This window comes from Pseudomonas sp. B14(2017), from assembly GCF_002113255.1.
In the GTDB taxonomy this organism is placed as follows: Bacteria; Pseudomonadota; Gammaproteobacteria; order Pseudomonadales; family Pseudomonadaceae; genus Aquipseudomonas; species Aquipseudomonas putida_Z.
In genome coordinates this window covers 111,365-157,918 of record NZ_NEJY01000020.1, presented here as the reverse complement: position 1 = coordinate 157,918, position 46,554 = coordinate 111,365, and the positions used below count along the sequence as shown (strand labels likewise).

Below are 46,554 nucleotides of genomic sequence, written 5' to 3'. Positions count from 1 at the left end.
AAGGGGTGGGGCGAGTTCTCCCACGGTCTGTACTGCTGTGAACAGTCAGATTCGGCTTTTTCGTCCCACCACCCCTTCGAGTATCACCATACAAGCGGCTTTAGCCGCGAATGGCCGAACGGTATTCGCCCGGTGTTGCACCGACCGCCTGGCGGAACCGGTTGCTGAAATGGCTGGCACTGGCAAACCCGCACAACAGGGCAATCTCCCCCAAAGGCATCAACCCCAGCCGCAACAGCTGGCAGGCCCGGTGCAGCCGCCGGGCCAGCAGGTACTGGTGCGGCGGCAGACCGAAACTGGCGCGGAACATCCGCGCAAAGTGGTATTCGGAAAGGTTGCAGCGCAAGGCCAGTTCACCCAGGGTGATGGGCTGGTCGAGATGCGCTTCGATGTAGTCGACCATTTGCCGGCGCAGGCTCGGTGCCAGCCCGCCTTTCAGGCGCAGGCCCTGGCGCAGCCCGACCTGGTTGAGCAGCGCATGGTCGACGATCTCGTGCGCCAGGCTGCTGGCCAGCAAGCGCTCGCCAGGTTCATCCCAGTCCAGGGTTATCAGCTGGCGAAAGCGCTTGGCCTGCTGCGGGTCATCGAGAAAGGTCGCTTCCTGCAGTTGCAGCTCACGCGGTTCACGGTCGAGCAGGCGCACACAGCCCAGGGCGAACTGCGCCTCGCTGACATACAGGTGCGCCAGGCGGATCGCGCCATTGACCACCCAGTTCGATTCCTGCCCGGCTGGCATCACGCACAGCTTGTCGGGCGCCCCTTTGTCGCCGGGGCGCTGGCGGCGAAAGGTGCCGGTGCCGTCGGCGATGTAGCACGACAGGGTGTGATGGCTCGGTGCCTGGTAGTCGCGGGCATCGTCGCGGTTGCTCCACAACGCCGCCGCCAGCCCGTCGCCCAGGTGCGCGCTCAGTTCCAGCCGGGCGTGGGGCGAGGCGTGCATGGCGTTGAACACTTGCAGCTGGGTGAGTGGCGTCATGGGCGGTTCCTCTTGCCAGCCATCCTACTGCGCCTTGGGCAGGCTTACAGCTACCCGCAGGACAAATGCGCAAGTTTGTGCAAGCCGGGGAGGGGCCCCCGGATGAAACTGGAGGCCTCGGCGAGGGCTGCGCCCTCGATCGCAGGCAAGCCAGCTCCTACAGGGACCGCGCCAGCCTCGAGCTTGGCGCTGTACTTGTGGGAGCTGGCTTGCCGGCGATGGGCCGCATCGCGGCCCCGGGATGCACGGTCGATCGCCTGAGGAGCCCCACCGATGAACCTGTCACTCTACTTGCTAACCGTCCTGATCTGGGGCACCACCTGGATCGCCTTGAAACTCCAGCTGGGCGTGGTCGCCATTCCGGTCTCGATCGTCTACCGCTTCGCCCTGGCCGGGTTGATCCTGTTCGCCTTCCTGCTGCTCACCCGCCGCCTGCAGCCAATGAACCGGCGTGGCCACCAGATCTGTCTGGCCCAGGGCCTGTGCCTGTTCTGCGTCAACTTCATCTGCTTCCTCAGCGCCAGCCAGTGGATTGCCAGCGGCCTGATCGCCGTGGTGTTCTCCACCGCCACCCTGTGGAATGCACTCAACGCGCGGATCTTCTTCGGCCAGAAGATCGCCAGCAACGTGCTCGGCGGCGGCGCCTTGGGCTTGCTCGGCCTGGGGCTGCTGTTCTGGCCCGAGCTGTCCCACCACGCAGCCAGCCGCGAAACCCTTTACGGTCTTGGCCTGGCCCTGCTCGGCACGCTGTGCTTCTCGGCCGGCAACATGCTGTCGAGCATGCAGCAGAAGGCCGGGCTCAAACCCATGACCACCAATGCCTGGGGCATGGTCTACGGGGCGATGATGCTGGCGGTGTTCTGCGTGGTCAGCGGTGTGCCATTCAGCATGGAGTGGAACGTGCGGTACATCGGCTCGTTGCTGTACCTGGTGGTGCCGGGCTCGGTGATCGCCTTTACCGCCTACCTGACCCTGGTCGGGCGCATGGGGCCGGAGCGGGCAGCGTACTGCACGGTGCTGTTCCCGTTGGTGGCGCTGAACGTGTCGGCGGTGGCCGAGGGGTATCAGTGGACAGCGCCGGCCTTGTTGGGGCTGGTGGCGGTGATGGCGGGGAATGTGCTGGTGTTTCGCAAGCCCAAGGCCAGGGTGGCTGAGGGTGTTGTGGTGGCCAAATAGGTGATGGGTTGCCTGTGCCGGCCCTTTCGCGGGCTCGCCCGCTCCCACAAGTACTGCACAGGCCTTTAGGGCGGTGGCGTACCTGTGGGAGCGGGCGAGCCCGCGAAAGGGCCAGGGCAGGCAGCAGGGGGCTATCAGCCCTTCCACACCTGCGGGTTCACCAGGTCTCGCGGCCGCTCACCCAGCAGCGCCGCGCGCAGGTTGTCGATTGCCCGGTTGGCCATGGCCTCGCGGGTTTCGGCAGTGGCCGAGCCAACGTGCGGCAAGGTCAGGGCATTGGGCAGCTTGAACAGCGGCGAATCGCTCAGCGGCTCTTTCTCGTACACGTCCAGGCCCGCACCGCGAATGGTGCCGTTCTGTAGTGCCTCGATCAGCGCCGCCTCGTCCACCACCGGCCCGCGGGCGATGTTGATCAGGAACGCGCTCGGCTTCATCAGTTGCAACTCACGCGCACCGATCAGCTTGCGGGTGGCATCGGACAACGGCACCACGATGCAGACAAAGTCGGCTTCGGCCAGCAGTTGCTCCAGGCTGCGGAACTGCGCGCCCAGCTCTTGCTCCAGCGCGGTCTTGCGGCTGTTGCCGGAATAGATGACCGGCATGTTGAAACCGAACCGGCCGCGACGGGCAATGGCGGCACCGATGTTGCCCATGCCGACGATGCCCAAGGTCTTGCCGTGCACATCGCTGCCGAAGTGGGTCGGGCCGACGGTGGCCTGCCAGTTGCCGGCCTTGGTCCAGGCATCCAGCTCGGCGGTGCGGCGGGCGCAGCCCATGATCAGCGAGAAGCCCAGGTCGGCGGTGCTTTCGGTCAGCACGTCGGGGGTGTTGGTCAGGGCGATGCCGCGTTCGTTGAAGTAGTCCAGGTCGTAGTTGTCGTAGCCGACCGACACGCTGGATACCACCTCCAGCCTGGCGGCCCCTTCAAGCTGCGCCCGGCCGAGCTTGCGGCCAACGCCGATCAGGCCATGGGCCTCGGGCAGGGCTTCGTTGAACTGGGCATTGATGTCGCCGAGCTTGGGGTTCGGCACGATCACGTTGAAGTCTTGCTGCAGGCGTTCGGCCATGGCCGGGGTGATACGGCTGAAGGCCAGGACGGTCTTTTTCATCGGGCAACTTCTCTGCAAGGCGTGGGACGGTGGGGGCTTCTTCGCGGGCACGCCCGCTCCCACAGGTACCGCACAGATTGAAGGCCTGTGCATTACCTGTGGGAGCGGGCGTGCCCGCGAATGGCCTGACAATGGTTAGCAACCTACCATTGTCCGCCCTCGCAATGCAGCAGCTTTTTAGTTGGCGATCATCACCTGATGGGTTTTCAGGTCCGCCTCATGGGCTGCCAGAATCTCCGGCAGCGAGTTGCGCAGGTACTCGACCCAGGTCTTGATCTTGGCATCCAGGTACTGCCGCGACGGGTAGATGGCGTACAGGTTCAGCTCCTGCAGCCGGTACTCGGGCAGCACCCGTACCAGGCTGCCATCGCGCAGGCCGTCGATGGCCGAATAGATCGGCAGCACGCCCACGCCCATGCCGCTGCGGATGGCGGTTTTCATGGCATCGGCAGTATTGACCATGAACGGCGAGCTGGTGATGTTGACCATCTCCTGGCCTTCCGGCCCGTCGAACAGCCATTTCTCCAACGGGATCACCGGGCTGACCATGCGCAGGCAGGCGTGCTTGAGCAGGTCGGCAGGCTTGTGCGCAACGCCGTGGCGGGCGATGTAGGCGGGCGAGGCGCAGACGATGCTGTAGGTGATGCCCAGGCGCTGGGACACGAACCCCGAGTCGGGCAGTTCGGTGGCCAGCACGATGGACACGTCATAGCCCTCGTCGAGCAGGTCGGGCACGCGGTTGGCCATGGTCAGGTCGAAGGTCACGTCCGGGTGCGATTCGCGGTAGCGGGCGATGGCGTCGACCACGAAGTGCTGACCGACCCCGGTCATCGAGTGCACCTTCAACTGCCCGGCCGGGCGGGCATGGGCGTCGCTGGCCTCGGCCTCGGCTTCTTCGACATAGGTAAGAATCTGTTCGCAACGCATCAGGTAGCGCTTGCCGGCTTCGGTCAGCGCAATGCGGCGGGTGGTGCGGTTGAGCAGCCTTGTTTGCAGATGGGCTTCCAGGTTGGAGACCGCCCGCGACACGTTCGCGGTGGTCGTATCCAGTTGCCCGGCGGCAGCGGTAAAGCTGCCGAGCTGGGCTACGCAACTGAAAGCACGCATGTTTTGCAGGGTGTCCATGGGTCACTCTCGATGTAGAGGACAAAATTGTGTCACGAAGTAACGTAAAAGAGATGAAAAGTTGCCTTCGACCAAAGGCGGATTATCGCTGTTTTGGTAACAAAGATTCGCAGGAATCCACGCTTATCGCCAGTGCTGCCGCCCCCTAGAATTGCCCGGCCCCTTTACCTCTTCCTCGGGAAATCGCAGCTGTGCCGCGTCGCATCATCAGAACGCTCAATGCGTTCAGTGCCTGTGCCCTTGCCCTCACCTTGAGCGGCTGTATCGGAACCTGGGGCATTGCCCCGCAAAGCAAGACGCTGCAAGCCAACACCCTGACCACCGACGCGGCCATACGCGAAGCCGCGACCGACGCCCACTGGCCCGACCAGCAGTGGTGGCACGCCTATGGCGACCCACAGCTGGACCGCTGGGTTGCCCTGGCCGTGGCCGGCAGCCCGAGCCTGGCCATGGCTGCGGCGCGGGTGCGCGAAGCCAAGGCCATGGCCGGCGTGTTCGAATCGGCGGAAAAGCTCCAGGCCAACGGCCAGGCCTCGCTCAAGCGCCACAATTGGCCTGAAGACCAGTTCTACGGCCCGGGCGCGCTGTCCGGTGCCAACACCTGGGACAACAACGCCGCCATTGGCTTCAGCTATGCACTCGACCTGTGGGGCCGCGAACGCAACGCCAGCGAGCAGGCCGTGGACCAGGCGCACATGAGCGTGGCCGAAGCCCGCCAGGCGCAACTGGAGCTGCAGAACAACGTGGTGCGCGCCTACATCCAGCTGAGCCTGCACTTCGCCCAGCGCGATATCGTCAAGGCCGAGCTGGAACAGCAGGAGCAGATCCTCGCCTTGGCCAAGCGCCGCCTGGATGCCGGCATCGGCACTCACTTCGAAGTCAGCCAGGCCGAAGCGCCGTTGCCGGAAACCCACCGCCAGCTCGACAGCCTGGACGAAGAAATTGCCCTGGCCCGCAACCAGCTGGCCGCCCTGGCCGGCAAGGGCCCGGGGGAGGGCGCGCAGTTGCAGCGCCCGAGCCTGGCCCTGGCCGCGCCGCTGAAGCTGCCGTCGAACCTGCCGGCCGAACTGGTCGGCCAGCGCCCTGACGTGGTCGCCAGCCGTTGGCAGGTGGCCGCCCAGGCGCGGGGCATCGATGTCGCCCATGCTGGCTTCTTCCCCAACGTCGACCTGGTTGGCAGCCTTGGCTTCATGGCAACCGGTGGTGGCCCTCTGGAGTTCCTCACCGGGCGCAAGTTCAACTACAACGTCGGCCCGGCCATCAGCCTGCCGATCTTCGACGGTGGTCGCCTGCGCTCGCAGCTGGGCGTGGCCTCGGCGGGCTATGACGTGGCTGTGGCGCGCTACAACCAGACCGTGGTCGGTGCGCTGAAGAACATCTCCGACCAGCTGATCCGCCGTGAGTCGATGAAGGAGCAGTCGCACTTCGCCGCCGAGTCGGTCGCGGCCGCGCAGAAAACCTACGACATCGCCATGGTCGCCTTCCAGCGTGGCCTTACCGACTACCTCAACGTGCTCAACGCCCAGACCTTGCTGTTCCGCCAGCAGCAGGTGCAACAGCAGGTGCAGGCTGCCCGCCTGATTGCCCATGCCGAGTTGGTCACCGCCCTGGGCGGTGGCTTGCAGGCTGGTCAGGATGTACCGAAAGAGGAGCGCCAGGCCGCACCGAAAACGCCGGCCACCTTGGCCATTTTCGACAAGAAGCCGGATAACGCCGAATGAGCACTTCCAGTTTGCCCGTGCGCTGGCTGCAGAGCCTGGAATGGCGCCGGGGCTTCTTTGCCTGGGCGCGCACCGACGGGGTGACCTGGGTGTACATCTTCAAGGTGCTGGCCGCTGCGTTCATCACCCTGTGGCTGGCCATGCGCCTGGAGTTGCCGCAACCGCGCACGGCGATGATCACCGTGTTCATCGTCATGCAGCCGCAAAGCGGGCATGTGTTCGCCAAGAGCTTCTACCGGGTGCTCGGCACCCTGGCCGGCTCGGCGATGATGGTGGCGCTGATCGCCATATTCCCGCAGAACACCGAGCTGTTCCTGCCCAGCCTGGCCCTGTGGGTAGGCCTGTGCTCGGCCGGTGCCATGCGCTACCGCACCTTCCGCGCCTATGGCTTCGTGCTGGCCGGCTACACCGCGGCGATGATCGGCCTGCCGGTGCTGGAGCACCCTGACCAGGCGTTCATGGCGGCGGTATGGCGGGTGCTGGAAATTGCCCTGGGCATTCTGGTGTCGACCTTCGTCAGCGCCGCGATCTTGCCGCAGTCGGCCAGTGCCGCCATGCGCAACGCCCTGTACCAGCGCTTTGGCGTGTTCGCCGGGGTGGTGGTCGAGGCTCTGCGCGGCGAAAGCCAGCGGGACCGCTTCGAGAGCAGCAACGTGCGCTTCGTCGCTGAAGCAGTGGGCCTCGAGAGCCTGCGCAACGTCACCGCCTTCGAAGACCCGCACATGCGCCGGCGCTCTGGTCGCCTGGTGCGCATGAACAGCGAGTTCATGGCCATCACCACGCGCTTCAATGCCCTGCACCGGTTGCTGGAGCGCTTGCGCGCCCGCGGCCCGCTGCAGATCGTCGGCGCCATCGAGCCGGGCCTGAACACCCTGGTGGAGCTGTTGCAGCCCTACGTGGGCCGGGCGCTGACCGACGCCGATGCGCTGCGCCTGACCCTGGAGCTGGCCGCCTACAAGGAAGGCTTGCAGGCACAGGTGCGCGGCCTGCGCGCCGAGTACCTGGCAACCGAGCCGAGCGAGTCCGACCTGCTCGACTTCCACACCGCCTTCGAGCTGCTCTACCGCTTCGTCGACGAGATGTACGGCTACGCCGAAACCCACGCCTCGCTGGCCGCGCACCGGCACGAACGCGAGCAGTGGGATGAGCCCTACGTGGCGCAGACCAGCTGGCTGGTATCGTTGGCCGCCGGTGTGCGCGCCTCGGCGGTGCTGTTGCTGCTGGGCAGCTACTGGCTGTTCAGCGACTGGCCCAGCGGCGCCATGATGACCCTGATCGCCACCGTCACCGTGGGCCTGTCGGCAGCCTCGCCGAACCCCAAGCGCATGTCGTTCCAGATGGCCTGCGGCACGGCGATTGGTGCCTTCGTCGGCTTCTTCGAAACCTTCTTCGTGTTCCCCTGGATCGACGGTTTCCCGCTGCTGTGCATGGTCCTGGCACCGGTGTTCGTGCTGGGCGCGTTCCTTTCGTCACGGCCGGCCTATGCCGGCTACGGCATCGGCCTGCTGGTGTTCTTCGCCATCGGCTCGGTGCCGAACAACCTCACCGTGTATGACCCATATACCTTCATCAACGACTACATCGGCATGGTCATCGGCATGTTCGTCTGTGCCGCTGCCGGGGCGATCATCCTGCCGCCCAACAGCCGCTGGCTGTGGAGCCGCCTGGAGCAGGAACTGCGCGAGCAGGTGCTGTTCGCCATCAGCGGCCGCCTGCGCGGCATCGGCACGGCCTTCGAAAGCCGCACCCGTGACCTGCTGCACCAGGCCTATGGCCTGGCAGCCGGCAAGCCGCAGGTACAGAGCCAGTTGATGGGCTGGATGTTCACCGTGCTGGAAATCGGCCACGCCATCATCGAGCTGCGCAAGGAACAGGCCCGTGCGCCGGTGCACCCGGCCTACGCCGAGTCGCAGCCCTGGCGCCAGGCGATCCGCGTGATGGGCCGTGCCCTGGCCCGGCTGTTCCTGCAGCCCAGCGCCAGCAATCACGAACGCGCGCTGGTGGCGGTGGACCACGCCATCGCCCGCGTACAGGCCACCGACGAGCCCTTCGCCCGCCACTTCGACACTTCGGTGCTGCGCCGCGCGCAAAGTTACCTGCACTTCATCCGTTCTTCCCTGCTCGACCCACAGTCGCCGTTGGCACCGGCGAAAGGACTGCACGATGCTCCGTGAAACCATGCCCCGTGAAATCGCTTTCCATGGCGTGTACATGCCCACCATGACCTTGATGTTCCTGTTCGCCCTGGGCCTGGCCTGGGGCCTGGACCGGTTCATTGCCAGCCATGATGGCTACCGCTTCTTCTGGCACCCGGCGCTGCTGCGCCTGAGCCTGTTCGTCTGCCTGTTCGGCGCTTTGGCGCTGTCGCTCTACTGGTGAGAATCCTTCGATGAAAAAGTTCTTCAGCCTGATCGCCACCCTGTTGGTGCTTGCCGCTGCCGTGGTGATCGGTCGCCAGTTGTGGCTGCACTACATGACCACGCCATGGACCCGCGACGGCCGTGTGCGTGCCGACATCATCAACGTCGCTGCCGACGTGCCTGGCTATGTGGTGGACGTACCGGTCAAGGACAACCAGCGGGTGAAGAAGGGCGACCTGCTGATCCAGATCGACCCCGAGCACTACCAGCTGGCGGTCGACCAGGCCAAGGCGCAGGTTGCATCGCGCAAGGCCACCTGGGAGATGCGCAAGGTCAACGCCAAGCGCCGTGCCGACATGGACAACCTGGTGATCTCCAAGGAAAACCGCGACGACGCCAGCAACATCGCCAACTCCGCCCAGGCGGACTACCAGCAGGCCCTTGCCGAACTGGCCGCCGCCGAACTGAACCTCAAGCGCACGCATATCGTGGCCACGGTGGACGGCTACGTGACCAACCTGAATATCCACAAGGGTGACTATGCACGTACCGGTGAAGCGGTGATGGCGGTGGTCGACGAGAACTCGTTCTGGGTATACGGGTTCTTCGAGGAGACCAAGCTGCCGCACGTGAAGGTGGGGGACCAGGCCGAGCTGCAGATGATGAGCGGCGAGCGCATCAAGGGCCACGTGGAGAGCATCGCCCGCGGCATCTACGACCGCGACAACCCACAGAGCCGCGAGTTGATCGCCGATGTGAACCCGACCTTCAACTGGGTGCGGCTGGCGCAGCGGGTGCCGGTGCGCATTCATATCGATGAAGTGCCGGACGGGTTTTTGCTGGCGGCGGGGACGACTTGTACGGTGGTGGTGAAGCCGAGCGAGGGCTAATCACAGCTTAGGTTGGACTTTTTGGTGTCTTCAGGAAAAGGACTACACGAGGGTAGGAAGCGGATGTCATGAGTCGCCTGTAGCTCGCGCTGCACAATGCCGTTTTCGAGTCGCCTGCAGCTTGCTCTGGCAGCGAGTCGGAAAAGGAATGGCCCCGCAATGCGGGGCCATTGATACGTACCTAGCGTCATCACCAGCATGACCATCAGGTCTTCTGGGAGAGGGCGACATAGGGCTGCATCGCGAATGCTAATACAGGAAGGACGAGTTTGACAAACCAGGACTGGAGCCAATTTCTTGAGCAGGCATTTTCCAAGCCTCGCCTTGCTCGATACGCCATCAACCCTCGTAAAACCGCCGCCGCTACTGCGTATGCCCATAACATGCTGCTTGGGCAAGCAATCTACCCGTGCCTGCACGTATTGGAAGTCAGCCTGCGCAACGCCATGCATCAGGCTTTGCGGCTCAAGTACGGGCGAGCCGATTGGTGGGAGGTGGCGGACTCACTCACCGCTGTCGACAGGTCAGAAATCGAGAAGGCCAAGGCATCGATCAAGGTGAAGCGCCATGCCGCAACACCTGACAAAATCATTTCTGATCTTAGCTTTGGTTTTTGGGTCTCCCTGCTGAACACCAGGCACGAGCAGGCGTTCTGGAAGGAGTTACGCCTTGCCTTCCCCCGGTGCCCGAAGAAAAGGCGCCAAAGAAATGAAATTTCAAAGGTATTGAATCTGATTCGGGATCTACGCAATCGAGCAGCTCACCACGATGCCTTGCTCTGGTTGGAACCCGATATTCGGCAACGGCATCTGCTCTGCCTGGAAGTTATTGGTTGGGTAAGCCCGGAGTTGAAGCCTTGGCTTACCCGCTATGATGGTTTTTCCGAAGCATGGTCAAACTGGGTTTGCTGCACCGCCCGTGACTGCTAACCAGCAGCCCCCACCAATACTGGTACCTTCACCCGATCAATCACCTTCGCGCTGATCGACGGGTCCAGCATCCGCCCCAGCCGTGACAGGTGGCGGTGGCCCATGATGATCAGTTCACAATTCAGTTCCTGCGCCTTGGCCACGATTGCCTCGACCGGCTGCCCGGCCACCATGCAGCCCCGGCTGGCGAAGCCGGCTTGCTGCAACTCGCGCACCGCCTCGGCCACGGCTTGGTCGGCCTGGTGCTGCTCTTCGCAGGCGGCGGGGTATTCTTCCAGTTCTTCTGCGGTGTAAGGCGCGGGTTGGTCGTGGACGGCGAAGGTAGAGTCGATGGCCAGCAGCACGTGCAGTTCGTGTTCGCCGGGGCGGCAGTAGCGGCGGGCGAGGGTGAGCAGGGCAGTGGATGCAGGGGAGGCGTCGATGGCGATCAGGACGGGGCTGGGCATGTGGAATCCTTGTTTCAGGCTGGCTAAGCATTTGCCTGTACCGGCCCTATCGCCGGCAAGCCAGCTCCCACAGGTACCTCGCATTGCCCAAGGCCTGTGTTGAACCTGTGGGAGCTGGCTTGCCGGCGATAGGGCCAGTACAGACACTGCAAATCTTATGACCCAATCACCGTCCAAAATAAATGCCTCACCACGCACGAGCGCATTGCGTCTGGTGCAATCCAGCAACCTGCTACCATCGCCATCTCCCACAGCTGTAACGGAAAACGGCCATGCAACTCCCGGACATGAACCTGCTCGTCGCCCTCGATGCCCTGCTCGACGAGGGCAGCGTGGTCGGCGCGGCGCAGCGCATGAACCTGAGCCCGGCGGCGATGAGCCGGACCCTGGGGCGTATCCGCGATGCGTTGGGTGACCCGATCCTGGTGCGCGCCGGTCGCGGCCTGGTGCCGACGCCGCGGGCGCTGGCCCTGCGCGAGCAGGTGGCGGCGTTGGTGGAGCAGGCCGGCGAGGTGTTCCGCAGTGGCGACGAGGTCGACCTGCCCAAGCTTGACCGGGCCTTCAACATCCGCACCAACGACCTGTTCATCGCCCTCTACGGCGCCCAGCTGCTGCGGCGCATGCACGAGCAGGCACCGCGCACGGTGCTGCGCTTCGTGCCGGAAAGCCCCGGCGGCGATGATGACAGCGTGCTGCGCGACGGGCGTACTGACCTGATCATCAGCTCGACCGTGGACCTGGGGCCGGAGATCAAGGTGCAGAGCCTGTTCCAGACCTACTACGTGGGCCTGGCGCGGCGCGACCACCCGATTTTCGAGCAGCCGATCACGGCGCACAGTTTTGCCAGTTATCCACAGATCAGCGTGTCCCGCCGTGGGCGAGCCAATGGGCCGATCGATGTGGAACTGGCCAACTTCAAGGTGCAGCGGCGAGTGGCGCTGATTACCCCGAGTTTTCACTCGGCGCTGTTCTCGCTGCCGGATTCCGACCTGATCCTGCCGATGCCGGCCAACATCCTCAACAGCGTGCACAAGCTCGGGCTGCCGCTGCGCTCGTTCGAGATCCCGGTGCCGCTGGAGCGAGTGACCGTGCTGCAGGCATGGCACCCACGGTTTCACAATGACCCGGCACATCGGTGGTTGCGGCAGACCTTGAAGGCTTGCTGCAGCGTCGACCCTTGACTGCCTGTGAGGGCCTCATCTCCGGCAAGCCAGCTCCCACAGAATTTGTGCACATTTCGAAACCTGCGCAGTACCTGTGGGAGCTGGCTTGCCGGCGATAGGGCCAGACCTGCAAAAGGTGGATTGCGTCCAACGCAACATAAACCTACCGATAAGTCAGTTTTCGTCAGCATTCGACCTTCTTAGACTTGCTCCAGTCGCAAATTTGTTGCTGGAGATGTCTGCCCATGAGTTCCCTGTCCGCCCCGTCTGCCGCGATTGCCGCCGCCCCCGTGCCGGCCGCGCCTGCGCAGACTGCGTTCGGCCTGCAGGTAGTGGTCGGGCTGTTCGGTGTGCTGCTGGCCGTATTGTGCGCGGGCCTCAACGAGTCGGTGACCAAGATCTCCCTGGCCGATGTCCGTGGGGCCATGGGCATCGGTGCCGACGAAGGCGCCTGGCTGCTGGCGGTCTACAGCGCCGCCTCGGTCTCGGCCATGGCCTTCGCGCCATGGCTGGCCACCACGTTCTCGCTGCGGCGCTTCACCATGAGCGCCATCGGCCTGTTCGCCGTGCTCGGCCTGCTGCAACCGTTCGCCCCCAACCTGCACAGCCTGATGCTGCTGCGTGTGCTCCAGGGCTTCGCCTCTGGCGCCTTGCCGCCGATGTTGATGAGCGTGGCCCTGCGCTTCCTGCCACCGGGCATCAAGGTCTATGGCCTGGCCTGCTATGCCCTCACCGCCACCTTCGGCCCCAACCTCGGCACGCCGTTGGCAGGGCTGTGGACCGAATACGTCGGTTGGCAGTGGGCGTTCTGGCAGATCATCCTGCCCTCGCTGCTGGCCATGTTCTGCGTCGGTTGGGGCCTGCCGCAGGACCCGCTGCGCCTGGAGCGCTTCAAGCAGTTCGACTGGCGCGGCGTGCTGCTCGGCCTGCCCGCCATCAGCTGCATCGTGCTGGGCCTGTCGCTGGGTGACCGCTGGGGCTGGTTCGATTCGCCGCTGATCTGCTGGCTGCTCGGCGGTGGCCTGCTGTTGCTGGTGCTGTTCATGTACAACGAATGGTCCGAGCCGCTGCCGTTCTTCCAGTTGCGCATGCTGTCACGGCGCAACCTGAGTTTCGCCCTGGTGACCCTGGCCGGTGTGCTGATCGTGCTCTCGGGTGTTGGCAGCATTCCGTCGGCCTACCTGGCGCAGATCCAGGGCTACCGCCCGGCGCAGACCAGCCCGCTGATGATGCTGGTGGCCATGCCGCAGCTGATCGCCCTGCCGCTGACGGCGGCGCTGTGCAACATCCGCGCGGTGGACTGCCGTTGGGTGCTGGGCATCGGCCTGGCGATGCTGGCGGTGTCCTGTGTCGGCAGCAGCCTGCTGACCAGCGAGTGGATCCGTGGCGACTTCTACCCGTTCTACCTGCTGCAGGTGTTCGGCCAGCCAATGGCAGTGCTGCCGCTGCTGATGCTGTCCACCAACGGCATGACCCCGCAGGAAGGCCCGTTCGCCTCCAGCTGGTTCAACACCGTCAAGGGCCTGGCCGCGGTGATCGCCGGTGGCCTGCTGGACGCCCTTGGCACCCTGCGTCGGCACTTCCATTCCAACCACCTGGTGGACAGCCTGGGCAACGCCCCGCTGGTCGACGGTAACGCAGCCGGCCTGGCCAGGCGCATCCACGACCAGGCGCTGGTGCTGACCTCGGCCGACCTCTACCTGGTCATGGCCTGCATTGCCGTGGCCCTGATCTGCCTGATTCCTTTCGTGCCTACCCGGGTCTATCCGCCGCGCGCGGTGGCCTGAACCCTGGATGAATTCGAGAACCACTGAAATGACCAACAACCGCAAAACCCTGTTCATCGGCTCGGTGCTTGCCGTGGCCGTCCTGGCCGGCATCGCTGGCCCCTGGATGTTCGGCAGCGACCACCGCCAGAGCACCAATGACGCCTATGTGATCGCCGACTACACCGTGGTCGCGCCCAAGATCGCCGGCTTCATCAAGGAGGTGCTGGTGGAGGACAACCAGCAGGTCAAGGCCGGCCAGTTGCTGGCGACCATCGATGCCCGTGACTACCAGGCCGCGCTGGATGCCGCGCAGGCGCAGTTGCTGGTGGCCCAGGCGCAAAGCGCCGATGCCCGTGCCACCCTCGAGCGCCAGGCGTCGCTGATTGCCCAGGCTGAGGCCGCAGTGAAAGCGGCCCAGGCCGAAGCGGCGTTCGCCGACCATGAGGTCAACCGCTACAGCCGCCTGGCCGAGCAGGGTGCCGGCACCGTGCAGAACGCCCAGCAGGCGCGCAGCGGGGTCGACCAGGCCCGCGCACGCCTGGCCAATGCCCAGGCGGCGCTGGTAGCGGCACGCAAGCAGGTGGATATCCTTACCGCCCAGGTGGCCAGTGCCGACGGCCAGCTGAAGCGGGCCGAGGCAGGGCTGGAAAAGGCCCAGCTCGATCTGTCCTACACCCGCATCACCGCGCCGGTGGACGGCATGGTCGGCGAGCGCGCCTTGCGTGTCGGTGCCTACGTCAACCCGGGCGCCCGCCTGCTGTCGGTGGTGCCGTTGCAGCAGGCCTACGTGGTCGGCAACTTCCAGGAAACCCAGCTGACCCACGTACAGCCTGGCCAGGCCGTGAGCATCAGCGTCGACACCTTTGCCGGTGAGAAGCTGCAAGGCCATGTGGAAAGCATCGCCCCGGCCACCGGCGTGACCTTCGCCGCGGTCAAGCCGGACAACGCTACCGGCAACTTCACCAAGGTGGTGCAGCGCATCCCGGTGAAGATCGTTTTCGATGACGGCCAGCCGCTGCTTGCCCGCCTGCGCGTGGGCATGTCGGTGGAAGCGACCATCGACACCCGTGGCGACAAGCTGGACGGCAAAGAGGTAAGCGCACGATGAAACCGGCATTACGCTTGAGCCCGTTGCTGCTGGCCGTATTGATGGCTGGCTGCACCCTGGGCCCGGACTTCCAGCGCCCTGACAGCCAGGCACCGCAACAGTGGGCGCCGCTGCAAGGTGAAGCGGCGGCCAGCCAGCCGCAGGCCGAACCGCTGGAACTGCGCTGGTGGGAGAGCTTCCACGATACCCGCCTGAGTGCCTTGATCCAGCGCGTTGCCGAGCGCAACCTCGACCTGCAGATGGCCAGTGCCCGCCTGCTGCAAAGCCGCGCCCTGCGCAGCACCGTGGCTGCCGACGAAGTACCGTCGGTGGACGTGAACGCTGGCTACAGCCGCTCGCGCAACAGTGCCGAAGGCCTGAGTGACCCGTCCGGCAAGGCGGGCAAGGAAGCCTTCAACCTCTGGCAGGGCGACCTGGTAGCCGGTTGGGAGCTGGACCTGTGGGGCCGTGTGCGGCGCCAGGTCGAGGCTGCCGATGCCACGGTCGAAGTGGCCGAGAACGACCGCCGCGGCGTGCTGCTGGCATTGCTTTCGGAAACCGCCGGCAACTACATCCAGCTGCGCGCCGTGCAGCACACCATCGATGTGACCCGCGACAACCTCAAGGTCGCCCAGCACAGTCTGAAGTTGTCCGAAAACCGCCAGGCCGAAGGTGTCGCCACGCGCCTGGACGTGGCCCAGGCCAGTGCCCAGGTCGCCTCGATCGAGTCGCGCCTGCCAAGCCTGGAAGCGCGGCGCGATGACCTGATCAACGCTCTCAGCCTGCTCGCCGCCGAACCGCCGCGCAGCCTGCAGGCCGAGTTGCTGCAGGGCGGCGAACTGCCTGCGCCGCAGCAGAAGTTCGCCATTGGCCTGCCGTCCGAACTGGCCGAACGCCGCCCGGACATTCGCCAGGCCGAGGCCCGCCTGCATACCGCCACCGCCAGCATTGGCGTGGCCAAGGCCGACTTCTACCCCAGCATCCGGCTGTCGGGCAGTGTCGGGTTCCAGGCCATGCAGTTGTCCGATTTCGGCGCCTGGGATTCACGCCGGTTCGCCTTCGGGCCACAGCTGTCGCTGCCGATCTTCGAGGGTGGCCGGCTCAAGGGCACCCTGGAACTGCGCGAGGCGCAGCAGCAGGAAGCGGCGCTGAACTACCGCAAGGTGGTGCTGGGTGCCTGGCATGAAATCGACGATGTGCTACGCCTGTACAACGCCAGCCAGCTGCGCCGCGACCACCTGGCCGAGGCGGTGCGGCAGAACCGCATCGCCCTGGAAACTGCCCAGCGCCAGTATGTGGAAGGGGCGGTGGACTTTCTCAATGTGCTGACGGTGCAGGGTGCCCTGCTGGTCAGCGAGGAACAGTGGATCGACAGTTCGGCGGCGGTGTCGCAGGCGTTGGTGGGGCTGTACAAGGCCCTGGGTGGTGGCTGGCAGGCGTTTGATGAGCAGCCTGTGAAGAAAGCATAGCGGCAGGGGGCCGCCCAGCGGCCCTTCGCGGGCATGCCCGCTCCCACAGTTAAACCTGTAGGAGCGGGCGTGCCCGCGAAGGGCTGCGGAGCAGCCCCAGCGATTTCCCAGACAGATGAGGAGGCACAGATGCACATTTCCCTGAACGGCAAGCGCGCCATCGTCAGCGGCTCCACCGCGGGCATCGGCCTGGCCATTGCCATCGGCCTGGCCGAGGCGGGGGCCGAAGTGGTCCTCAACGGTCGCACCCAGGCCCGGGTCGACGAAGCCCTCAAAGTTGTGCGCGAACGCCTGCCGCAGGCGCGCATCATCGGCATCGCTGCCGACCTGGGCACCCAGGCCGGTGCGCAGAAGTTGTTCAACCAGGTGCCGCACACCGACATCCTGGTCAACAACCTGGGCATCTTCGAGCCCAAGCCGTTCTTCGAGATCGGGGATGAGGACTGGCAGCGTTTCTTCGACGTCAATGTGCTCAGCGCCGTTCGCCTGTCGCGCCACTATGCCCAAGGCATGGCCGAGCGCAAATGGGGGCGGGTGGTGTTCCTGTCCAGTGAGTCGGCGCTGCAGATCCCGACCGAGATGATTCATTACGGCATGACCAAGACTGCGTTGCTGGCGGTGTCGCGCGGGCTGGCCGAGACCCTGGCCGGCACCGGGGTGACGGTGAATTCGGTGCTGCCTGGGCCTACGCGTTCGGAAGGTGTGGGCGACTTCTTTGCCAAGCTGGCCGAGGAGCAGGGGGTGTCGACTGAAGAGCTGGAAGCCAACTTCCTGGCCGAGCACCGGCCGACCTCGCTGATCAAGCGGCTGGCGACGGTGGAGGAGGTGGCGAACATGGTGGTGTACCTGGCATCGATGCAGGCCAGTGCCACTACCGGGGCTGCCTTGCGGGTTGACGGCGGGGTGCTGCGTTCCATTGCCTGATCTGTTTTGCCTGTACCGGCCTCTTCGCGGGCTTGCCCGCTCCCACAGGTACAGTGCAATCTTCGGGATCACACTATCCCTGTGGGAGCGGGCAAGTCCGCGAAGAGGCCAGCACAGGCAATCAATCAGAGCGGGCGCAGCAGGCCAAACCGCTTGCGCAACGCCCAATCCAGCACCCGCCGCGGCAGTAACCGGGCCATCAACGGCAACGCCGTACTGCCGTTCCCCAACCGCACCACCGCTGGCACCGGCGACTTCCCGACCGCTGCCAACACGCCTTGGGCAAACACCGCCGCCGAGGTCGGTTTGTCCTGCGAAGCCCGCGCCCGTGCCTGCACATGCTCGCGCAACGGCCACCACGCCGAATCCGTCGCCAGCACCTGCTCGGCCTGGCGCTGGGCATTGCTGGCGAACTGCGAGGCAATCGCTCCTGGCTGCACTTCCATTACCTGCACACCAAACGGCGCCAGTTCCAGGCGCAAGGCATCGCTCAGGGCATGCACGGCTGCTTTCGAGGCGCAGTAGGCGCCGGCGAACGGCGTGACCAGCACGCCTGATACGCTGCCGATGTTCACCACCAGGCCCCGTGAGCGGCGTAGCTGTGGGAACAATGCGCGGGTAACACCGACCACGGCGAATACGTTGGTTTCGAACTGCTGGCGCAGGGCATCCACACCGCCATCGAGCAGCGGGCCCATGGCGCCGTAGCCGGCGTTGTTGATCAGGATATCGAGGTTTACCAGTTCCTCGGCCAGGCGGGCCAGCGCCTCGCTGTCGTTCACATCAAGTTGCCGGGCGGTGAAACCGGCGGCGTTCAGTTGCTCGACATCCTCAGGTTTGCGGGCGGTAGCCCAGACGTGGTGGCCGGCATCGCGGAAGGCGTCGGCCAAGGCGCGGCCGATGCCGCTGGAACAACCGGTGATCAGGACGGTGGGCATGGTTGGGGCCTGTTGTCAGGGGAAGTTGATGTTGCCTGTGCCGGCCCTTTCGCGGGCTTGCCCGCTCCCACAGGTACTCCACAGCTCTTGAGTACTGTGCAGTACCTGTGGGAGCGGGCAAGCCCGCGAAAGGGCCGGCACAGGCGATACATTAGTTGGCAAACGTACCTTGCAGATGCTCTGCACGAAATTCCAGGGTCTGCGGCCGGTACCCGGAGCGCAGTGGCGGCAGTGGCAGGCAGTCTTTCCACTCGGCCCCTGGCTGCAGTTCACCCGGCCCACGGTAGCGCGGGGCGTTGTAGGTGTTCTCCGCCAGGTTCACGGTATCGCCCGGCGCATACGCCGCCACCCGCCAGCGCAGTTCGGTCAGCGGCACGTCGTTGCCGTTCTTCATGCGCACCTGCAGGGCCCGGTCGGCGGGGCAGTGTTCGGGAGCGTAGGTCAGGCGCATGTCCAGGCGGGCCAGTTGCGAGGTTTCGCGGGTGTCCTGCCAGACGACGAACAGGGCCACCAGGCCCAGGCCACAAACGGCAGCCAGCGAGATCGGCAGGGCCTTGGCCGGGTAGCGCAACAGCAGCACCAGCCAGGTGAGGATGAGGAAGGCACCGATGATCATGGGGCGGGCAGACCTTGGTTGCGCGGAGTCTGACCATCGTAGCCCGAAATGGGGAGTGGCTCAAAAAGCGGGGCCGCAATGCGGCCCCAGGGGTTGCATTACTGCGCGATGGTCTTCACCGAAACACCACGCTCGATGGGTGTAGAGGTACGTCCATACACATCCTCGAAGCGCTCGATGTCATCCTCGCCCAGGTAGCTGCCGGACTGCACTTCGATGATCTCCAGCGGGATCTTGCCCGGGTTGCGCAGGCGGTGCACCGAGGCGATCGGGATGTAGGTGGACTGGTTCTCGGTCAGCAGGAACACGTTCTCGTCACAGGTCACCTCGGCGGTGCCGGACACCACGATCCAGTGCTCGGCACGGTGGTGGTGCATCTGCAGCGACAGGCTGGCGCCCGGCTTGACGGTGATGTGCTTGACCTGGAAGCGGCCGCCCATGTCCACCGAGTCGTACGAGCCCCACGGGCGATACACTTCCAGGTGGTTCTGGGTTTCGCTGCGGCCCTGCTCGTCGAGGGTCTTGACCATCTGCTTTACGCCCTGGACCTTGTCCTTGTGGGCAATCATCATGGCGTCCTTGGTCTCGACCACCACGATGTTCTCCAGGCCGATCACCGACACCAGCTTGCCGTTGCCATGGATCATGCAGTTGTGGCTGTCCTGCACCACCACGTCGCCCTTGGTGACGTTGCCGTTGTCGTCCTTCTCGTGCACTTCCCACAGCGACGACCAGCAGCCCACGTCGCTCCAGCCGGCCGACATCGGCACCACGCAGGCGCGCTGGGTCTTTTCCATCACCGCGTAGTCGATGGAGTTGTCCGGGCAGCAGGCGAAGGTGGCTTCGTCGATGCTCAGCACATCACCGTCTTCCTGGCTGCGCTCCAGGGCCAGCACGCAGGTGTCGTAGATGTCGCCGTCGTGCTTTTTCAGCTCTTCGAGGAAGCGGCTGGCACGGAACAGGAACATGCCGCTGTTCCAGAAGTAGCCGCCGGCCTGGACGAACTCGGCGGCGCGTTTTTCGTCGGGCTTCTCGACGAACTGCGCCACGCGCGCCACGCCTTCAGGCAGCAGGGCGTCCTGGCTGGAACGGATGTAGCCGTAGCCGGTTTCTGGCTTGGTCGCCGGCACGCCGAACAGCACCATCTCGCCACGCTCGGCGGCCACGGTGGCCAGGGCCAGGGCGCGTTGCAGGGCCTTCTGGTCATCGATCACGTGGTCGGCGGGCAGCACCAGCATCAGCTCGTCGCGGCCTTCGTTGACCAGCTTCATGGCGGCCATGGCCACGGCCGGCGCGGTGTTGCGGCCGAACGGTTCCATCAGGATGCCCTGGGTTTCCAGCTTCAGCGCGGCCAGTTGCTCTTGCACGATGAACTTGTGGTCCTTGTTGCAGACCACGATCGGTGTGTCCATGCCTTCGAACACCAGGCGCTCGAGGGTTTGCTGGAACAGGGTGTGTTCACTGGTCAGGGCCAGGAACTGCTTGGGGAACTGCTTGCGCGACAGAGGCCACAGACGGGAACCGCTACCACCAGAAAGAATTACCGGGATCATCATGTTTCTCCAATAGTCGTTGAGAGGCAGGGGAATCAGTTGCTAGCCACGGGGCGAGTTACCCACACCGGCGACAAGGCGTTGCCGGAACCCGTTACGTACAGCACTGCGGCTTCGCCGCGCTCCAGGGCGACGGGTTTGACGTCACCCACTTTCTTGTCTCCTTGGTACAGCGCCAGGTTGACCTTGACCGGGTTGATTTCGCGTTCGCCACGGCCGTTGGCGGCCACCGGCTTGACCACTTCGGTCTTGCCGTCAGCGGTCTTCAGGGTCAGTTGCTGGTCACTCAGGTTCTGCACGCGAACCAGGGCTTTCTGCTTGTTCTTGAACGGCGGCTCTTCGATCAGCTGCGGGTTGCCGCTGGCGCTGTTGACCAGGGTGTAGTACTTGTCCGCAGCCAGCTTGACCGGCACGCTCTTGCCGCCGACCTGGGCGGTGTAGTCACCCCCTGGCAGGAAGCTGAAGTCGCTGCTGGCCTGGGCGCCAACCTGCTTGATCTGGGTGTTGCCGACCGAGGCTGCAGCCGGTGCGCCGGAGGCGTTGTACAGGCGCACGAAGGTCGAGCCTTTCGGTGCGCTCGGGCCATACAGCGCAGCGTCGGCACCGGCGAAGGCCTGCATGGAGGCCAGGGACAGGCCGGCTGCGAGGGTGAGGGCTTTGGCAATGGAAGTCTTGGTAGTCATGTGTATGTTTCCTCTGATCAGTGGGTTGTCCGGGTGGACGACAAAGCCAGGTTTTCTTCGGATTTACGGGTGTTCTTCAGCTGGGCGATCCACTGTGGATCGAAGCTGCTGAGGTCGTTCTTCATTGGCAGATAACGTTCGGGGAATTCCCACACCACCACCTGGGGTGCGGCGTTCTTGAAGGCATCGCTTTGCAGGTACTTGAGCATCGGCAGTAGCGGGCCATGGCCGTCTTCGGCGTAGTTGGCCACGTCGCTGCGCAGGGCCTGCTGCAGCGCGCCGAGGAAGTTCCAGTGCGGGTTGGCGCTGTAGCTGGTGCCCACCAGCGCAACCGGGATCTGCGTGTCGGCGAACAGTGCGTCACCGGCTTCACCTTCGGCCTCGACCGGGCGAGTGGTGCGTTGCTGCAGGTTGTCCGGGGCTGGCAGCAGGTTGCTGAACAGCGGGTCCAGTGGCAGGAAGTTGGTCAGGTCGCCCTTGTATGGCGCGGTGCTGCCGGCTTCGGTGATAAACGCCTGCGGGTCGCCGTTGAGCAGGCTCTGGCGGCTGACCGCTTCGGCCAGTGCCTGCGCCGCCACTTCGGCGCCCATCGGCGTCCAGTGGGTGTCGGTGCGCAGGAACACCTGGCCGCGGGCCTTGGCCTGCTCCATGGGTGCCATCAGGTCCGGGGCGAACACGTTGGCCTGGCGTGCCTGGGCATGGAACTGGTTGTACAGGTCGTCATGCAGGCTGGTCGGCAGTTCCTTGCCCAGGTACTCGGCGTACACCCGCGCCTTGGCCGGCACGATCGCCAGCACCAGCTGGCTGCCATGCTGCTGCAGGGTGTCGCGCACGCCACGGATCAGCGCCAGGTTTTCCTGCATCAGCTGCTCGGCACCGGCGGTGGGCTTGAACTCTTCGTCACTGAACAGCCACTGGTCGCGGCCCAGCACCACGCCGGGGCGGCCTTCGTTGAACAGCTTGAAGTCCATCGCCGCCCAAAGGTTGGTGCCCAGGCGCTTGATTGGGAACTGCTCGTCGTAGTGGGTCTCGGCGGCCTTGGCCAGCTTGCCGTTGAGCAGGGTCATCTGCTCGGTACGCTGGAAGCTTTGCAGGCCACCGGTGGACCAGACGCCCATGCCCACCAGCAGGCCGAGGAACGACAGCGAATAGGTAATGCGTAATGTCCGGGTCATGTCATCAACCTCAGAACTGGAAGTAAAGGAACGGCGAGTAGCTCTGCGCCGAAAGCTTGAGGATCGAGGCCACGAACAGCAGCAGCACCAGGGCGCGGGTCATCACCCGGGTCCAGTCCAGGCCGATCGAACCGTCGCTGTTGATCTCCACCGGGGTGGCCTTGGGCGTTGGCCTGGCGTTGCGGTAGAAGTCGCGCAGGCCGAAGAACGCCAGGGTGATGTAGGCGACCACCAGGGTGGCCACCTGCAGGCCGGTGAGCTGGGCACGGTTGAGTTCCGACAGCTGCCAGTCGCCGAAGCTGAACATGGCGCCGTACATGCGACCGGCCACTTCCAGGTTTTCGGCACGGAAGATCACCCAGCCGACCACCACCAGCAGGAAGGTGAATGCCCACTTCACCGGGTTGAAACGCTGCGGGTTGGTGTCGATGCCCAGCGCGCGCTCGATGGCCAGCCACATGCCATGCCAGGCACCCCAGATGATGTAGGTGAAGTTGGCGCCATGCCACAGGCCGCCCAGCAGCATGGTCAGGAACAGGTTGCGGTAGGTGTTGAAGGTGCCTTTGCGGTTACCGCCCAGGGTGATGTACAGGTAGTCGCGCAGCCAGGTCGACAGGCTGATGTGCCAGCGCCGCCAGAACTCGGTGATCGACTGGCTGATGTACGGCTGCTTGAAGTTCTCCATGAAGCGGAAGCCCATCATCAGGCCCAGGCCGATGGCCATGTCGCTGTAGCCGCTGAAGTCGAAGTACAGCTGCGCGGTGTAGGCCAGGGCGCCGAGCCAGGCATCGCCGGTGGTCGGGTTCTGCAGGGCGAAGCAGTGGTCGGCCACTACCGCCAGGGTATCGGCGATGAACACTTTCTTGATGAAGCCCTGCATGAAGCGGGTGCAGCCTTCGGAGAACTTGTCCAGGGTGTGGGTGCGGTTGTTGAACTGGTCGACCAGGTCCTTGAAGCGCAGCACGGGGCCGGCGATCAGGTGCGGGAAGATCGCCACGAACGCCGCAAAGTCGATCAGGTTGCGGGTGGCCGGGGTGTCGCCGCGGTACACGTCAATGATGTAGCTGATCGACTCGAAGATGTAGAACGAGATACCGATCGGCAGCAGCACGTGGGTGAGGATGAACGGCTCCAGGCCGAACGAGGAGATGATCGCGTTGAGGCTGTCGACGCCGAAGTTGGCGTACTTGAAGTAGCCGAGGATCGCCAGGTCGACACCGACGCCGAGCAGCAGCCAGCGCTGCGCGGGCTTGGTGCGTACACCGGCGGCGCCGACTTTCAGGCCGATCCAGTAGTTCCACAGGGTGACCCCGGCGAACAGGGCCAGGAAGTCCACCCGCCACCAGGCGTAGAAGATGTAGCTGGCGACCAGCAGCAGCAGGTTGCGATAACGTTGCCCGCTCAAGTAGTACAGGCCGAGGAAGATCGGCAAGAACAGGAACAGGAACACGTTGGACGAGAAGACCATCCCGGTTCTCCTTTTTGTTCACAGCATCCGGGGCAAAGCGCCCCCCAAACCCCCCAGTGCAAGACTGGAAGGCAACCTAGTACCTCTGTGGGAGCTGGCTTGCCGGCGATGCAAGGCGAAGCCCTGCCCAGCGGTACACAGGGGCTGCTACGCAGCCCATCGCCGGCAAGCCGGCTCCCACAGGTGCCACCCTCACATTGGGGTGTGTTACTTCTTGCTCTCTGCGCTCGGGTCATAGACCCGGGTCAGGTCGCCGCCCAGCCGGAAGCTGTTGAACGGCTGCATACCGCGCTTGCGTTGCAGGGTGTCGCCACTGCACGCATACAGGCTGCAGTAGGGCTCCATCCACGAGTACTTGCTGTCGATCTTCAGGTCTTTCATGTCCTGTTTCTCGCCATTGCGGGCCTTGAACTCGCTGGGGTCCTTCGACCCGTTCAGCACCCGCTGCGCCAGGCGCTGCAGGGCGTTGTTGTTCTCGCCGCGCACATCCACGCCATTGACCTGGGCGAAGCTGGCGATCATCGCCAGCGGCGGCAGGGCGTAGTTGTGGTAAGCCAGGGCGCGTTGCTTGCGCTTCAGTTCGTTGGGCAGGAAGCCCTGCTCGTCGACCTGGTTGGCGCCAACCCGGTATTCCTTCACGGCCCAGTCGAACAGGTCGCGACGGTCGGTGGCCACGGCGCTGGCCATTACTGCCCAGGCAGCCCAGTAGCTGTGGTTGTTGATCTTCTCCAGTGGCAGGTCGCTCCAGTCGCGCACGGTCTGCTCGGCCAGGCGGGCGAACCATTTTTCGATCAGCTCGGCCTCGGCCTGGTGCGCGGCCAGCGGCTGCGAATTGGAGAACTTCAGGCGCAGCCACGAACCGCTCATGCTGCCCAGCGCCCATTTGCGCATCGACTTGCCGGTGTGGTTGTAGTCGGTGGACATCAGCGCATCGGCGCGAGCCCAGTCGCCCAGCCAGGCCAGGGTGCAGTCGAGCTGCGCCGGGCGGCCGTCACGCATGTACTGGCCGATCATCTTGCTCACGCCTTTCTCAAGGGTGGTGATGTCTTCGGTGGACTTGCGAAAGGCCTTTTCCGAGTCGGCATTGAGCGTTGCCCGTGCCTTGTCCGAGCCTTCGTACTTGCTGCGGAACTGCAGGGCACCGGTGTATGGCTTGGGGGCAGCTTCGCAGCGGAAGTTGCCGTCGCCGGTCTTGAGCTTTTCGATCCCCTCGTAGTAACCCTGGGGCGGTACCAGCGCGGCGTGCGCGGCACCGCCGCACAACGCCAGGGCAAGCAGGGCGGGGCGGGAAATTCGCTTGAACGGGATCATGGTCGCCTCACTGGCCGGCCTGCGCGGTCTGCGCGGGCACGGCGAAGTTGTTGCGTTTGCAGAGCTTGGCTTCGACCTTCTGGGTACCGCTTTCCGGCCCCTGCACCTCGAACGCCAACAGGCTCTGGCTGGCCCAGTCCTCGTCTTCGCGCATCTGGAAGACGAAGCGGCCGTCGGTGTCGGAGGTTTCCGGTTTTTCCAGCTTGATGTCCTCGTGGCGGCCGTTGAGGTACCAGAGGGTGGCCTGCAGCACCTTCACCGACGGGTCTTCGAACTTGACGTCCATCTGCATGTTGCGGTTGATCAGGTCTTTGATCACGCCGCCCTTGCCGTTGACCATCAGCTCGTTCTTGCCGGGCTTGAGGGTGGCGCTGGCGCTCATCAGGGCCGGGCGGTCATCGCAGCCGTCGTCGAGCAGGCCAAGGATTTGCCGCCAGATGGTTTCCTGGTCCAGGCGATACAGCGGGGAGAATTCCCAGATCAGGATCTTCGGCGGATTCTTCTGGAATTCCTCGCTACCCAGGTACTGGATCATCGAACCTTCCAGGCCACCGCCAGGGAAGGCCACGTTGAGCACGTCGGCACCGATGTACTGCTCGAGGAAGCCGGAGAAGTTGTAGTTCTTGCCACTGTGGCTGGTGCCGACCAGGGTGATCTGCGCGTTGCCGCCGTCACCGAACAGGTCGTCGCCGCCGCCGGTGGAGCCTTTCGGCTCGGTGGCGAACTGGTCCATGTACTGGACGGCGTAGCTGGTGCCGCACAGCTGGCCGGCCACGTTATGCAGGGTGCCGGTCTTGCCCATGCGCCCGGACTTTTTCGTTTCGAATTCCTTGCGCGGGATGCCTTCGAAAGCCGGCATCTTGTGCACGGTATCGGCCACGATCTTGGCCGCGCGCTCGGCGCCGTAAGGCGTCCAGTGCTGGTCGCCACGGAAGTAGAAGTCCTTGCCCTGGTCGGCAGCGGCCAGCTGTTCGTTGGTCAGCGGCGACAGGTCGGGCACGTTGTAGCCCATGCTGGCAAAGCGCTTGAGCATGGCCTGGTAGTTGCCCAGGGCCTTCTGGTAGTCGAAGGCAGCCTTTTCCGCCGGGTTGAGCATGTTGCGGTTCACCAGGCCACGGGTCGGCTGGTACACCACCACCAGTTCCACGCCGCGCTTCTTGAACGCGTCGTGCACTTGCTGCAGGCGCTTGTAGCCGGCCGGGGTGGTATTGAACTCGGTGCGCAGGTCTTCGCGGGTACGGAACAGCCAGTCGCCTTGGGCCTGCACCAGCGTGGTGAAGTTCTGCTGGTAACGGGTGGTGTAGCGGCTGGCGTCATGCGCTTCAGGGCACAGCTGGCAGCAAGGCTCGGCGCTGAAGGTAGGGGCCTTGACGTCTTCGGCGCGCACGCCCTGGCTGATCGCCAGAAGGGCGGCGGACAGGCCCAGCAGTTTCATCAGATGTGGAGTCATGGTCTGGGCTTCCTTAATCGATCATTTCGGTCTGGCGTTCGACCGGGTCGATCAGCACAGCCTTTTGCTGGCGTACCAGCAGGTCGAGGATTTCGTCCTGGCGTTCGCCGAGGATGCCGTTGAGGCTGATGCCGTTGGCCTTGCGCGGGGCGAGCATGGACACCTTGTAAAGCTCGACCGACAGCGGCGAGTCGATCGACAGCGGGCCCGAGCCGTTGGCCGCCAGTTCGCCACCGACCAGGATCAGCGACACCTTGGTGTCGAACGGGTCGAGGGCGATGTCGCGGTCGGTGTTGGACAGGTCCTTGATGTGGCCGTATACGCCAACCAGGCCGTTGGCCATGGCGACGTTTTCGTACAGGCGGATGTTCACGCTGTTACGTACGCGGATGCCGTGGCGGCGGTTTTTGATCAGCTTGTTGCCCCAGATCAGGTTGTCGCCACTTTCGTACAGGGTGATGCCGTCGGTGTGGTTGCGGTAGATCTCGTTGTAGGCAATCAGGTTGTTGACGCTGTTACGGTCGATCACCACGCCCGAGAGCTTGTTGTCGAAGCTCTTGTTGTTGATGATCCAGCTGTCGTTGACCTCACGCGAAACGATGATGCCGTGCTTTTTCTTGGTGCCGTACACCGTGTTGCCGGCGATGATCAGCCGGTGCGAGCGGTCGTGCGGGTCGATGCCGTAGACGATGTTGTCGCGGTAGGTGCTGTCCTTGACCACGAAGTCCTGGGTCTCGTAGCAGTAGAAGCCGTACCACATGTCGCTGAACTCGGAGCCGATGATCCAGCCGGTGGGTTCCGGGCGGCCCATGCGCTTGGCCATGTTCGGCGTGTACTGCGAGATGCTCACGCCGTACGACTTGGACTTGGCGTAGCCGAAGCTGGCCATCTTGGTATTGACGATGTAGGTCTCGGTGCCGCCCCACGACAGCAGGAACGGGCGGAATTCCTTGGGCGAGCGGAAGGTCGCCGGGCCGTTTTCCTTTTCCCGCCAGCCGGTCACCTGGGTGTCGGTGACGAACAGCTTGCCGTCGTTGACCAGGAACGAACCGCCTTCCTGGGACAGGCGCAGTTGCTTGACCTTGCCGTCGATCTCGAGGATGCCCTTCTGCCCGACCACGATCGGCAGGCGCGCCAGGTACACACCCGGCTCGACTTCGCTGAGGTACTGCTTGGGTACCTTCTTGCTCAGCTCGACCAGGTCGACATGGCCGTCATCGACGAAGATCGCCTGCGGAATGCCATGCTGGCGCTGGACCCATTCGGCCGCCTTGTTGTCGCCGCCGACGAATTCCTTGAGGGTATCCTCCTGGAACATGCGGCGCAGGCTGACCTTGCCCTTGTGGCGGCGGTCGATTTTCTTCTGCACCGCTTCGGCGGTGTAGCCGGTCAGGTCGGGCAGCTTCGGCGGGTCCATGTGCAGCGGCTCGATCGGCGCGCTGGAGACCGTGTAGGTCTTGGCCTGCTGCAGTTCCTTGGCGATCACCTGGGGCTCTGCGGCAGCCACCAGGCCGCTGGCCAGCAGCAAGGCGCTGGCCAACAGGCTGTGACGTAAGTGCGGGTGAAGGTTCATAACGGTAAGTCCTCTACCGGCCTCAGAAGCGCCAGATCACATCGACGAAGGCGCGGTGCATGTACGAGTCCGCTTCCTTGCCGTAGGCATCGCCCGGCTTGAACACGCCAGCACGCAGGCGCACCAGGGCAGATGGCTCGTCGATTGCCTGGCTCATCGAAGCCGGCAGCAGGCCTTGCTTGAAGTACTTGGTCACGACCACGTCCATTTCCTGGCCAAGGTCTTTTTCGCCATCGACCAGCGGGCGGTTCACACCGTTGTCGTTGACCACCGCGTTGATGCCGCTGGAACCGATGTTCTGGTTGCCATCGACACGCCAGAACTTGTGGTAGATGAAGCTGGCGTCGTAGTCGTCGCGCAGCTGCCAGGAGGCGAACAGGGTGGCCGCCTGCAGGTTGCCCAGCTCGCCACGGAAGGCTTCACCGAAGCGGTGCACGCGCGAACGGGTACCGGTGTAGTTGGAGCGGTTGCTCTCGAGGCCGGTCTGCTCGTAGTTGCTCGAACCGTCGTCGCCACCACCGCCGCTGCCACGGGCATAGGCCGCACCGACCTGCCATTGCGGGTCGAGGCGCAGGCGGATGCCGAGGTCGGTGGCCCAGGCGTTGACATCACCGCTCTGCTTGCCGGTGGCCACGGTTTCGTCACCGACGACCTGGCTGCTAAGGGTGTCGCGATCACCGGTCAGCCAGGTGACGCTGCCCCAATAGTTGACGGTGTGGTCGTTGCGCCAGTTGTAGGCGTCGCTGTTGGCTTCCAGGCCCAGCCAGGTGAGGTCGCCGGTGCGGGTCTTGTCCAGCGCATCGACGGTTTCGCCCGGGTTCTTCAGGCTGCCGCCGTCGTGGGTGTGGTGGGCGCGTACGCCGACCCAGTGGCCAGGGGTCCACTGCGTGGCGACGTTGCCGTAGAGGTGCGTGCGGTCCTTGTCTTCCGGGGCCAGCTCGGTGAGGTCGGTGCGGTATTCGCTGAAGCGCTGGGCCACGCCCAGGTCGGCCTTGAGCAGGGTGGTGTCGAAGGTCCAGTTCAGCGCCTCGATGTTGGTGTCACGCCACATGCCATCGTCGCTGCGCAGGCGCTGGCGACCGAAACGCAGCTGCTCGCCAGGGTAGGCGGTCAGGCCGCTGTAGCCGACCCAGAATTCGCGCATGGCCAGGTAGCTCTTGTCCTGCTCACGGCCATCGGCGGCGGTATCGGTGCTGGTGCCGTCGTCGTTCTGGCGCAGGGTGTCGGTTTCGATGGTGTCGGTCGCGGTGACGGCCTGGCCCATGGCATAGGCGCTCCAGTTGCCACGCTCGCCATATACCCAAGGGCGCAGATCAAGACCGAGGCCGTTGACGTCGCCGCCGGAGCGGGTGCCCAGGTCACGGTCGTCTTCCGACTGGCCGGTGATTTTCACATCCAGGCCGAAGTTCTTTTCAGCGGTCATTTCCGCCAGGGTCGGGCAGGACCACAGCAGGGCGAAGCTCAGGCCGATGCCAGCTTTCACGAAGGGATTGAGCGTCATAGCGAGTCCTCACCGGTTACTTCTTTTTCGTCGTCTTGCAGGGCTTCGATGGCCAGGGTGCTGTTGGCGCCCTGGCTCATGCTGCCGCGCGCCTGCTTTTCTTGTGCCAGCAGTTGCTGGGCCTGGCTGCGCTGGTCAGGCGTAAGTTGCTGGTCGAGTTGCTGCAGCAATTCAGCGGACTGCGGCGACGGGTTGGCCTGGGCCAGCTGGGCGAATACCCAGGCGTTGCCCGGTTGCGGGCGAATGCCGTGGCCTTCGCTGAACAGCTGGGCCAGGGCATAGTCGGCGCTGTTCTGCCCACCACGGGCGGCGGCCAGCAGGTGGTCGACGGCCTTTTGTGGCTCGACGTTGCCCAGGTAGCCGCGGCGGTACAGCTGGCCCAGGTAGTAATGGGCGCTGACTTCGCCGGCGTCGGCGGCAGCCTGCAGGTGTTGTTCGGCTTTGGCCGCGTCCGCAGGCACGGTCTTGCCTTCGTAGTACAGGCGGCCCAGCAACAGTTCGGCGCGTGGCTGTTCGGCTTCGCGGCCCTTGTCGATGTAGGCCATCAGCTGGTCGGTATCGCCCAGCTCGGGGAAGTCGTACACCAGTTGCGCCAGGCTGACCCAGGACGCCGGGTTGGCCGGGGCCACCTGCTCGAGCAGGTCCTTGGCGGTTTTCTCGTCGGTCTGGCCGAGGCTGCGGTCAGCCAGTACCCGGGCAACGCTGTCGACCCGGGTGGCCGGTACTGCGCCACGGGCGTAGGCAGCCTTGAGCTGGCCGAGCAGGGCAGCCTGCTGGTCGGCCTGGCCGCGCTTCTGGTACACGGTGGCCAGTTCGACGTAGCAGATGTCGGTGGTGTTCAGCGCGGCCTTGCAGATTTTCTCCACTTCGCCCAGGTGCTGGTCGTAGGTGCCCTGGGTGCGGTACAGCAGCACCTGGGCCAGGCCCGCTTCCGGGTTGCCGGCGGCGCGCCACTGGTCGATCTGCTGCTGCGCGTTGACCTTGGGGAAGCTCTGCGGGTAGCTCAGGTAGAGCATCGCCAGCGGGATCAGGGTGTTGCTTTCGCCCTGCTTGGCGGCTTGCTTGAGCAGGGTTTCGGCTTCTTCGCGCTCGGCCTGGGTGCTGTCGGGCTTGGCCACCAGCAGGCGACCTAGGCGTGCCTGGGCACGCGGCGAGATGGCGGCCGCGGCACGGTAGGTGGCCTCGGCTTCCTTGATTTTCGCCGGATCGCGGGTGGCGACCTTGATATCGGCCAGGCCCACTTGCGCTTCGCTGTAGCCCAGGTCGGCCAGTGCCTTGTAGTTGCGCTCGGCCAATGCAGTGTCACCGCGCTTCATGGCTTCGTTGGCCAGGCGCTGGTCGGGCAGGCCTGCACAGCCGGCCAGGGCGATGGCCATGGCCAGGCCACACAGACCAAGGTTCACACGAACCCTGTGGGAGCTGGCTTGCCGGCGATTGGCCAGTGCAGGCGATACATCTGCTGGGCGAGTGCTGCGCACTCGATCGCCGGCAAGCCAGCTCCCACAGGTATCGGGTTGTCTGCTAGTCATAGGCTTGTCCTCTTACAGCCCACGGGCCATGGCTTTGTCGATCAGCCAGTTCAGCGATGGGCCACGGTCGCTGTTGACCGAAGCCGGGCGACCGGCGAGTTCGGCGGGCAGGGCGCTGTCGGGCTTGATCTGCACGCGGATGTCGGCGGCCAGGTCTTCGCTGTTGAGGCTGGCGCTGCTGACGATCTGGCCGGTGCGTACTTCGTCTTCGCCGGCTACCTGGAAGTTGACCCGGGTACCTGGCTTGACCTCGTCGAACTGGCGGTAGGTGAAGCGCGCCTCGATCATCGGGTTGGTGGTGCGCGGGATCAGCTGGAAGATCGGCTGGCCCTTGGCGGCGTACTGGCCGTTGTCCACCAGCTGGCGGGCAACCACGCAATCACATGGGCTGGTGAGGGTGCCGGACAGTTGTTTGCCGAACAGTTCCTCGATCTTCGCCGGCTCCAGCTGTGCGTCTTCCAGGTTGCCCTTGAGCATGTCCAGCATGCTGGTGGTGAAGCTGGCCAGTGGCGCGCCCTTGGCGATCTGCCCACCGCTTTCGACCAGGCTGTTCACGGTGCCGTCGCGCGGCATGGTGACGTTGGTGGTGGGTACCGCTACCACGCCGGCTTCGGCATGGCTGACGAAGTACATGCCGTACAGCGACTTGGCGATGAAGCCGAAGGCGGCGACACCGACCACGAACACGCCGAGGGTGACGGTAACCGCCTTGAGGCGGCCGAAGGCGCTCAGGCCGGCACCGCCGTCCTTCTGCTTGCGCGCCTTGGTGAAGTTGTCGCGCTGCAAGGTGCTGAGCACATCGCCGGCAGTGATCAGCTCACCCGACAGGTGCGAGGTGATGATGTGGCGCAGCGTGGCGATATCGCGGGGCTCGAGGTTCTGGAACTGGGCGCCGGTTCGGCCACTGCCCGGGTTGTAGGAGCGCACCTGGAACTCGATGTCCATCGACAGGCCGAGGTTGTCGACCGTGAACTGCAGCCGCCCGCGGAGCACGTCGCCAACCGACAGTGGTTGCTTGGTGTGGAAGCTCAGGCCACCGGCGGAGAGGTCGTCGACCTTCACATCGTGGGCCTGGCGCTGAGGGTCGAGGAACCGCAGCTTGGCGGGGATGCGTACCCGGGCATGCTGGCGCTGGGCTTCGGACTCATGCACGACGTTGACGTTCACGGCGGTATTCATGTGGTTTGTTCCTGTTAGTTCCGATCCGGGTTGGGCTCACACGACCATGAACAGCACAGCAACGAAGATGCTGGCAGCCGAGAAGGTCATGGTCCGCGAGGACCAGGTGTTGAACCATTGTTGAAAGCTGGCGAGGTCACGCTTGAGGGCAGTGGGCTGACGCGTCCAGGACTGCTTGTCGAGGCGGAAGAACACGTAGATCTTCATCAGCGCGCCGATGATCTGGTTGTAATAGAGAATCAGCGGGTAGGCCGGGCCGACGTTGTGGCCGGAGCACAGCAGCATGATGGTGAGGATCAGGCGGGTGATGCCGATCCACAGCAGGTACACCAGCAGGAAGCCCAGGCCGAACTTGAGGCTGGCGATCACCGCCACGGTCAGGCCCAGCAGGCTGGTCCACATCGACACGCGCTGGTCGAACAGCACGATGCTGGTGAACAGCCCCAGGCGGCGCAGGCCCAGGCCAAGCGCGCGGGAGTTCTGCCGCAGGTTGTTGCCGTACCAGCGGTACATCAGCTTGCGGCTGGCCTTGAGGAAACTCTTCTCCGGTGGGTGCTCGACCGTGTTGATGGCGGCGTCCGGCACGTAGAAGGTGTCGTAGCCCAGGCGCATCAGGCTGAACCAGCTGGACTTGTCGTCACCGGTGAGGAACTTGAAGCGGCCCAGGCGCCAGTGCATCAGCGAGTCGCTTTCGACGTCGGCGATGAACTCGGGGTTGGTCACCACGCTGGCGCGGAACATCGACATGCGCCCGGTCATGGTCAGCACGCGCTTGGACAGGGCCATCGAGCACATGTTGATGTGGCGCTGGGCAAAGCGCAGCTTGTGCCACTCGCTCATGATGTAGCCGCCACGCACTTCGCAGAACTCGTTGGTGGTCAGGCCGCCGACGTTGGGGAACAGCTTGAACCACGGCACGGTCTTGCGTACCACGCCATCGCCCAGCACGGTGTCGCCGTCGATCACCGCCACCACGGCGTTCTCGTCCGGCAGCATGCGCGAGATCGCACGGAAACCGTAGGCCAGGCCGTCACGCTTGCCGGTACCGGCGATGCGCACGATGTCCAGCTTCACGTGGGCTGGCGGGTTGTATTTGGCCCACAGGCTTTTCACCAGCAGTTCGTCCGACATCTCCACCAGCGAGCAGACCACGGTGGTGGGGAAGCCACAGTTGATCGCCTCGCGGATCACCGAGCTGTACACCTGGGCGGTGGTGAGTGCTTCGATGCGGAAGCTGGTCACCATCAGGTACACGTGGGACGGGTCGGCGTCCTTGCCCATCTTCTGCACCTTGCGGCGCAGGTACGGGTACACGCCGTAGAGGAAGATCATGCCGCGGATGAAATGGGTGGCGCCCATGGAATAGCGCCAGATGCCGACTGCGCCGACCAGGAAGATGAAGTGCTTCGATTGCGAGTCGAAGATATCGGCTGGCAGGGCCAGGGCGATCAGCATGAGCAGACTCATGTAGAGCAGCCAACCGGCGCACTGCAACAGCACTGTCTGGATCCTTTGCATGTTCAGCATCCGTCGAGAATTCGGGAAAAGGTGGGCAGCGGGGGTGGGGAGGCCCCCGCTGCCCGGCCAGCACTTACCAGCAGATGCCTTCGGTACGGCTGGTGGCGCAGGTCGGTTTGCTCATGAAGCCGACCAGGTCGATCACGTGCTTGCCGGCCGGCGCTTGCTGGGCCAGTGCACGGAACTGCTCGTCACGGTTGCCCAGGACGATGATGTCGGCGTTGTCGATCACCTTCTGGAAGTCGGCGTTGAGCAGCGACGACACGTGCGGGATCTTCGACTCGATGTAGTCCTTGTTGGCGCCGTGGACGCGGGCGTACTGGACGTTCTCGTCGTAGATGTCCAGCTGGTAGCCCTTGCCGATCAGGCGTTCGGCCAGTTCCACCAGCGGGCTTTCACGCAGGTCGTCGGTGCCGGCCTTGAAGCTCAGGCCGAGCAGGGCGACCTTGCGCTTGTCGTGGGCTTCGATCAGTTCGAAGGCGTTCTGCACCTGCGATTCGTTGCTGCGCATCAGCGAGTCGAGCAGCGGTGCGCGTACATCGAGGCTGGCGGCGCGATAGGTGAGGGCGCGTACGTCCTTGGGCAGGCACGAGCCGCCGAAGGCGAAGCCAGGGCGCATGTAGTACTGGGACAGGTTCAGCACTTTGTCCTGGCAGACCACGTCCATCACATCACGGCCATCCACGCCTACGGCCTTGGCAATGTTGCCGATCTCGTTGGCGAAGGTGACCTTGGTGGCGTGCCACACGTTGCAGGTGTACTTGATCATCTCGGCCACTTCGATCGGCTTGCGGATGATCGGTGCGTCGAGCTCTTCGTACAGGGCCTGCAGGATGTCGCCGCTGGCGGTGTCCAGTTCGCCGATGACGGTCATCGGTGGCTGGTCGTAGTCCTTGATCGCGGTGCTTTCACGCAGGAATTCCGGGTTGACCGCAACGCCGAAGTCGACGCCGGCTTTCTTGCCCGAGCAGTCTTCGAGGATCGGGATCACCACGTTCTTCACGGTACCCGGCAGCACGGTGCTGCGTACCACGATGGTGTGGCGGCGCTCGCTGTCACGCAGCACGTAGCCGATTTCGCGGCATACCGACTCGATGTACTCGAGGCCCAGGTCGCCGTTCTTCTTGCTTGGGGTACCCACGCAGATCATCGATACGTCGCTGGCACGGATGGCTTCGGCGAAATCGGTAGTACCGCGCAGGCGGCCGTTGGCGATGCCCTGTTGCAGCAGTGCTTCCAGGCCAGGTTCGACGATGGGCGACTTGCCCTGATTGATCAGGTCGATCTTGGTGCTGGACACGTCCACACCGATCACTTCATGGCCTCGCGCCGTCAGGCAGCCTGCACAGACTGCACCCACATAACCCAAACCAAAGATGCTGATACGCATCGCTATCACCTCATGTGTTTATCACGCCGGCGCCTCCGGAGAGAGCCGGACTGGGTTGATTAACAACAGTTTTCGGGCGCACGGATCCATGGCGAAATGCACACTTCGCCGAGCGCAGGCAAAATAAATCCGGAGCGCAAAAAGTTATGCACTCAAATGTGGCAGTAAAAAGCCATTAATTAAAAAACGTGCCCTGGAATGCAGCCGTCTTTATTGCAAGGCGCTACGTGGCGCTTTGCTGTGCTTGTTTTTTCAAGTGGAAAAATCCTTTGAAATCAACCACTAGGACGAATTGAAAGGGACGCGTCTCTCCTGCATGGACAGGGTCTTCGGGGGTTGCCCGTCATACCTGTCGAAGTTGTTGGGGCTGGTAGTGGATACCTGCCGTTGTCATCTGTAAGTCATCTCTCACAGCCCGGGGGCAGGAAAATCGTTACGGCACTATGAGCGATTCGTCGTAGCAGAAGTTCCGGGGTGGGTTCGGCGTGGATGAAAGATTTCTAAATATTTTTTCAGTGGCAGACAATTTCAATCTGATAGCACGCGGGTGTTTTGCCCCGATATATAAAGGGCGAAACTGTTGCGAGATATTTTTATGCCAGCATCGAAAAATATTTTGAAAAATTCGTCAAAAAAGCTACGAACGGTCTTATGGCGTTTGGCTATAAGTTACGGTCTGTCGATTTTTTGGCGTCGGATTTGTGGCGTGATGGCGATATGAAGTGTGCCCTGTTGCAGGGCAGGGGAGGTGCATAATGGCTGCTGGCCTCTTCGCGGCTAAAGCCGCTCCCACAGGTTTTGCACTGATCTTGAGTTCAGTGGGGTACCTGTGGGAGCGGCTTTAGCCGCGAAGGGGGCGTGACAGGATCACTCGGAAGGATGATCCCGCAGGAACACCAGGTGGTCCGGCTTCGACTGTTCGGCACTGTAGTAGTACCCCTGCACATCGAACTGCTTGAGCTGCTCCGGGTCGCTGATGCGCTGCTGGATGACGAAGCGGCTCATCATGCCGCGGGCTTTCTTGGCGTAGAAGCTGATGATCTTGTACTGGCCGTTCTTCAGGTCCTTGAAGTCGACGTTGATCACCCGGGCCTTCAGCGCGCTGCGTTTCACCGCGCTGAAATACTCGTTGCTGGCCAGGTTCAGCAGCACGTCATCGCCCTGTTCGGCCAGGGCCTGGTTCAGCCATTCGCTGATGCGCGTGCCCCAGAAGGCGTACAGGTCCTTGCCGCGGGCGTTGGCCAGCTTGGTGCCCATTTCCAGGCGGTAAGGTTGCATCAGGTCGAGCGGGCGCAGCAGGCCATACAGGCCCGAAAGCATGCGCAAGTGCTGCTGGGCGTAGCTGAAATCGTCCTCGCCAAGGCTTTCGGCGTCGAGGCCGGTATACACGTCACCCTTGAACGCCAGCAGCGCCTGCTTGGCATTGGCCGGGGTGAAGTCCGGGGTCCAGCTGCCGAAGCGCGCGGCATTCAGGCCGGCGAGCTTGTCGGACAGGTGCATCAGTTCGCTGATCTGCGCCGGCGACAGGTCGCGCAGCTGCTGGATCAGCTCCTGGGAGTCGTCCAGGTACTGGGGCAGGGTGAAACGCTCGGTCACCGGCGGGGTGTCGTAGTCGAGGGTCTTGGCGGGGGAAATCACCGTCAGCATCGGGTCGGCTCCTGGCATCGTTGGCCGGGAATTCTACGGGCTGGACGGTGCAAGTCCAAACTATGGCGACGATAGTCACAGACCATGGCCGGTGCAGAGGCTATAGTGCGCGTTTCGCCGTTGCGGAGCCTTCAACCGTGCGTATTGCCTCTGCCTTGCTGGCCGCTCTGCTGAGCCTGGCCGTGCAAGCCGCCCCTTCACCCCAGGTGAGCCTGGACCGCAGCCTCTGGCCCGAACAGCTGGACAACCCGGCGTTGTTCGATGTGGCCTCGCGGGCCGAAATCCTCTCGTTCGCCCAGGTGCTGCACGAAAGCGAACTGCTGGACGACGCGGCGCTGGCGGCACGCTTGGGGCTACGGCAGGTAAACCTGCAGAAGGTACGCCTGGTGCGGGCGCGCATGTGGCAGCGGTTGTGGGAAGGTTATCAACAGGCGCAGCGCAGTTGCGAGCAGGATGCGTCGTTCTGCTACCCGGTGACGTCGATGGCGGAGTTACGTACGCAAGCGGCGACGTTCGCTGCCGATGTCGGCACTTTCTACACCGATTGGATCGAGCCGAGCCACCAGTTCCATGTGCGTTACCTGGACGAACAACTGCGCAAGGCGGCGTTGCTGCCGCAGACCAGCAGCGAGGTGGAGCGGCTGTCCTCACGCGAGCGCAATGGGGATGAACTGAACGACCGCATGTTCCTGCTGACCTTCGTCGGCGGCCCCGGGCCTGATGGCGGCAGTACCGACCTGCTGGCTGATTACCTGCGCCGGCAAAAGCTTGAAGGCACGTTCTTCGTGCTCGGCAACCGCCTGCAGCAACGGCGCGACGCCGGGGCGGCAGATGCCTTGCGCCAGCTCTATGGCGGGCAGTGCGTGGGAATACAGGGTTGGGAGTACCGCTCCCATGCGCAGTGGACAGGCTGGCAGGACTCGCTGCGGCGTAGCCAGGCGCGGGTGCAGGCCGACCTGCCGGAGCAGTATGTGCCGTTGTTTCGGCCGCCTTATGGGCAGCGTAGGGCCGATGGCGAGGCGTTCATGGCCAGCCAGCAGTTGCAGGTATCGTTGTGGGACATCGATGCCCAGGATGATGGCGCACTGAGCGCCGAGGCCTCTGCCCAGCGGGTGCTCACCTTGATGCTGCTGTGGCGCAAGGGGGTGATCCAGTTCCATGACAGCCTGCCCAAGGCGCAGCCTGCGGTGGAGTGGTTGTTGCGCAATACGGCGCAGAGCGGGATTGGTTGGGAAGATTGCCAGGGATATGCCAACCAGGGGTGAGAGAGGGCTGCTACGCAGCCCATCGCCGGCAAGCCAGCTCCCACCTCGACCGCATCGGCCTCAAGCCATGCGCTGTCCCTGTGGGAGCTGGCTTGCCGGCGATGAGGCCAGTACAGGCAACACAACACAGTTGCTCTTACAGGTTAGGTGCATGGCTTGCTGGCGTTGGCCCATGCAATGGCAGCTTGATTTTTGACTGTAGTCCTCACGCGCCCCCTCGCCAACCCCTGTTCGTCATTTGGAAAAATAAACTTCACCTGCACGTAAAAAGACTTTTTTTAGTCATCATTTTTGCGGTATGAAGAAACCAGACAGCCGATTCCTGCAGCACAGGTGGCGTCATCCAGGCCCACCTAGCCAGGTTCGCTTCCCGCCCGTAACAACGCGGATACGGGGACAGCGGCAGTCACTCTGCGGCGTAACAGACCACGCCGTGTGGCTTCGACATAAGGTGACCGAGTATGGATGACCAAGGACGCAACCCTTCCTCCAGCAAGCCTATCCTGTATGTGCTCGATACCAACGTCCTGATTCACGACCCCAACGCGTTACTGAACTTCGAGGAGCACCATGTCGCCATCCCGATGACGGTGCTGGAGGAACTCGACAAGCTCAAGACCGGCAAACAGACCATCGCCGCCGAATGCCGCCAGGCCATTCGGCTGATCGACCAGACCCTTGGTGACGCCTCGCCCAGCGATGTCGAGCAGGGCGTGCCGATCCAGCGTGGCAAGAGCGGGCCCAAGGGCTTCCTGTCCATCCTGATGACTCCGCGCAACGAGCCGAACAAGCTGCTGCCGGAAAACCTCAACGACAACATCATCATCAACCAGTTGCTCGAAGTACGGGCCCGGCGCACCGACCTGGACGTTGTGCTGGTCACCAAAGACATCAACATGCGCCTGAAGGCGCGTGCCTGTGGCATCGCGGCCGAGGACTACAGCACCGACCAGCTGGTCGATGACGTGTCCTTGCTGTCCAAGGGCTACCATTCGGTCACCGGCTCGTTCTGGGACCGGGTGAGCAAGGTCGATACCCGCCAGGAGCGTGGCCGCACCTGGCACCGTGTGCAATTGATCGACAACCTGCCGGCGGTTCACGTCAACGAGTTCATCATCGATGAACAGGGCTTCGTCGGCTGGATCAAGGGTATCCGCAACGATGAGCTGCTGTTGCTCGACCTGCACCAGGAACCGCTGCTGCACCAGGAAGCCTGGGGCCTGAAGCCGCGTGACATCCACCAGAGCCTGGCGCTGTTCGCCCTGCTCGACCCGGATATCCACCTGGTCAACCTGACCGGCGCCGCCGGTTCCGGCAAGACCATCCTGGCCCTGGCCGCGGCCATCGAACAGACCATGGTCAGCAAGCGCTACCGGCGCATCATCGCCACCCGCAGCGTGCAGGGGCTGGACCAGGAGATCGGCTTCCTGCCGGGCACCGAGGCCGAGAAGATGGAACCGTGGCTGGGCGCCATCACCGACAACCTCGAAGCCTTGCACATGGATGACGAGAGCACCCATGGCAGCGTCGAGTACATCCTCGAGCGCGTGCCATTGCAGTTCAAGTCGCTGAACTACATTCGTGGCCGTAGCTTCCAGCAGAGCCTGATCCTGATCGACGAGTGCCAGAACCTGACGCCGCACCAGATGAAAACCATCATCACCCGTGCCGGCTCCGGGTCCAAGGTGGTCTGCCTGGGCAACCTGGCGCAGATCGACACCCCCTACCTGTCCGCGACCAGCTCGGGCCTGACCTACCTGACCGAGCGCTTCAAGGACTTCCCCCATGGCGTGCACATCACCCTGCAGGGCGTGCCACGCTCGGTGCTGGCCGAGTACGCCGAGTCGCATCTGTAACCCTCTTCGCCGGGCGGTTCGCCGCCCGGCTTTTTCGCGGGCACGGTTGACGCACCCCTCTGCTCAAACCTGACTCACAGGTTTACACTGCGAGTTCCCTTCACAGGAGCAGAGCAGTGCTGACACATCTTGATTCCCAGGGGCGGGCCAACATGGTCGACGTCACTGAAAAGGCCGTGACCGAGCGCGAGGCCTCCGCCGAGGCGCGGGTGCGCATGTTGCCGCAGACCTTGCAGATGATCGTCGACGGTGAACACCCCAAGGGCGACGTGTTCGCCGTGGCGCGCATTGCCGGGATCCAGGCGGCGAAGAAGACCAGCGACCTGATCCCGCTGTGCCACCCGTTGATGCTGACCAGCGTCAAGGTCGAGCTCAGCGCCGAGGGGCAGGACGCCGTGCGTATCGTCGCCCGCTGCAAGCTGGCCGGGCAGACCGGCGTGGAGATGGAGGCGCTGACCGCCGCCAGCGTTGCCGCGCTGACGATCTATGACATGTGCAAGGCTGTGGATAAAGGTATGGTCATCGAGCAGGTGCGCCTGCTGGAAAAACTCGGCGGCAAGAGCGGCCACTACAAGGCGGAGGCGTGATGAAGGTCAAGGTGATGTACTTCGCCCGTTACCGCGAACTGCTGGGCGTGGATGCCGAGCGGGTGGAGGGCGCGTTCACGGTGCTCGACGATGTGCGCCAGGCCTTGGTGGCCAAGGGCGGGCAGTACGAAGTGCTGGCCGAGCAGAACCTGATGTGTGCGCGCAACGAAGAACTGTGCAAGCTTGATGAGCCGCTGGAAGAGGGCGATGAAGTGGCGTTCTTCCCGCCGGTGACCGGAGGCTGAACATGGCTGTGCGAGTACAGGAGGGCGCGTTCGACCCGGGGGCCGAGACCAATACCATGCACGCGGCGAATGTCGGCGTGGGCGCGGTGGTCGGTTTTGTCGGCTACGTGCGGGATTTCAACGATGGCCGTGAAGTGGCGGGGATGTTCCTCGAGCACTATCCGGGCATGACCGAAAAGGCCCTGGCCAAGATCGTGGTCGAGGCCGAGCAGCGCTGGCCGTTGCTCAAGGTGGAGGTGCTGCACCGCATCGGTGCGCTGGAACCGGGCGAACCGATCGTGTTCGTCGGTGTGGCCAGTGCCCATCGGCAGGCGGCGTTCGATGCCTGCAACTTCATCATGGACTACCTGAAGACCCGGGCGCCGTTCTGGAAGAAGGAAAATACCCAGGAAGGGGCACGGTGGGTGGAAGGGAAGCAGAGTGACCAGGATGCCGCTGGGCGCTGGTAGATCCTTGTTTGATGGCCGGGGCGGAGCCCCGGTTCGCGGGTGAACCCGCTCCCACAGGTACTGCACAGGTTTCGGAAGCTGTGCAGTACCTGTGGGAGCGGGTTTACCCGCGAAGAGGCCGGCATAGGTCAATGGTGCTTGCGCGGCACCGGCTTCAGCAGCTCATCCGGCGGCATTTCACACTTGATCTTGCGCCCCAGCAGCTCTTCGATCGCGGGCAGCTGGTACGAGTCATCCTCACCGGCAAAGCTGATCGACACACCACTGGTGCCCGCACGGCCTGTCCGGCCAATGCGGTGCACGTAGTCGTCCGGGTCTTCCGGCAGGGTGAAGTTGATCACGTGGCTGATGCCATCGATGTGAATGCCACGCCCCGCCACGTCGGTGGCCACCAGCACGGTGATGCGCCCTTCGCGGAAGTTCTCCAGGGTACGGATACGCTTGTGCTGCGGCACGTCGCCCGACAACTGCGCGGCATTGATGCCGTCGCGCACGAGTTTTTCCTCGATGCGCCGCACTTCGTCCTTGCGGTTGGCGAACACCATCACCCGTTCCCACTTGTTCTGGGTCACCAGGTTGTACAGCAGCTTGTACTTGTCGCTGCCGGCCACCGCATAGACGTGCTGCTCCACCGTTTCGCTGGCAACGTTCTCCGGCTCGATCTCGACGATGGCCGGGTTGGTGGTCCATTGCTTGGCCAGGTTCATCACATCGTCGGTGAAGGTGGCGGAGAACAGCAGGGTCTGGCGCTCGCTTTTCGGCGGCGTCTGGCGAATGATCTGGCGCACCTGGGGGATGAAACCCATGTCGAGCATGCGGTCGGCTTCGTCCAGCACCATCACCTCGACCATGTCCAGGTGCACCTCGCCGCGCTGGTTGAAGTCCAGCAGGCGGCCCGGAGTGGCCACCAGGATGTCGCAATGGCGCGCTTCCAGGGCCTTGAGCTGCTTGTCGAAGTCCATGCCGCCGACGAAGCTCATCACGTTCAGGCCGGTGTACTTGGTCAGGGCGATGGCATCCTTGGCGATCTGCACCACCAGCTCGCGGGTGGGCGCGATGATCAGTGCGCGTGGCTCGCCCATGTAGCGTTCCTTCGGCGGCGGCGTTTGCTGCAGCTGGGAAATGATCGAGATCAGGAACGCCGCAGTCTTGCCGGTACCGGTCTGGGCCCGGCCGATGGCGTCCTGGCCACGCAGGGTGTAACCCAGCACCTGTGCCTGGATCGGCGTGCAGTACGGGAAGCCCAGGTCGTGGATGGCGTGCATCACCTCGTTGGACAGCTTGAAGTCGTGGAAGCGGGTCTTGCCTTCCTGCGGCTCGACCACGAAGTCTTCCGGTTTCCACAGGCTGGCCTGCGGCTTGGGCTTGCGCTCGCGACGCGGTTTGTCCTTGGCCGGCTTGTCGGCGGCTGGCGTAACGGCGGCAGGCTGTTCGGCCTGTGGTGCTGGGGTGGCGCGTGGGGCGGCCGGTTTTGCCGCAGGCTGGGCCTCGCTGGCGGGTGCGGGCGCAGGCAGCGTCACGCTGGCAGCAGGAGCGACGGCCTGTGGCGCGGCGTCTCCCTTGCCGAAAATTTTCTTGAGTGCCTTGAGCACGATCGTCTCGTCAACTGGTTAAGGAATGTACGCCGGGCAGTGTAAAGCAAGATTCAGGCGCGGCGTAGTGGAATAGCCTTACAACTACAGGCGGCCTTGGCTTATTGCAATTGCTTGCTCAGCCAGTCGTGGATGTCGCTCAACTCTTCCACCACCACTTCATGTTCCATCGGGTATTCGTGCCAGCGGGCGGCGACGCCCCAGGTATTCAGGTACTCGAAGGCGGTGCGGCCCATGGAAGGGATCACCACCGGGTCGTGCACGCCGTGCAGGCACAGGGCCGGGGTGCGTTGCTGGCAGGCGCTCAACTGATGCTGGTCGTTGAAGGTGGGGGCGTAGGTGGACAGGGCGATCACGCCACCCAGTGCTTCTTGCCACTTTATATAGGCAGTGTGCAGCACCACCGCGCCGCCCTGGGAGAAACCGGCCAGGAAGATCCGCGACAGGCTGATGCCTTTGGCCTGCTCGGCCTTGATCAGGGCAATGAGCTGCTCGGCCGATTCTTCCAGCTGCGCCTCGTCGATGGCACGGGCCGGGGTCATGGCCTTGATGTCGTACCAGCTGGGCATGGCGTAGCCGCCGTTGATGGTTACCGGGCGGGTTGGAGCCTGGGGCATGACGAAACGGGTGCTGAGCAGGCGCTCCTGCATGAATTCGGCCACTGGTAGGAAGTCGTAACGGTCGGCACCCAGGCCGTGCAACCAGATCACACAGGCATCGGCGGTTTTCTGCGGTTCGAGAATCAGCGGGTTGGTCATGACTGCTCCGAAAGTGTGCGGGTCTTGTTATGGCGTGCGTGAAAAGAAGGCGCTGGAAATGATTGTCGGAAAAAGAATGTCGCAACGATACAACTTTCCCTACTTGACGAGCGCTTAAACGCTACAGCCGTAAATTCTGGTACGCGCTTTGCAATTCAACCAATGATGCAAAGGGCAGGCCGTGACGGTAACACCCTTTGCACGCGAAGGCTGTCACAGAACAGTCCATTGCGCCATTGACCCAATAACAAGCCAATACGGGTCGGATACGCCTCAAAAGGGTGCGGTGCAATTCCGGCTCGATACAACAAGAGCGATTTGGAGGTTGTGAATGAAGATGTTGAAAACCACCCTGGCAGTCCTGACCGCTGCCGCCGCGCTGGGCGCCGTGAGCAACGCCCAGGCCGGCGCCACCCTCGATGCGGTAAAGAAGAAGGGCTTCGTCCAGTGTGGCGTGAGCGACGGTCTTCCAGGCTTCTCGGTACCTGATGCGCAGGGCAAGATCGTTGGTATCGACGCCGACGTGTGCCGCGCCGTGGCCGCCGCCGTGTTTGGCGACGCCACCAAGGTCAAGTTCAGCCAGCTCAACGCCAAGGAACGCTTCACCGCCCTGCAGTCGGGCGAAGTCGATGTGCTGTCGCGCAACACCACCTGGACCAGCTCGCGTGATGCCGGCATGGGCCTGGTATTTGCCGGTGTTACCTACTATGACGGCGTCGGCTTCCTGGTCAACAAGAAGCTGGGTGTTTCCAGCGCCAAGGAGCTCGATGGCGCGACCATCTGCATCCAGGCCGGTACCACCACCGAGCTGAACGTGTCGGACTTCTTCCGCGCCAATGGCCTGAAGTACACCCCGATCACCTTCGACACCTCCGACGAAAGCGCCAAGTCGCTGGAGTCCGGCCGTTGCGACGTGCTGACCTCGGACAAGTCGCAGCTGTTCGCCCAGCGCTCCAAGCTGGCCGCGCCGACCGAGTACGTGGTACTGCCGGAAACCATCTCCAAGGAACCGCTGGGCCCGGTGGTGCGTAAAGGCGACGAGGAGTGGTTCAGCATCGTCAAGTGGACCCTGTTCGCCATGCTCAACGCCGAAGAGGCGGGCATCACCTCGAAGAACGTCGAGGCCGAGGCCAAAGGCACCAAGAACCCGGACGTCGCCCGCCTGCTGGGTGCGGACGGCGAGTACGGCAAGGACCTCAAGCTGCCCAAGGACTGGGTAGTGCAGATCGTCAAGCAAGTCGGCAACTATGGCGAAGTGTTCGAGAAGAACCTGGGCCAGAGCACCGACCTGAAGATCGACCGTGGCATGAACGCCCTGTGGAACAACGGCGGCATCCAGTACGCGCCACCTGTGCGCTGATGGCTGCACCCTGCGGCGGCATCCCGCCGCCGCAGGCTGTTCGAATCCCTACTGTCCGGGGCACTTCATGCAAAATCAAATCGGCGCACCCAAGGGCTTGTCCCTTAACGATCCGCGTGTGCGCGCGTGGCTGTTCCAGATTCTCACGATAGTCTTCGTGGTCGGTCTGGGCTGGTATCTGTTCCACAACACGCAAACCAACCTGCAACACCGGGGCATCACCTCGGGCTTCGACTTCCTCGACCGCAGTGCCGGCTTCGGCATCGCCCAGCATCTGATCCCCTACGTGGAATCCGACAGCTATGCGCGGGTGTTCGTCATCGGCCTGCTCAACACCCTGCTGGTGACCTTCATCGGCGTGGTGCTGGCGACCATTCTCGGCTTCATCATCGGTGTGGCGCGGTTGTCGCCGAACTGGATGATCAACAAGCTGGCGACCGTGTATGTGGAAACCTTCCGCAACATCCCGCCGTTGTTGCAGATCCTGTTCTGGTACTTTGCCGTGTTCCTGACCCTGCCGGGACCGCGGGGCAGCATCAATATCGACGACACCTTCTTCATCAGCAACCGTGGCCTGAACATGCCCGGCGCGTCCATGGCCGAAGGCTTCTGGCCGTTCGTCGTGGCCTTGGTCCTGGCGCTGCTGGCCATCGTGGCGATGGTGCGCTTTGCCAACAAGCGCTTCGACGAGACCGGCGTGCCGTTCCACAAGTTCTGGGTGGGGCTGGCGCTGTTCATCGCCATCCCGGGTGTTTGCGCACTGCTGTTCGGCAGCCCGGTGCACTGGGAAGTGCCGCAATTGAAAGGATTCAACTTCGTCGGTGGCTGGGTACTGATCCCCGAGCTGCTGGCGCTGACCCTGGCATTGACCATCTACACCGCTGCGTTCATCGCCGAGATCGTGCGTTCCGGTATCCGTTCGGTCAGCCATGGCCAGACCGAGGCCGCGCGCTCGCTGGGCCTGCGCGAGGGGCCGACCCTGCGCAAGGTGATCATCCCCCAGGCACTGCGGGTGATCATTCCGCCGCTGACCAGCCAGTACCTGAACCTGGCGAAGAACTCGTCGCTGGCGGCCGGTATCGGCTACCCGGAGATGGTCTCGCTGTTCGCCGGTACCGTGCTCAACCAGACCGGCCAGGCCATCGAGGTGATCGCCATCACCATGAGTGTCTATCTCGCCATCAGCATCAGCATTTCGCTGCTGATGAACTGGTACAACAAGCGCATTGCGCTGATCGAGCGGTGAGGATACGCCCGTGAATGCCCATGTTTTCAAACCCGACATGCCGCCACCGGTGAAAACCGTCGGCGTGCTCGCATGGATGCGTGCCAATCTGTTCTCCAGCTGGCTCAATACGCTGCTGACCCTGTTCGCCATCTACCTGGTGTGGCTGATCGTGCCACCGTTGCTGCAGTGGGCGTTGCTTGACGCCAACTGGGTCGGCACCACCCGCGCCGACTGCACCAAGGAGGGCGCCTGCTGGGTGTTCGTGCAGCAGCGCTTCGGCCAGTTCATGTATGGCTACTACCCGGCCGAGTTGCGCTGGCGCGTGGACCTGACCGTGTGGCTTGCCGTGCTCGGCGCCGCGCCGCTGTTCATCAAGCGTTTCCCGCGCAAGGCCTTCTACGGCCTGGGCTTCCTGGTGCTGTACCCGCTGCTGGCCTACGCCCTGCTGCACGGGGGCGTGCTGGGCCTGGAAAACGTACCGACAAGCCAGTGGGGCGGGCTGATGCTGACCCTGGTGATCGCCACCGTGGGCATTGTCG

The 46,554-nt window shown here is 63.8% G+C and carries 40 protein-coding genes (1 of these 40 running past the window's edge); 19 read left to right on the top strand and 21 right to left on the bottom strand.

Annotated elements, in window-relative coordinates:
* Positions 1 to 100: 100 nt before the first annotated feature.
* Complete coding sequence (locus tag CAG34_RS21130) at positions 101 to 976, bottom strand: helix-turn-helix domain-containing protein (protein ID WP_075046302.1); 876 nt, start codon at positions 974 to 976, stop codon at positions 101 to 103.
* 273 nt (positions 977 to 1,249) lie between these two features.
* On the opposite strand from CAG34_RS21130, the gene CAG34_RS21125 reads away from it, so the two are divergent.
* Entirely contained in the window at positions 1,250 to 2,152 is a 903-nt protein-coding gene (locus CAG34_RS21125; protein WP_085592189.1) for a DMT family transporter, read from the top strand.
* A 134-nt stretch (positions 2,153 to 2,286) separates the two neighbouring features.
* Here the strand turns inward: CAG34_RS21125 and CAG34_RS21120 are convergent, their stop codons facing one another.
* Both CAG34_RS21120 and CAG34_RS21115 read right to left on the bottom strand, forming a co-directional pair.
* On the bottom strand, positions 2,287 to 3,261 hold the full coding sequence (locus CAG34_RS21120) for a D-glycerate dehydrogenase (protein WP_085592187.1): 975 nt from the start codon (positions 3,259 to 3,261) through the stop codon (positions 2,287 to 2,289).
* Between the two features lie 177 nt (positions 3,262 to 3,438).
* On the bottom strand, positions 3,439 to 4,386 hold the full coding sequence (locus CAG34_RS21115; RefSeq protein WP_013974172.1) for a LysR family transcriptional regulator: 948 nt from the start codon (positions 4,384 to 4,386) through the stop codon (positions 3,439 to 3,441).
* Between the two features lie 191 nt (positions 4,387 to 4,577).
* Here CAG34_RS21115 and CAG34_RS21110 point away from each other — a divergent pair, with 191 nt between their 5' ends.
* From CAG34_RS21110 to CAG34_RS21090, 5 genes are all read left to right on the top strand, one after another.
* A complete protein-coding gene (locus CAG34_RS21110; protein WP_085592185.1) occupies positions 4,578 to 6,107 on the top strand; it encodes an efflux transporter outer membrane subunit in 1,530 nt (509 codons plus the stop codon).
* Complete coding sequence (locus CAG34_RS21105; RefSeq protein WP_025340597.1) at positions 6,104 to 8,281, top strand: FUSC family protein; 2,178 nt, start codon at positions 6,104 to 6,106, stop codon at positions 8,279 to 8,281. Before CAG34_RS21110 ends, CAG34_RS21105 begins: the two co-directional genes overlap by 4 nt.
* A gap of 4 nt (positions 8,282 to 8,285) precedes the next feature.
* Positions 8,286 to 8,486: a DUF1656 domain-containing protein gene (locus tag CAG34_RS21100; RefSeq protein WP_008097766.1), complete on the top strand. Its 201-nt coding sequence runs from the start codon at positions 8,286 to 8,288 to the stop codon at positions 8,484 to 8,486.
* A gap of 10 nt (positions 8,487 to 8,496) precedes the next feature.
* Positions 8,497 to 9,357, top strand: coding sequence for an HlyD family secretion protein (locus CAG34_RS21095; RefSeq protein ID WP_013974168.1), 861 nt, complete (start codon positions 8,497 to 8,499; stop codon positions 9,355 to 9,357).
* A 269-nt stretch (positions 9,358 to 9,626) separates the two neighbouring features.
* On the top strand, positions 9,627 to 10,286 hold the full coding sequence (locus tag CAG34_RS21090; protein ID WP_085592183.1) for an Abi family protein: 660 nt from the start codon (positions 9,627 to 9,629) through the stop codon (positions 10,284 to 10,286).
* Here CAG34_RS21090 and CAG34_RS21085 read toward each other — a convergent pair.
* On the bottom strand, positions 10,283 to 10,732 hold the full coding sequence (locus CAG34_RS21085; RefSeq protein ID WP_085592181.1) for a universal stress protein: 450 nt from the start codon (positions 10,730 to 10,732) through the stop codon (positions 10,283 to 10,285). The two genes, CAG34_RS21090 and CAG34_RS21085, sit on opposite strands and share 4 nt — an antisense overlap.
* A gap of 272 nt (positions 10,733 to 11,004) precedes the next feature.
* On the opposite strand from CAG34_RS21085, the gene CAG34_RS21080 reads away from it, so the two are divergent.
* The 5 genes from CAG34_RS21080 (at position 11,005) to CAG34_RS21060 (ending at position 17,144) form a co-directional block, all read left to right on the top strand.
* Positions 11,005 to 11,913 (top strand): LysR family transcriptional regulator, encoded by a 909-nt coding sequence (locus CAG34_RS21080; protein ID WP_015271755.1) that lies wholly within the window; start codon positions 11,005 to 11,007, stop codon positions 11,911 to 11,913.
* Between the two features lie 227 nt (positions 11,914 to 12,140).
* Positions 12,141 to 13,682, top strand: a complete 1,542-nt coding sequence (locus CAG34_RS21075; RefSeq protein ID WP_085592179.1) for an MFS transporter — start codon at positions 12,141 to 12,143, stop codon at positions 13,680 to 13,682.
* A 28-nt stretch (positions 13,683 to 13,710) separates the two neighbouring features.
* The gene (locus CAG34_RS21070) at positions 13,711 to 14,772 is read left to right on the top strand and encodes an HlyD family secretion protein (protein WP_075046296.1); all 1,062 of its coding nucleotides are present in this window, start codon (positions 13,711 to 13,713) and stop codon (positions 14,770 to 14,772) included.
* A complete protein-coding gene (locus CAG34_RS21065) occupies positions 14,769 to 16,220 on the top strand; it encodes an efflux transporter outer membrane subunit (protein ID WP_085592177.1) in 1,452 nt (483 codons plus the stop codon). The genes CAG34_RS21070 and CAG34_RS21065 overlap by 4 nt, the downstream gene beginning before the upstream one ends.
* 129 nt (positions 16,221 to 16,349) lie before the next feature.
* On the top strand, positions 16,350 to 17,144 hold the full coding sequence (locus tag CAG34_RS21060) for an SDR family NAD(P)-dependent oxidoreductase (RefSeq protein WP_025340590.1): 795 nt from the start codon (positions 16,350 to 16,352) through the stop codon (positions 17,142 to 17,144).
* A gap of 125 nt (positions 17,145 to 17,269) precedes the next feature.
* Here CAG34_RS21060 and CAG34_RS21055 read toward each other — a convergent pair whose 3' ends face one another.
* From CAG34_RS21055 to yaaA, 15 genes are all read right to left on the bottom strand, one after another.
* Positions 17,270 to 18,082, bottom strand: a complete 813-nt coding sequence (locus tag CAG34_RS21055) for an SDR family oxidoreductase (RefSeq protein WP_061552458.1) — start codon at positions 18,080 to 18,082, stop codon at positions 17,270 to 17,272.
* A gap of 151 nt (positions 18,083 to 18,233) precedes the next feature.
* Entirely contained in the window at positions 18,234 to 18,698 is a 465-nt protein-coding gene (locus CAG34_RS21050) for a multidrug transporter (protein ID WP_085592175.1), read from the bottom strand.
* Positions 18,699 to 18,796: 98 nt separating this feature from the next.
* Positions 18,797 to 20,251, bottom strand: a complete 1,455-nt coding sequence (locus tag CAG34_RS21045; RefSeq protein ID WP_075046291.1) for a mannose-1-phosphate guanylyltransferase/mannose-6-phosphate isomerase — start codon at positions 20,249 to 20,251, stop codon at positions 18,797 to 18,799.
* Between the two features lie 35 nt (positions 20,252 to 20,286).
* Positions 20,287 to 20,934: an alginate O-acetyltransferase AlgF gene (locus CAG34_RS21040; protein WP_075046290.1), complete on the bottom strand. Its 648-nt coding sequence runs from the start codon at positions 20,932 to 20,934 to the stop codon at positions 20,287 to 20,289.
* A gap of 17 nt (positions 20,935 to 20,951) precedes the next feature.
* The gene (locus CAG34_RS21035) at positions 20,952 to 22,109 is read right to left on the bottom strand and encodes an alginate O-acetyltransferase (RefSeq protein WP_085592173.1); all 1,158 of its coding nucleotides are present in this window, start codon (positions 22,107 to 22,109) and stop codon (positions 20,952 to 20,954) included.
* 10 nt (positions 22,110 to 22,119) lie between these two features.
* Positions 22,120 to 23,577: an MBOAT family protein gene (locus CAG34_RS21030; RefSeq protein ID WP_085592171.1), complete on the bottom strand. Its 1,458-nt coding sequence runs from the start codon at positions 23,575 to 23,577 to the stop codon at positions 22,120 to 22,122.
* Between the two features lie 207 nt (positions 23,578 to 23,784).
* Positions 23,785 to 24,888, bottom strand: coding sequence for a mannuronate-specific alginate lyase (locus CAG34_RS21025; RefSeq protein WP_025340585.1), 1,104 nt, complete (start codon positions 24,886 to 24,888; stop codon positions 23,785 to 23,787).
* 7 nt (positions 24,889 to 24,895) lie between these two features.
* A complete protein-coding gene (locus tag CAG34_RS21020; RefSeq protein ID WP_025340584.1) occupies positions 24,896 to 26,338 on the bottom strand; it encodes an alginate O-acetyltransferase in 1,443 nt (480 codons plus the stop codon).
* 13 nt (positions 26,339 to 26,351) lie between these two features.
* On the bottom strand, positions 26,352 to 27,911 hold the full coding sequence (gene algG, locus CAG34_RS21015; RefSeq protein ID WP_085592169.1) for a mannuronan 5-epimerase AlgG: 1,560 nt from the start codon (positions 27,909 to 27,911) through the stop codon (positions 26,352 to 26,354).
* Between the two features lie 22 nt (positions 27,912 to 27,933).
* Positions 27,934 to 29,412 (bottom strand): alginate export family protein, encoded by a 1,479-nt coding sequence (locus CAG34_RS21010; protein WP_013974153.1) that lies wholly within the window; start codon positions 29,410 to 29,412, stop codon positions 27,934 to 27,936.
* A complete protein-coding gene (gene algK / locus CAG34_RS21005) occupies positions 29,409 to 30,788 on the bottom strand; it encodes an alginate biosynthesis TPR repeat lipoprotein AlgK (RefSeq protein WP_085592167.1) in 1,380 nt (459 codons plus the stop codon). Before algK ends, CAG34_RS21010 begins: the two co-directional genes overlap by 4 nt.
* 165 nt (positions 30,789 to 30,953) lie before the next feature.
* Positions 30,954 to 32,120, bottom strand: coding sequence for an alginate biosynthesis protein Alg44 (locus CAG34_RS21000; protein ID WP_025340581.1), 1,167 nt, complete (start codon positions 32,118 to 32,120; stop codon positions 30,954 to 30,956).
* Between the two features lie 36 nt (positions 32,121 to 32,156).
* On the bottom strand, positions 32,157 to 33,638 hold the full coding sequence (locus CAG34_RS20995; RefSeq protein WP_003257137.1) for a glycosyltransferase family 2 protein: 1,482 nt from the start codon (positions 33,636 to 33,638) through the stop codon (positions 32,157 to 32,159).
* A gap of 73 nt (positions 33,639 to 33,711) precedes the next feature.
* Complete coding sequence (locus tag CAG34_RS20990) at positions 33,712 to 35,028, bottom strand: nucleotide sugar dehydrogenase (protein ID WP_085592165.1); 1,317 nt, start codon at positions 35,026 to 35,028, stop codon at positions 33,712 to 33,714.
* Between the two features lie 867 nt (positions 35,029 to 35,895).
* Complete coding sequence (yaaA, locus tag CAG34_RS20985) at positions 35,896 to 36,675, bottom strand: peroxide stress protein YaaA (RefSeq protein ID WP_061552453.1); 780 nt, start codon at positions 36,673 to 36,675, stop codon at positions 35,896 to 35,898.
* A 137-nt stretch (positions 36,676 to 36,812) separates the two neighbouring features.
* Here yaaA and CAG34_RS20980 point away from each other — a divergent pair, with 137 nt between their 5' ends.
* The 5 genes from CAG34_RS20980 (at position 36,813) to moaE (ending at position 41,077) form a co-directional block, all read left to right on the top strand.
* Positions 36,813 to 37,940, top strand: coding sequence for a polysaccharide deacetylase family protein (locus CAG34_RS20980; protein ID WP_085592163.1), 1,128 nt, complete (start codon positions 36,813 to 36,815; stop codon positions 37,938 to 37,940).
* A gap of 461 nt (positions 37,941 to 38,401) precedes the next feature.
* The gene (locus CAG34_RS20975; RefSeq protein WP_013974146.1) at positions 38,402 to 39,796 is read left to right on the top strand and encodes a PhoH family protein; all 1,395 of its coding nucleotides are present in this window, start codon (positions 38,402 to 38,404) and stop codon (positions 39,794 to 39,796) included.
* A gap of 116 nt (positions 39,797 to 39,912) precedes the next feature.
* Complete coding sequence (moaC, locus tag CAG34_RS20970; RefSeq protein ID WP_085592161.1) at positions 39,913 to 40,383, top strand: cyclic pyranopterin monophosphate synthase MoaC; 471 nt, start codon at positions 39,913 to 39,915, stop codon at positions 40,381 to 40,383.
* The gene (gene moaD, locus CAG34_RS20965) at positions 40,383 to 40,628 is read left to right on the top strand and encodes a molybdopterin converting factor subunit 1 (RefSeq protein ID WP_025340576.1); all 246 of its coding nucleotides are present in this window, start codon (positions 40,383 to 40,385) and stop codon (positions 40,626 to 40,628) included. Before moaC ends, moaD begins: the two co-directional genes overlap by 1 nt.
* Before the next feature lie 2 nt (positions 40,629 to 40,630).
* The gene (gene moaE, locus CAG34_RS20960) at positions 40,631 to 41,077 is read left to right on the top strand and encodes a molybdopterin synthase catalytic subunit MoaE (protein WP_085592159.1); all 447 of its coding nucleotides are present in this window, start codon (positions 40,631 to 40,633) and stop codon (positions 41,075 to 41,077) included.
* A 128-nt stretch (positions 41,078 to 41,205) separates the two neighbouring features.
* On the opposite strand, the gene rhlB is transcribed toward moaE, so the two are convergent.
* Positions 41,206 to 42,669, bottom strand: coding sequence for an ATP-dependent RNA helicase RhlB (gene rhlB / locus CAG34_RS20955; protein ID WP_025340574.1), 1,464 nt, complete (start codon positions 42,667 to 42,669; stop codon positions 41,206 to 41,208).
* A gap of 101 nt (positions 42,670 to 42,770) precedes the next feature.
* Complete coding sequence (locus CAG34_RS20950; protein ID WP_025340573.1) at positions 42,771 to 43,427, bottom strand: alpha/beta hydrolase; 657 nt, start codon at positions 43,425 to 43,427, stop codon at positions 42,771 to 42,773.
* A 331-nt stretch (positions 43,428 to 43,758) separates the two neighbouring features.
* Between CAG34_RS20950 and CAG34_RS20945 the strand changes: the two genes are divergently transcribed.
* From CAG34_RS20945 to CAG34_RS20935, 3 genes are all read left to right on the top strand, one after another.
* Positions 43,759 to 44,787, top strand: coding sequence for an amino acid ABC transporter substrate-binding protein (locus CAG34_RS20945; protein ID WP_085592157.1), 1,029 nt, complete (start codon positions 43,759 to 43,761; stop codon positions 44,785 to 44,787).
* 67 nt (positions 44,788 to 44,854) lie between these two features.
* Positions 44,855 to 46,033, top strand: coding sequence for an amino acid ABC transporter permease (locus CAG34_RS20940; protein ID WP_025340572.1), 1,179 nt, complete (start codon positions 44,855 to 44,857; stop codon positions 46,031 to 46,033).
* Between the two features lie 10 nt (positions 46,034 to 46,043).
* Positions 46,044 to 46,554, top strand: the 5' portion of a protein-coding gene (locus tag CAG34_RS20935) for an amino acid ABC transporter permease (RefSeq protein ID WP_025340571.1). Its footprint extends 587 nt past the window's final position; only the first 511 of its 1,098 coding nucleotides appear in the window; its start codon is at positions 46,044 to 46,046; its stop codon lies beyond the right edge, outside the window.

Bases quoted from the DNA above. Each gene is read 5' to 3' on its own strand.
- CAG34_RS21130 (WP_075046302.1), bottom strand. From the start codon at position 976: ATGACGCCACTCACCCAGCTGCAAGTGTTCAACGCCATGCACGCCTCG.
- CAG34_RS21125 (WP_085592189.1), top strand. From the start codon at position 1,250: ATGAACCTGTCACTCTACTTGCTAACCGTCCTGATCTGGGGCACCACC.
- CAG34_RS21120 (WP_085592187.1), bottom strand. From the start codon at position 3,261: ATGAAAAAGACCGTCCTGGCCTTCAGCCGTATCACCCCGGCCATGGCC.
- CAG34_RS21115 (WP_013974172.1), bottom strand. From the start codon at position 4,386: ATGGACACCCTGCAAAACATGCGTGCTTTCAGTTGCGTAGCCCAGCTC.
- CAG34_RS21105 (WP_025340597.1), top strand. From the start codon at position 6,104: ATGAGCACTTCCAGTTTGCCCGTGCGCTGGCTGCAGAGCCTGGAATGG.
- CAG34_RS21100 (WP_008097766.1), top strand. From the start codon at position 8,286: ATGCCCCGTGAAATCGCTTTCCATGGCGTGTACATGCCCACCATGACC.
- CAG34_RS21095 (WP_013974168.1), top strand. From the start codon at position 8,497: ATGAAAAAGTTCTTCAGCCTGATCGCCACCCTGTTGGTGCTTGCCGCT.
- CAG34_RS21085 (WP_085592181.1), bottom strand. From the start codon at position 10,732: ATGCCCAGCCCCGTCCTGATCGCCATCGACGCCTCCCCTGCATCCACT.
- CAG34_RS21080 (WP_015271755.1), top strand. From the start codon at position 11,005: ATGCAACTCCCGGACATGAACCTGCTCGTCGCCCTCGATGCCCTGCTC.
- CAG34_RS21075 (WP_085592179.1), top strand. From the start codon at position 12,141: ATGAGTTCCCTGTCCGCCCCGTCTGCCGCGATTGCCGCCGCCCCCGTG.
- CAG34_RS21070 (WP_075046296.1), top strand. From the start codon at position 13,711: ATGACCAACAACCGCAAAACCCTGTTCATCGGCTCGGTGCTTGCCGTG.
- CAG34_RS21065 (WP_085592177.1), top strand. From the start codon at position 14,769: ATGAAACCGGCATTACGCTTGAGCCCGTTGCTGCTGGCCGTATTGATG.
- CAG34_RS21060 (WP_025340590.1), top strand. From the start codon at position 16,350: ATGCACATTTCCCTGAACGGCAAGCGCGCCATCGTCAGCGGCTCCACC.
- CAG34_RS21055 (WP_061552458.1), bottom strand. From the start codon at position 18,082: ATGCCCACCGTCCTGATCACCGGTTGTTCCAGCGGCATCGGCCGCGCC.
- CAG34_RS21050 (WP_085592175.1), bottom strand. From the start codon at position 18,698: ATGATCATCGGTGCCTTCCTCATCCTCACCTGGCTGGTGCTGCTGTTG.
- CAG34_RS21045 (WP_075046291.1), bottom strand. From the start codon at position 20,251: ATGATCCCGGTAATTCTTTCTGGTGGTAGCGGTTCCCGTCTGTGGCCT.
- CAG34_RS21040 (WP_075046290.1), bottom strand. From the start codon at position 20,934: ATGACTACCAAGACTTCCATTGCCAAAGCCCTCACCCTCGCAGCCGGC.
- CAG34_RS21035 (WP_085592173.1), bottom strand. From the start codon at position 22,109: ATGACCCGGACATTACGCATTACCTATTCGCTGTCGTTCCTCGGCCTG.
- CAG34_RS21030 (WP_085592171.1), bottom strand. From the start codon at position 23,577: ATGGTCTTCTCGTCCAACGTGTTCCTGTTCCTGTTCTTGCCGATCTTC.
- CAG34_RS21025 (WP_025340585.1), bottom strand. From the start codon at position 24,888: ATGATCCCGTTCAAGCGAATTTCCCGCCCCGCCCTGCTTGCCCTGGCG.
- CAG34_RS21020 (WP_025340584.1), bottom strand. From the start codon at position 26,338: ATGACTCCACATCTGATGAAACTGCTGGGCCTGTCCGCCGCCCTTCTG.
- algG (WP_085592169.1), bottom strand. From the start codon at position 27,911: ATGAACCTTCACCCGCACTTACGTCACAGCCTGTTGGCCAGCGCCTTG.
- CAG34_RS21010 (WP_013974153.1), bottom strand. From the start codon at position 29,412: ATGACGCTCAATCCCTTCGTGAAAGCTGGCATCGGCCTGAGCTTCGCC.
- algK (WP_085592167.1), bottom strand. From the start codon at position 30,788: ATGGCCATCGCCCTGGCCGGCTGTGCAGGCCTGCCCGACCAGCGCCTG.
- CAG34_RS21000 (WP_025340581.1), bottom strand. From the start codon at position 32,120: ATGAATACCGCCGTGAACGTCAACGTCGTGCATGAGTCCGAAGCCCAG.
- CAG34_RS20995 (WP_003257137.1), bottom strand. From the start codon at position 33,638: ATGCAAAGGATCCAGACAGTGCTGTTGCAGTGCGCCGGTTGGCTGCTC.
- CAG34_RS20990 (WP_085592165.1), bottom strand. From the start codon at position 35,028: ATGCGTATCAGCATCTTTGGTTTGGGTTATGTGGGTGCAGTCTGTGCA.
- yaaA (WP_061552453.1), bottom strand. From the start codon at position 36,675: ATGCTGACGGTGATTTCCCCCGCCAAGACCCTCGACTACGACACCCCG.
- CAG34_RS20975 (WP_013974146.1), top strand. From the start codon at position 38,402: ATGGATGACCAAGGACGCAACCCTTCCTCCAGCAAGCCTATCCTGTAT.
- moaD (WP_025340576.1), top strand. From the start codon at position 40,383: ATGAAGGTCAAGGTGATGTACTTCGCCCGTTACCGCGAACTGCTGGGC.
- moaE (WP_085592159.1), top strand. From the start codon at position 40,631: ATGGCTGTGCGAGTACAGGAGGGCGCGTTCGACCCGGGGGCCGAGACC.
- CAG34_RS20950 (WP_025340573.1), bottom strand. From the start codon at position 43,427: ATGACCAACCCGCTGATTCTCGAACCGCAGAAAACCGCCGATGCCTGT.
- CAG34_RS20945 (WP_085592157.1), top strand. From the start codon at position 43,759: ATGAAGATGTTGAAAACCACCCTGGCAGTCCTGACCGCTGCCGCCGCG.
- CAG34_RS20940 (WP_025340572.1), top strand. From the start codon at position 44,855: ATGCAAAATCAAATCGGCGCACCCAAGGGCTTGTCCCTTAACGATCCG.